Source organism: Amycolatopsis sp. NPDC059027 (assembly GCF_042739735.1).
In the GTDB taxonomy this organism is placed as follows: domain Bacteria; phylum Actinomycetota; class Actinomycetes; order Mycobacteriales; family Pseudonocardiaceae; genus Amycolatopsis.
In genome coordinates this window covers 1-41248 of record NZ_JBHYIK010000025.1, presented here as the reverse complement: position 1 = coordinate 41248, position 41248 = coordinate 1, and the positions used below count along the sequence as shown (strand labels likewise).

At 67.8% G+C, this 41248-nt stretch carries 26 protein-coding genes and 3 tRNA genes; 18 read left to right on the top strand and 11 right to left on the bottom strand.

Features of this window, described 5'->3' with window-relative positions; genetic code table 11:
* Window positions 1-132: 132 nt before the first annotated feature.
* From ACFWY9_RS18925 to ACFWY9_RS18895, 7 genes are all read left to right on the top strand, one after another.
* Window positions 133-205 (top strand) — tRNA-Glu (locus ACFWY9_RS18925).
* A 5-nt stretch (window positions 206-210) separates the two neighbouring features.
* Window positions 211-279, top strand: a tRNA-OTHER gene (locus ACFWY9_RS18920).
* Between the two features lie 2 nt (window positions 280-281).
* Window positions 282-359, top strand: a tRNA-His gene (locus ACFWY9_RS18915).
* A 625-nt stretch (window positions 360-984) separates the two neighbouring features.
* Entirely contained in the window at window positions 985-2160 is a 1176-nt protein-coding gene (locus ACFWY9_RS18910; RefSeq protein WP_378324049.1) for an alcohol dehydrogenase catalytic domain-containing protein, read from the top strand.
* Window positions 2123-2809: an O-methyltransferase gene (locus tag ACFWY9_RS18905; RefSeq protein ID WP_378324048.1), complete on the top strand. Its 687-nt coding sequence runs from the start codon at window positions 2123-2125 to the stop codon at window positions 2807-2809. The genes ACFWY9_RS18910 and ACFWY9_RS18905 overlap by 38 nt, the downstream gene beginning before the upstream one ends.
* Window positions 2806-3975, top strand: a complete 1170-nt coding sequence (locus ACFWY9_RS18900) for a 4-hydroxybenzoate 3-monooxygenase (protein ID WP_378339396.1) — start codon at window positions 2806-2808, stop codon at window positions 3973-3975. The genes ACFWY9_RS18905 and ACFWY9_RS18900 overlap by 4 nt, the downstream gene beginning before the upstream one ends.
* 470 nt (window positions 3976-4445) lie before the next feature.
* Entirely contained in the window at window positions 4446-4811 is a 366-nt protein-coding gene (locus ACFWY9_RS18895; RefSeq protein ID WP_378339395.1) for a hypothetical protein, read from the top strand.
* A 26-nt stretch (window positions 4812-4837) separates the two neighbouring features.
* Here the strand turns inward: ACFWY9_RS18895 and ACFWY9_RS18890 are convergent, their stop codons facing one another.
* From ACFWY9_RS18890 to ACFWY9_RS18860, 7 genes are all read right to left on the bottom strand, one after another.
* Window positions 4838-6148, bottom strand: a complete 1311-nt coding sequence (locus tag ACFWY9_RS18890; RefSeq protein WP_378339393.1) for an aminotransferase class V-fold PLP-dependent enzyme — start codon at window positions 6146-6148, stop codon at window positions 4838-4840.
* Window positions 6149-6453: 305 nt separating this feature from the next.
* The gene (locus ACFWY9_RS18885) at window positions 6454-7020 is read right to left on the bottom strand and encodes a hypothetical protein (RefSeq protein WP_378339392.1); all 567 of its coding nucleotides are present in this window, start codon (window positions 7018-7020) and stop codon (window positions 6454-6456) included.
* A gap of 1112 nt (window positions 7021-8132) precedes the next feature.
* On the bottom strand, window positions 8133-10478 hold the full coding sequence (locus ACFWY9_RS18880) for a hypothetical protein (protein ID WP_378339391.1): 2346 nt from the start codon (window positions 10476-10478) through the stop codon (window positions 8133-8135).
* A gap of 327 nt (window positions 10479-10805) precedes the next feature.
* Window positions 10806-12020, bottom strand: coding sequence for an acyl-CoA dehydrogenase family protein (locus ACFWY9_RS18875; protein WP_378324043.1), 1215 nt, complete (start codon window positions 12018-12020; stop codon window positions 10806-10808).
* A gap of 30 nt (window positions 12021-12050) precedes the next feature.
* Window positions 12051-12542, bottom strand: coding sequence for a flavin reductase family protein (locus tag ACFWY9_RS18870; protein WP_378339390.1), 492 nt, complete (start codon window positions 12540-12542; stop codon window positions 12051-12053).
* A 132-nt stretch (window positions 12543-12674) separates the two neighbouring features.
* A complete protein-coding gene (locus ACFWY9_RS18865; protein WP_378324041.1) occupies window positions 12675-13991 on the bottom strand; it encodes a PucR family transcriptional regulator in 1317 nt (438 codons plus the stop codon).
* Entirely contained in the window at window positions 13984-14676 is a 693-nt protein-coding gene (locus tag ACFWY9_RS18860) for a GntR family transcriptional regulator (RefSeq protein WP_378339388.1), read from the bottom strand. Before ACFWY9_RS18860 ends, ACFWY9_RS18865 begins: the two co-directional genes overlap by 8 nt.
* Before the next feature lie 105 nt (window positions 14677-14781).
* On the opposite strand from ACFWY9_RS18860, the gene ACFWY9_RS18855 reads away from it, so the two are divergent.
* From ACFWY9_RS18855 to ACFWY9_RS18830, 6 genes are all read left to right on the top strand, one after another.
* On the top strand, window positions 14782-16188 hold the full coding sequence (locus ACFWY9_RS18855; RefSeq protein WP_378339387.1) for an amidohydrolase family protein: 1407 nt from the start codon (window positions 14782-14784) through the stop codon (window positions 16186-16188).
* 31 nt (window positions 16189-16219) lie between these two features.
* Window positions 16220-17077, top strand: a complete 858-nt coding sequence (locus tag ACFWY9_RS18850; RefSeq protein ID WP_378324038.1) for a fumarylacetoacetate hydrolase family protein — start codon at window positions 16220-16222, stop codon at window positions 17075-17077.
* 1 nt (window position 17078) lies between these two features.
* Window positions 17079-18002 (top strand): VOC family protein, encoded by a 924-nt coding sequence (locus ACFWY9_RS18845; protein WP_378324037.1) that lies wholly within the window; start codon window positions 17079-17081, stop codon window positions 18000-18002.
* Between the two features lie 49 nt (window positions 18003-18051).
* The gene (locus ACFWY9_RS18840) at window positions 18052-18564 is read left to right on the top strand and encodes an SRPBCC family protein (RefSeq protein WP_378339386.1); all 513 of its coding nucleotides are present in this window, start codon (window positions 18052-18054) and stop codon (window positions 18562-18564) included.
* A gap of 70 nt (window positions 18565-18634) precedes the next feature.
* Window positions 18635-20023, top strand: coding sequence for an MFS transporter (locus ACFWY9_RS18835; RefSeq protein WP_378339385.1), 1389 nt, complete (start codon window positions 18635-18637; stop codon window positions 20021-20023).
* A gap of 26 nt (window positions 20024-20049) precedes the next feature.
* Window positions 20050-21396, top strand: a complete 1347-nt coding sequence (locus tag ACFWY9_RS18830; RefSeq protein WP_378339384.1) for a carotenoid oxygenase family protein — start codon at window positions 20050-20052, stop codon at window positions 21394-21396.
* Window positions 21397-21435: 39 nt separating this feature from the next.
* Here the strand turns inward: ACFWY9_RS18830 and ACFWY9_RS18825 are convergent, their stop codons facing one another.
* The gene (locus tag ACFWY9_RS18825) at window positions 21436-21960 is read right to left on the bottom strand and encodes a DUF6790 family protein (protein WP_378339383.1); all 525 of its coding nucleotides are present in this window, start codon (window positions 21958-21960) and stop codon (window positions 21436-21438) included.
* Between the two features lie 56 nt (window positions 21961-22016).
* Between ACFWY9_RS18825 and ACFWY9_RS18820 the strand changes: the two genes are divergently transcribed.
* On the top strand, window positions 22017-22436 hold the full coding sequence (locus tag ACFWY9_RS18820; RefSeq protein WP_378339382.1) for a MarR family winged helix-turn-helix transcriptional regulator: 420 nt from the start codon (window positions 22017-22019) through the stop codon (window positions 22434-22436).
* A 15-nt stretch (window positions 22437-22451) separates the two neighbouring features.
* Here ACFWY9_RS18820 and ACFWY9_RS18815 read toward each other — a convergent pair whose 3' ends face one another.
* Window positions 22452-23573: a cytochrome P450 gene (locus tag ACFWY9_RS18815; protein WP_378339381.1), complete on the bottom strand. Its 1122-nt coding sequence runs from the start codon at window positions 23571-23573 to the stop codon at window positions 22452-22454.
* Window positions 23574-23986: 413 nt separating this feature from the next.
* Here ACFWY9_RS18815 and ACFWY9_RS18810 point away from each other — a divergent pair, with 413 nt between their 5' ends.
* The 4 genes from ACFWY9_RS18810 (at window position 23987) to ACFWY9_RS18795 (ending at window position 31245) form a co-directional block, all read left to right on the top strand.
* Entirely contained in the window at window positions 23987-25045 is a 1059-nt protein-coding gene (locus ACFWY9_RS18810) for a LacI family DNA-binding transcriptional regulator (protein ID WP_378324030.1), read from the top strand.
* A 369-nt stretch (window positions 25046-25414) separates the two neighbouring features.
* Window positions 25415-27436, top strand: coding sequence for an ATP-binding protein (locus ACFWY9_RS18805; protein WP_378339380.1), 2022 nt, complete (start codon window positions 25415-25417; stop codon window positions 27434-27436).
* Window positions 27437-27713: 277 nt separating this feature from the next.
* The gene (locus ACFWY9_RS18800) at window positions 27714-29633 is read left to right on the top strand and encodes a hypothetical protein (RefSeq protein WP_378324028.1); all 1920 of its coding nucleotides are present in this window, start codon (window positions 27714-27716) and stop codon (window positions 29631-29633) included.
* A gap of 322 nt (window positions 29634-29955) precedes the next feature.
* Window positions 29956-31245 (top strand): YrhB domain-containing protein, encoded by a 1290-nt coding sequence (locus ACFWY9_RS18795; RefSeq protein ID WP_378324027.1) that lies wholly within the window; start codon window positions 29956-29958, stop codon window positions 31243-31245.
* Between the two features lie 46 nt (window positions 31246-31291).
* On the opposite strand, the gene ACFWY9_RS18790 is transcribed toward ACFWY9_RS18795, so the two are convergent.
* Together ACFWY9_RS18790 and ACFWY9_RS18785 are read right to left on the bottom strand one after the other, a co-directional pair.
* Window positions 31292-31885 carry a hypothetical protein gene (locus ACFWY9_RS18790; protein WP_378324025.1) on the bottom strand — a complete coding sequence of 198 codons (594 nt, stop codon included), beginning with the start codon at window positions 31883-31885 and terminating at the stop codon, window positions 31292-31294.
* 18 nt (window positions 31886-31903) lie between these two features.
* On the bottom strand, window positions 31904-40813 hold the full coding sequence (locus ACFWY9_RS18785) for a hypothetical protein (protein WP_378339379.1): 8910 nt from the start codon (window positions 40811-40813) through the stop codon (window positions 31904-31906).
* Window positions 40814-41248: the final 435 nt, after the last annotated feature.

The window sequence follows — 41248 nt, the reverse complement described above, 5'->3', positions numbered from 1 at the left end:
GGCCGGGCGCCCCCCCTCTTTTTGGGTGATCCCCCCCCCCGGTCTCCCCTGGCGCGCCCCCCGCCGCCCCCCCGGGGGCGCGCGCCCCCCCCCTCCCGGAGGACCAGCGCAGGGGTGTGCTGGTCCTCCGATGGCGCGCTGGTCCAGCCGGCACGGATACCCGGTTCTCAGCCGGGAGACGCGGGTTCGACTCCCGTGCGCGCCACGGAACGTCCTGCAGCTCGCCGGCAGAGCACCGCCTTCGGGCGGGTCGCGCGGGTTCGACTCCCGCCAGGACGGCTGTGACCGAAGCCGAAGGAGACGAGGCCCCGGATTGTGGCTCCGGGAATCAGCCGGTGCGAGTCCGGTCGGTCACCCCACCCCCCGTCGCGGACCTCCCCGCGACGCGGACGCGCGCGGCTCGGCAGCCAGCCGGGACTCATGATCCTGGCCGACGTGGCTCGACACCACGGCGCGCGACGCCACCCGCTGAATCCGGCCCGTGTCATGACGGTCGTGGGACGACCTGCAAAGTCGTCAGACCGGGTTCGACTCCCGGATGGGCCTCGGCGACGAAGTCGGCTCCGCTGTGGCGGTGTCGCGAATGGGACATGGGGGACGTTCAACGTCGTCAATGTCCCATCCGCGACACACCACCGCGAGCCTGCCCCCACCAGCCACCGACACCACCCGACCACCTCGAGCAAACACCCCAGCGAAGCCACACTCCCGCCCCTTACTGGGAAAACCTCAATGGACTCGGTTCACTGTCCAAAAGTACCTTTCAGTGGCAGCCGTTGTGCGTTTTACGGTAAAGAATGCTGTTCCACTTTCCGCAGATCCGCGGCAAGCATGCGCCGGAACTGTCCCTTGTAGACTGCGGCGCATTACCCTATGCTGATGTCGAATAGTTGACGCCCCACGTTCTGGGCATCGTGATTACGAAGTTTTCCGGCACGTCACTCTCAGGAAAGCGAGTGCGATACCCATGAAACTTGCGCGATAATGGCGGTGACAGCCGATCAGCCGCGGCACGTCGAGGGCAGCCGGATGCGCGCGCTGGTGCTGAGCGCTCCGGAAAGCGCTTCCCCGCTTGGCCGCCTGGACATCGTGAGCCTGCCGATCCCCGTCCCGGGTCCCACGGAAGTGCTGGTGCGCGTCGGGCTGTGCGGCATCTGCGGCACCGACTTCGACGCGTGCCGGTTCCATCCCGACAACACACCCACGTTCGGCGGGCCTCTCGAACTGCCGGTGATACTCGGCCACGAGGCGTCGGGCGAGGTCGTCGGCACCGGTGAACTGGTGACCCGGGTCCGGCCGCACGACCTCGTGGCGCTGGAGAGCGTCCTCGCCTGCGGTACCTGTGACACCTGCCTGGGCGGCCGTCGCAACCAATGCGAGAACGCGGTGCTGGCCGGTCTGACCGCGCCGGGCGCGCTCGCCGAGTACGTCGTCGTGCCACAGACGGCCTGCCATCGGCTGAATCCGCTGTGCGACAACGGCTGGAGCCAGGAGGACACGCTCCTCGCCGGTGCTCTCCTGGAACCCCTGGGATGTGTCTACAACGCGTTGTTCGTCGAAGGCGGCGGAATCCGTCCCGGGGAGCGGGTGACGGTTCACGGGCTCGGGCCGCTCGGCCTGTTCGCGGGCCTGCTGGCCGGTATCGCGGGCGCGAGCCGCGTCGTCGGCCTGGATCCCCAAGCGGATCGGCGTGATCTCGCCGCGCGCCTCGGCTTCACCGCGTGTCTCGATCCCGCCGAACATCGGCTGGACAACCTGGACGCCGAGGTACACGTGGAGGCCTCGGGCGACCCCGCGTCGACACTGCCGCTCATCGAAGACCACCTCCGGCCCGGCGGGCGCGTCGTGCTGGTTTCCCGGACCGATGTGCCCGCGCTGGTCGATACGAACCCGTGGGTTTCGAACGCGGCGCGGCTGGTGGGTTCGAGAGGCCATTGCGGCGCGCTCTTCCCGTATCTGCTGAACCTGTTCGCCGCCGGGCGGCTCGATCCTCGCGCGCTGGTCGGGCAGGTGCTCGCGCTGGAGGACGTCCCCGGTCAGTTGTCCCGCGGTCTCACTCCGGCCGCCGGAAAAACCATCGTTCACGTGGATCAGCTCTCCGGGCTGTGGGAGGAGAACCGTCTTGCCCGTCTCGCCCAAGGCGATAGCGTGCACGCCTGAGCTTCACCAGTATCTGGTTCACCACGGCCGAGCGACCGACCCGCTGCTGGAAGAGCTGGCACAGGTCACCCGGGAAGCCGTTCCGCGGATGGCGCACATGACGCTGCCGTTGGAGGAAGCGACGCTGCTGACCTTCCTGGTCAACCTCACCGGTGCGCGCACGGTCGTCGAAGTCGGCATGTTCACCGGTTCGTCGACGATCGCGCTCGCCAGGGGTCTTCCGGCTCATGGCCGAGTGCTCACGTGTGAGATCGACCCCGGCTTTCTCGTCCTCAGCACCCCCTATCTCGAGCGGGCCGGCGTCGCGGACCGGGTCGACGTGCGCATCGGTCCAGCCTTGGCCACCCTGCGCTCGTTACCCCGCACCCCGCATCTCGACCTGGTGTTCATCGACGCCGACAAGCCCGGCTACATCGGCTACTGGGAGGAGCTGGTACCGCGGGTGCGACCGGGCGGTCTGCTGATCGTGGACAACAGTCTCTTCTCCGGTGAGGTGGTGAGTCCCGAGCCGGGGACGAAAGCCGCGGCGGTGCACGCGTTCAACGAGCACGCACGCGCGGACGAACGGGTGGAACTGGTGATGCTGAACGTCGCGGACGGCATCACCCTGGCCCGGCGCCTCGACGAGCAGGGTGGTCAAGAAGCGTGAGCGCCTTGGTCGCCGTGGTGGGGGCCGGCCCGTCCGGGCTGGTGCTGGCCAACATCCTGCACGACGCCGGGGTGCCGACGGTGGTGTTCGAACGAGCGAGCCGGGCGCATGTGGAACACCGGGCCAGGGCCGGGCTGATCGAGTACCGGACCGTCCAGACCCTGCGTGCGCATGGGCTGGCCGACGGGCTGTTGCGGTCGGGCACGACCCACGACAGCTGCGAGTTCCGGTTCGCGGGCGAGCGTTTCACCCTGGATTACGGCCGATTCACCGGTGAACGTGTCCATTACGTCTACCCGCAACAGTTCCTCGTCCGCGACCTGATCGACCGGTTGCTCCGCAACGGCGGGAAAATTCTCTTCGATACCCCGGTCACCGCGATATCGGAGCTCGGTTCCGGCCAGCCAGTGGTCGGATTCACCGACGAGACAGGTACCGAACGCGCATTGCCGGCGACGTTCGTCGCGGGTTGTGACGGCAGCCTCGGCGTCTGCCGCCGGATGGCGCCCGGCGTGGAACAGCGCACCGTCACCCATGACTACCGGGCCGGTCTGCTCGCCGTCCTGTCCGCGACGCCGCCGATCACCACCGATATGGTCTACGCGCTGCACCGAGATGGCTGCGCGATTCACGCCCTGCGCACTCCCGAAACGAGCCGGTTCTATCTGCAAGCCGATCCGGGAGACGACCTCACCGCATGGGACGACGAGCGGATCTGGGCCGAATTGCGCCGCCGATTCGCCGTCGCCGAAGGCCCGTTACCCGGCCCGGGACGCATCATCGAGAAGAACTTGTTCACGATGCGGTCCGCGGTGACGGAAGAACTACGGTATGGCGGCATGTTCCTGGTCGGCGACGCGGCGCACACCATTACTCCTTTCGGCGGCAAGGGAATGAATCTCGCCATCGCCGATGCCGCCGATCTCGCGAGGGCCGTCCTGCTCGCCATGCGAACCGGTGACGATCGCGGTCTGGCCGGATACAGCGCGGAAGTGAATCGGCGGGTGTGGGCGACTCAGGAGTTTTCGCACTCCATGATCGATCTGCTGTGCGCGACGGCTGGCGGGGATCCGGAATTTCATTATCGGCTCCAAGTGGCGCGACTGAAGAAGTGGCATTCTTCCTCGGCGAACGCCGCCGGTTTCGCCAGCGAGTACGCCGGCTGACGACGCGTCCGTCCTCTTCGCGTGCGGGCCGGATCAGCAGGGTTAGGAGCGCGCCGGGCCCCAGCGGCTCGGGCTACCTGGGTTCGGCACCCCACCGAGCCGCGGTCGACGAACTCAGACAGCTCGGCGGGTTCGGAAACGGCATCTTCCACCCGGACGCCGCCGACCAGACCGCTCGGGACGGGCACCAAACGGCTTCGGCGTGATCGTGCAGGCCGGCCAGGTTGTTAACCGGACCGTGACAGAAGGAACGTCAGCCGTAAAACGCGGTGCGGACACTGGAACATGTGATTGCCGCCCCGTCTCCTGGAGCCCGCAGTCGCCTGTGCGAAGCTGCCCGGCAGTACGTCATGCAAGGTTGGCAGGTTGCTCCGGGGCCGGCGTGTGACGGGTTGTCGTACCTCTCCGCCGGACGTCGCGTCCTGGGGTCGCCGGCTCCGTTGCGGGGCCTGGTCCAGGACCCGGGGGAAGTGGCGGAGTGGTGGTCGTCGCCGCGGATGATCCTGACGGCGCCAGGCCGGGTTTTCGACGTGCTGTGCATGCCGGTATCGCTCGCCGCGGCCGCGGCAGCTCGGCTGGCGAAGGATCAGCTGTGTCCAGTGATGTTCACGCCCCAGGGCGCGCGGGTATTCGTCGAATGCGGTGCCCGGCTGCGACCGGAGCTGGCTTCCCGGGTGAGGCTGTTGAGCCAATCGGTGTGGCTGCCGTTACCGCCAAGCAGGCTCGTGCCGGGTTCAGCGGTCTGGTGGGTGTCCCCCGCGGACACGGCCTATCGGGTGGGAAACGCGGAGACGTTTCAGGAAGCGGTCCTGGCGGCGATCTCCACCCGTTGGTGACGTACCTCTAGTCTCTTCAGCCCGCGTCAGCAACTGGGCAGCGCCGTCACCCCGGGCAGCCGGGACTGTCCTCGTAGCGTGGCGACGGCGTGCTCGATTTCGTCGTGGTTGTTGATGATGCCGGCGCCCATGCGAATGGTCTCTTCCTCGTAGGGGGAGGTGGCGGCTTTGATGCCGTGCGTTGCCAGTGCGGCCACGACCGTGGCGGCGGTGCGGCCCGGGATCTGGAAGCAGACGAGGCCGCTGGCCATGGCTGGGTCCGTCGGGGTGAGCAGCCGGATGCCGGGGGTGCCGGCCAGTTCGTGCCGCAGTCGGGTGTTGAGTTCCCGGATGCGGGCGGCGATGGCGGATCGTCCGATCCGCTGGTGGAATCGGACTGTGTCCGTCAGCGCGAAGATGTTGGCGTAGTCGGTGAAGCCGCCGGGGGCCACGAAGGAAGCCCGGGTGGCGGGCAGGGGACGGTCGCCAAGCCAGCAGGTATGGAGAGTGGTGTCGATTTCGAAGGAGGGGATCGTGGGCGCGATCTGCCGCCATGCCTGTGCTCGTCCGTGCACGACGCCGGTGCCGGCCGGGCCGAGGAACCACTTGTGGGCACCGGCGATGAAGAAGTCACTGCCCAGCCGGGCGGTCTCGTGGTCTTCCGCGCCGAAGCCCTGGACGCCGTCGACGATGAGGAGGCAGCGGCTGGCTTCGTCGCGGTCGCGGTTGGCATCGGCGACGAGGGCGGCGATCTCCGGTAGCGGGAGTTTGACGCCGGTGCGGGAGCTGACCCAGGTGAGGCCGAGGCAGCGGGTGCGCGGCGTGAGCGCGGCGCGGACGCGATCGAGGATCTCTTCCCGGGTCGTGTGTGCGGGGTCGTGGTACAGGCTGCAGCGGCGTACGGCCGCCCTGTTCTTCTCCGCCGCGCGGTGCACCGCTTGATGAAGGGAATAGTGGGCGTCGGGGGTGATCACCATCTCGGCGTCGGCGGGGATGGACAGGCCGTTGTAGATCAGCGCCAGTCCGGTGGTGGTGCTGGGGACGAAGGCCACCTCCTCGGCAGGCGCGCCCAGGTAGCCGGCTATAGCGGTCTTCGCCTGGAAGTAGGGGCTGTCGGAGGCGATTCCGGAGCCCAGCTCGGCCAGATCGCCGAGCAGGAACGACTCCAGCAGGTGCGGATCGAAGTCCAGCAGGGCCCGCCAGTGGTCGGCCGCGGCACGGACGGATGTCGGCGGGGAGGCGAGGAAGAAGTTCGCCAGGTGTAGCCGGGACGGGTCGAGGCGGAACTCGCGGCGAAGTGCTCGCCATGTCGTTTCTTCCAGGCCTTCGGAGCGGTGGGCTTGTGCGACTGCGGACACGAGTGGTCACCCCAAGGATTACGATGGAATCCATGTGAATGGGCCAGCAAACCGGATCCACTGTGAAATCCGATGGAACCCCTGGATTCTACTTGACATCGACTACGATTTTTTTCTGGACACTTCGTGTCCGTCTGACGCAACGATCTCTCCGCTGCCGATGAGAACATGCGGAAGCGGTGAACTGCTCAACTGTTCAATACGCCGACGAAATGGGCAGGTATCGAATATTGGCGCGGTCGCCGACACGCCCTCACGTCCACGCCACAGACCCTGTCCGTTCTGACGATAACCCGTATCGCCCGCTAGGTCCCGGTACTTCCCGCCGAATACGTATTTCCGGCCGCGGAGCGGGTGAGCATGTCGTACTTGGGTGCGACATGCCGGGCTTCGAATCCGGCCTTCTCGACCAAGGCGAACGTCATCCACCCTTCACCTACCACGCTGTGCGCGTCCCGGACCGTGACGTCCCACCTGCTGCGCAGTCCCGCGGCCTCCGCGCAGCGGACGGTGGTCTCGATCTCGGCGCCGATGGCGATCGGGCCCCGATGGTTCAAGCGCTGTCCGCTACCCACCGAGCAGTACCCCCGCGGCATGGTTTCCAGCAGCACGGCCATGCAGTACTGCTCGCACAGTCTGATCAATACGTACGAGGCGACCACTGGAGGTTTGTCGGTCCATTCAGGACCGGGACCGCCCAGGCGCACACAATCGCCGGGCTGGGTAACGTAACGGACGCTGCGCGTTTCCCCGATCCGAACAGGGTCGCCAGAGCCGGACACACTCCGGCCATCGACGATCCTGGGCCGCGCGGCAGGCGCGCACCCGCCGACCGCCGACCGGCCAAGAGCCGCACCGTCGAACGAAGGCATCCCGAATCACCGGCCTTCCGCGGCGGCGGCCACGGGGCCGGCGGACAACGGGCCGGCACCCAGGAGTGTCCCCACCTCCGCCACATCCGACAGACAATCCCTGACAACATCTACTTCGACACCTGCTACGGCAGCGATTTCGTCAATGTCCGTACCGCGCGAAGAATCCAATAGTTCTCGCGCAACAGAAATAATATAGTCATGCATCAGCTAATTCTCCTCAGGCGCGACCGCTTCAGGCGGACATTTTCAGTGGCAGGAAACGAAAGCTTTCATGCCCACATCCGAGAATGTGTGATTGGAGTAGCGGATACAGACATCTCGCCACTGAGAATTCCGCGTCACCCCCACGAAGGAGCTTCCCGCCGACCAGCGCAACGGTACACACCCGAAGCTGACCACTTCAAGTGCCCAGTTGATCACCCTTTCACAGTTTCACACATGCCCTACGCCCGTTAACGCATGCGTCATGCGCGCGCCTTGTACCGACCCCGGATTATTGCCCAGAAACAGCAAGGAACAGGAAAACACTAATCGCGCTACAAATACGATAGGGCCACTAATTGTCAAAACAGCGGGGAAGATAGTTGACGATACGTGGACGATCGGGCAGATCGCCGGTTCTTCGGCCGGCCACCCGGTTCAAGGTGAGGGTGTCGAGCCGGCCGCACCCCGCTGGCTCTCCTGCCCACCGATCGCCTGGTGGTGTCCGGCTTCCACCGGTATGTGCGCGGGCCCGATGCATGTCGGGCTCCTGGCTGCGGTCATCGGCCAGGACCTGTTGTCCGGCAACCCCAAGTCAGCAGCTTGGTTCGGCTTGGCCTCGGTGGGCGTGAGACGAGTCAACGGGGCCCCTGCGGGAGCCGGTCGATCTTTCGCGTCGCGGTCGCAATCGCCCGGACACATACGGCGCGAGCGTGCCCTCGCCAGTGATCGTGCTGTCCACTGTGGTCATTCGTTCCCGCCTGGCGGCGCGGTTGTCGCCGGTGAGCGCGACGCTGCGACAAGCCAGCGGCCGGCACTCGATTCTCGCTTACGTGAGATCCATGGCCTGAACGCCGCACGCTGCTCGAAGCGGCGTGCGGCGTTCGTTCCCGATGTCGAAGCGGCGCTCAGCTCGCCGCCGGTTGGTTGTGCACGGTGATGTGCGCGAAGTTCCGGTCGAGCACCGCGTTCGCCGGGGCGGCGACCAAGACCCTGTAGGCCCTGTCCGCCGGGGGCGGGTTGGTCGTTCCGGCGGCCACCGGGACGACCACGGTGGCGCTGGTCCGCCCTGGCGGGATCTCCACGCGCCATGCCGCGGCGGCGATCTGCGCACCGGACTGTGTCTGCACGTTCGCTACCACCGGGACCCGGCTCGGCCGGGACAGCGTGAGCCGAACCGTGGCGGTCGTGGCGGTCGTGGCGGTCGTGCCGACGTCGACCGTCGTGTCCTCGATCGAGATCCGGGGCAGCGCACTCGGACCGCCCGCGCCCGCCGCCGCGGTCTGGAACGCCAGATCGGACAGGAACACCCCGCCGGACGGCGTCGCGGTCGACAGCACCACGCTCCGGAGATCGTGCACGTCGACCTGCGTCAGGTCCGATATCGGCCAGCGCACCGATTCCAGCCAGGTCTTGGGCAGGAAGGTGCCGGCACCGGGCAGCGGGGTCATCGCCCCGGACAGCGCGGACAGTGTCGTCGACTGCGACCGGCCGGCCCCGTCTGTCACGGTGAGCCTCAGATCGGCGGACGGGCTGATGTCATCGATCGCGGCCCGGATCGTCAGCGCCGCGTAACGCGAAACGTCGTGCTCCGCCACGGCGGCCGTCATCGCTCCCGCTCCGGTCCAGCTCAGGTGCAGCATCGGGGACGCCGTCACGTGGCTCGCGAAGCCGTCCGGCGCGAACGACGGGAACTTGTTGGTAAAGGTGGACTCCGTACACGAGGGCAGGCCACTCTGCGGTGATCGGCCGGCCATGCTCGCGCAGTACGCACCCGTCACCGAGCCGGTGAACCGCACGTCGCGTGCCTGCCCCTGCAGCGGTGCCACGTCGAGCCGATCGGAAGCGGGCGATTGGCTCTCCTGCAGGACCGTGGCGGCGCCGACGGTGACGGCGCTGCCGCTGTTTCCGGCGAACATCGGCAGGAACGCGTTTTCCCGGCCGAGCACCAGCCGGAAGAAGCCGGCGATGTAGGACGCGCCGACTTGGTGCTGCTGCGCGGCGGTGAGGCGGCTCGTGGTCGGTGCGTTGAGACCACACGTGGGGTCATTCTCGTCTTGCCAGTCGTCGCCCTCCGGTGCCGCCGCGTCCCCTGGTGTCCACTGGGTGTTGAAGAAGTTGTGATTCGCGCCCATCACCAATAGCGAGGCCCGCAGGACGTTGTCCGGGCCGGCGTAGCGGGTGTCCTCGTAGTAGTGCTGGCCCTCCTGGTCGGACACGTCACCGTCGCAATACGGCAGCACCACGGCCATCGGCACGTCCGGCAGCGTTTCCCGGTCGAAGTCGGTCGGTGCGAGCGGCAGCACGGCCCTGATGCCGTAGGGATGCGGCAGCGCTGCGTTCATCAGCGCCGCCTTCACCACACCCGCACCGCCACGCGAATGCCCCATCAGGCCGACGTTGTCCAGGTCAAGTTTGCCCCGCAGCGACGGGCTCAAGCCGGGTGCGCGGCCGCGGTTCGCCTTGGCCAGCAGGTCCAGGTGGTCGAGCACGAGCTGACCGCGGGCCGACGTGCCGAAGTCCTCGCCGTTCTGGTTGTCCTGCGCGTTGACGCCGTTGGCGCTGATCGACACCACGACATAGCCGTGGCTCGCCAGCACTTCGGCAGCTTGGTCGAAGCCGTGGTAACTGGGGATCGAGGCGAACCCGGTGGGGCACGGCCAGTCCACCTCGTCCATCTTGCCAGTGCTCGCGTCATAGCAGGGCACGTAGCGGCCGTGCAGGAAGATCGCGACGGGTCGCTTGCCGGGCGCGTCCGGCACCCACACGGCGGCCCGTTCCTCCACGGGCTTGCCGGGCAGCCCCGGCAACGTCAGGGCGGTGTCACCGAAGTCGTAGTCGGCGCGAGTGCTGTGGTACCGACCGGTGGTTGTCGGGTCGGGCGTCGGCTTGCCGGGTGCCGGCATCGTGCCGCGCCGCGTGGTTCGTGGTGCGCTGCCGCCGACAGCGCCGTTCCACGCCAGCTGCACAGTGCTCGGGTGGGCGGCAGCGGGGTCGGCGGTGACGACGGTCAGCGTCCTGCGGTCCGGCGACTCGTGTGCCACGCCGACCGATTTGCCGTTCACCGCGATCTCCGGTGCCGCGGCACGGGTATCGAGCTGCCGGGGAAGGTGCAGGGTGATCTGGTAGCCGGCACCTTCCCGTACCACCGACCACGAGGTGCCGTCCGGCTCGGACGGAGACGCGGCTGCCGGTGTCGTGCTCACCATCGTGACGGCTGCTGCCGCGGCGACGGCGGCCTGGAGTGATCTCACCCATCGGTGCATTCGTCCTCCATGTCGAGGTGTTCTCGTTCGGTGCGGAGAGGCCGGTGTGCACCAGGAAGTCACGCCGGACCGCGGCGAGTCCTTCACCTGATCATCTTGATATGGCCCCTCGGCACACCATGTCCGAGAGAACTGTCTGCCCGACGATCCCCTTTTCAGGCACGAAAGTACTTTCCCGGGGTGGTGCTGCGAGGTCGTGCGGGAGGCGGCCCTCGACCGGCCTGTGAAATGGGCTTTCTCCTGTGCCTGGTGCACCGCCGAGTTCGTCCGCGGCGGTGCACCAGGCGGATTCGCTCCGGGGTGTGGGAGCGGTGCTCAGACGAATTCGGTCACGGTGCCGCGGATGCCGAAGAGGGACTTGCCGTAGATGTCCGAGGCGACATCGGCGCGCAGCGCCGCGTGCCGGCTCCCGGTCTCGCTGTCGCGCCAGATCCGTTGCAGCGGGTTCGATTCGCCGAAGCTCGAGGCGCCCTGCGCGGAACACACCAGGCGGATCGCCTCCCGCGCGTGGTCCGCGGCGACCCCGGCGTCCATCCGGATCCGGGCCCGGACGTCGTAGTCCGGCTGGATCCCGTGGTGCGCGGCCTCGTCGATGTCCGCCGCCGCGCGGTAGGCGTGCAGCTGGGCGGAGTCGGCCAGGGACGCGGCCTGTGCGGCGGCCTGCTGGATGATCGGGGCTTCGGCCTGGATGGCGTAGAACGTCTGGGTCAGCGACCGCTGTGGCGCCTTCTCCCGCAGGATTTCGACGGCGGCCTCGGCAAGTCCCAGCTGGGGCCCCGCCAGCACGAGCGCGGCCGCCGGCACGAACGCCGACCGGTAGAGCGCTTCCTCGGTGTAGGGGGTGGCGTAGTGACCTTCGACCGCGTCCGGCGTGGAGTGGAAGCGGTGGGCGGGAACGAAGATGTCCTTGCCGGCCAGCGTGTTCGAGGCGGTCCCCCGCATCCCGCTGACAAACCAGGTGTCCTCGACGGTCAGCTCCGACATCGGCACGAGCACCAGCCCGGTGGCGTCGGTGGTGCCGTCCGCGTCCGGCCGCTTCACTCCGAGCATCGCCCAGTCCGCGTGGGCGCTGCCGGAAGCAGGCGCCCAGCGCCCGCTGACAAGGTATCCGCCGTCGGCTGCCTCCGCGGTCCCGGAGGGGGTGATGACGCCGGCGACGTGGGACTGCGGAGTGCCGGCCCAGACGTCGTCCTGTGCCTGGGCGGGAAAGAGCCCGACGAACCAGGAGTTGATGTTGAGCAGCGTGGTGACCCAGGAGGTCGAGCCGCAGGCCCTGCCGACCTCGCGGCTGACTTCCAGCAGCGTGCGGAAGTCGGTCTGCAGGCCACCGTAGCGAGCGGGCCGCAGCAGAGAGAGCAGGCCGCTCCCGGCCAGCGCGGCGACACTCTCCGTGGGCACGTTGCGCTCGCGGTCGGTCCGGTCGGCGTTCCCGGCGATCAGCGGCCGCAGTTTGGCGGCGCGCTCGACGAGGTCGGCGCGCAGCTCGCGGGCTTCGTCGGTGACGTGCGGCGCGTCCAGGGCGATGCTCATTGTCATCTCTCTTTCGGGCGGTGATACGGGTCAGCTGGCGAGGGCGTGGGCGGAATGCGTGCCGAAGACCCGGCGCGCGTAGATCAGGGGAGCGGTCGTGGTCGACTCGGCTTCTTCGACCCGCACGACGAGCAGGACGTGGTCGCCGCCGTCGACATGGCGCTCCACGTGACCGGCGGTCCAGCCCGCGGACTCGGGCAGGTACGGCAGCCCGCCGCGTGGCCGCCAGTCGACCCCGGCGAACTTCGCGCACGGCCCGCGGTTGCGGTGCGCGAAGGCGGACGCGATGTCCCGCTGGTCGGCGCCGAGGATGTTCGCCCCGACTCGCGCGCCGGGCCGCAGGTACTTCAGCAGCCCGGAGGTGCGGGCGAGGGCGAAGGTCATCAGCGGCGGGTCGTTCGACAGCGAGGTGAGGCTGGAAACGGTGCTGCCGTAAGGACCCTCGCCGGTCATCGTGGTCACCACGGTGACCGGCGAGCACAGTGCGCTCACCAGGTCGGTGAAGGTATCTCGGTCGATCATCGCCAGGCCTTCCGGTCGCAGGGCGCCGGAAGTGCTCCGGCATCACCCATGAGACCGTGGGGAAGGCGGGTGCCTCTTGGTCCGCGAGCGCAAGATCGCGCCGCGAGGTTGCGCTCGGCTGCCTTGCCGCGCTCAGCGCAGGACCGCGTCGCCCAGCTCGTCGGCAAGCTCCAAGGCGGTCCGCAATGCGAGCGGGCGTTCGTCCACCGCGCGTTCGAGTACTTCTTGTGCCCGCCGTACGCGATAGGTGACGGTGCCGCGCGCGATGTGCAGGCGCTGGGCCACGGTCACCAAGCTGCGCTCGGCGTCGAGGTAGTGCCGCAGGGTCGTGCGGAGGATCGCCATCGTCTCGGTGCGTTCGGCCAGCGCGCCGAGTTCGCGGCGCACGAGTTCGCCGGCGGCGGTCAGATCGGCGGTCAGCAGCGCCGCGACGGCGACGTCGGCGTATGCGGTCGACTCGCGTGGCCGTTGTCCGGCCTCGCGGCGCAGGTGTTCGAATCGTTCCGTCCGGCCGGCTTCGGCGTGCGAGCGGCGGAAACCGTCGACGCCGTTGGCGGGAAGGCCGATGCCCACGTGCAGTCCGTGCTGTGGCTGGAGGCCGGGCGCCAGCGCGCGGGCGTCCGCCGAACCGGCCATCGGCGCGCGTACGGCGCCCCACGCCCACACCTGGCCGGGCGCCATCGGCACCACCAGCGTCGCGGTCGCACCGTGTGAGCGCAGCATCTCGGTCGCGGCCGTCTGCAGCGCGGGGTTCGCGGTGGGCGAGTCCGACCACAGGACGACGGCCACGTGCGTACGGTCGAGGTCGTACCCGAGAGTGCGGGAAGCCTGCTCGGTGTCCGCGGGCGGACTGTCGGAAAGCAGTGCGCGCACGGCACCGGCGCGCGCGGCGGCCGTGCTGACGCTCCACGCGGCGTGTTCCGTGAGGTATTCCCGGATCATCGCGTCGGTGAGCTTGTCGATGCGGCCGAACAGTTCCTGCGTGACCGCCGTGAGTTCTTCGATCACCGCGGACGGATCGAGGAGTTCGGCACAGGCACGGTGGAACGCCTCGGTCGTCAGCGCGTGCGCGATGCGCAGCCCGCGCAACACCTGCTCGAGCGGGATGGCCCGGTGGACGTACTCACGCATCCCCTCCGCCGTGGGCTCGCTGATCGGCGGGCGCTCCCCGGACGGCCCGGCGAGCGCGGCCAGCACCTGCACGGCGGACGCCTCGGTGCCGCGGCGGAGCCGTTCGCGGGCCCCGGCGCCGCCACCGAGGGACGGCACCTCCTTGAGGATCCGCGCCGCGACCTCGCTGCCCAGCTCGACGGCCCAGCGCACCGGATCCTCCCCCACGAGTGCGATGGTCTCCTCGATGATCGGCCACGGGCACGCCGCCTGCGCGAAGTCGACCGCACCATGCGGGCTCAGCTTCTTGACCCAGGCCCTGGCTCCGGCTTCACTCACCCGATTGGTTGGGTTGATCGGGCGCACAGCTGATCAGCAGCTGGGCGGTGTGGGTGATGTGGTCACGCAGCAGGTTTTGCGCGTGGTCGGCGTCGCGCGCGAGAACGGCGTCGAGTAGTGCTCGATGCTCGGCGGCGACGTCGCGGCCGGGTTCGTTGCCGAGGGATACCGACCACTGCCGGTACAGTTCGGCCTCCTGCCGCAACGCACGGGCCGCGTCGAGCAGCCGCTGGTTGCGGCATCCGGCGAGCAGTGCGTGATGGAAGGCCGCGTGTGCCTGTGACCACTCGTCGGACAGGTGGTCCGGGTCGGCCGGGTCGCGGTACGGCGCGCGTTCCAGAAAGTGGTGCGCGGCAACGGCATCGGCCTCCCAGCGGGTGTCGCCTTCCCGCACCGACAGCCCCAGCACCAGGGATTCGATCTCCGCCCGCGCCTGTGTCAGCTCGGCAAGGTCCTGATGGGACAGCGGCCGGACCAGGTAGCCCTGACGCGGCCTTGCCACCACCAGCCCTTCGGCGACCAGTCTCGTCAGCGCCTCGCGGGTGGCGCCGACGCTCACTTGGTAGCGGTCGGCCAGGTCCGGGAACTTGAGCCGGTCGCCCGGCACCAGCCGACCGGCGAGGATGTCGGCGCGTAACGCCTGGTGGATGCCGTCGGTGCGGGTCGCTCCGCCGCTCTTGGTCATGCCTTCCATCCTAGCACTTTACGAATCCCGCTTGAACTTTCGAAAGTTTGGGTCTAGTTTCGAATTCAAGCCCCCTGGGACCCCGACCCGCACCAGGAGTCATCGATGCCCGCGAACACCCTTCGACGTCCGACCGTGCTCCGTGGCGGGACGGTCCTCACCATGGATTCCGGCCGCACCGTTCTCGAAGGCCACGACGTTCTCGTGGTCGACGGCCGGATCGCCGCCATCGGTGTCGATCTCGTCGTTCCCGACGGCGCCGAGGAGATCGACGCCCGCGGCGGGATCGTGATGCCGGGGATGGTCGACACCCACCGGCACATGTGGCAGACCACGACGCGCGGATACGGCGCCGACTGGACGCTCACGCAGTACTTCGTGTGGTACTACCTGAACTGGGGCAAGAAGTTCCGGCCGGAGGACATCCACGCCGGGAACCTCCTCGGCGCGCTGGAGGCGCTCGACGCCGGGGTCACCACCTGCGTGGACTGGTCCCACGGCCTGCAGACGATCGACCACGCCGACGCCGCGGTCGACGCGCTCGCCTCGGTGCCGGGCAGGTTCGTGCTGGCCTACGGCAACATCCAGGACGCGCCCGCGAACTGGACCGGCACACCGGAGTTCCGCAAGTTCTTCGACCGCCGGTCCGGCGATCTCGAAGGCTTCCAGATCGCCTTCGACGTCACCGGCGATCCGGGCTTTCCCGAACAGCCCGCGTTCGAGGTCGCCCGGGACCTCGACCTGGCGGTGACCACGCACGCCGGAATCCGGGGCGCGAGTGGCGACGACGCCCTGCGGCTGATCCACGAGCACGGCTACAGCGAGGCCAGGACGGTGTATGTGCACGCCTCGACGTTCTCCGCGGACTCCTACGCCCGCATCGCGGCGACCGGCGGATCGGTGTCGGTGGCCGCGGAAAGCGAGCAGAACGCCGGACAGGGCTATCCCGCGACGGCCGCCCTGCGCGCCCACGGCATCCCGGTGTCGCTGTCGCCGGACAGCTGCGTGCTCGGCAGCGGTGACCTGTTCTCCGCCATGCGCACGACGCTGGGTGCCGATCGCGCCTACGAGCACCTGCAGGCGCACGCTCGCGACGAGACCATCACCCATGTCTCCCTGCGCGCCGACCAGGTCGTCGAGTGGGCCACCCGCGGTGGAGCGCGAGCGCTCGGGCGGGACAGCGAGATCGGTAGCGTCGAGGTCGGCAAGAAGGCGGACCTCGTGCTCGTCCGCAACGACGACTCGCCGGCGATGACGCCGCTGCTGAACCCGCACGGGCACGTCGTCCTGCACGCTCAGCGCGCCGACGTCGACACGGTCCTGGTCGACGGCCGGATCGTGAAGCGCGATCACCGCCTGGTCGGTGTCGACCTGGCCGGCGCCCGCCGCGCGGTCGAGGCAACCGTCGACTATCTGCGCGCCGAACTCGGCGAGCAGGCCTGGCGCGAGGGCATGAACCCGGAGATCCCCAACACCAAGGTCCTCGACAACCCCTACACCTACACCTACTGATGGTCGGCCGAATCCCGGAAAGGCAAAAACAATGAAACTGGCCAATGTGGACGGACGCGCGGTCCTGCTGACCGCCGACGACACCGGAATCGACGTCGAAACGGCGTCGGGCGGCAAGTTCGGCCCCGGTCTCGCGTCCGTGTACGAGAACTGGGACGGGTTCCAGGCCTGGGCGCAGCAGCCGCCCGCCGAACCCGGCGTCGTCTTCACCCGCGCGCAGCTGGGCCCGCCCTCCCCTGCCCCGCGGCAGATCATCGCGATCGGCCTGAACTACGACGCCCACGCCGCCGAGTCCGGTTTCGAAGCACCGGACGGGCTTCCCCCGACGTTCACCAAGTTCGTTTCCGCGCTGACCGGTCCCGACGCGGAAGTCGTGCTGCCCACCGGCGGCGACGTGGACTGGGAGGTGGAACTCGTCGCCGTCATCGGCCGGACCGCCACCCGCGTCACGGAATCCGACGCATGGGACCACGTCGCCGGGGTGACGATCGGGCAGGATCTGTCCGAACGCATCTCGCAACTGGCCGGTCCGGCCCCGCAGTTCAGCCTGGGCAAGTCGTTCCCGAACTTCGCGCCGGTCGGGCCGTGGCTGGTCACACCGGACGAGCTGGCGAACCGGGACGACCTGGCGCTCGGCTGCGCGGTCGACGGCGAGACCGTGCAGAACGGCCACACTCGTGAGCTGATCTTCCCGGTCGCCAGGCTGATTTCCGCGCTGTCGCGCACTATCACCCTGTACCCAGGCGATCTCCTCTTCACCGGAACCCCGGCGGGCGTGGGCGTGGGCCGCACGCCGAAGCGGTTCCTGCGGCCCGGCGAGCAGCTCGTCAGCTGGATCGAAGGCATCGGGGAGATGCGCCAGACATTCGTGACCGCACAGGAGGACTGACATGGGCATGCACCGCCTCACCCGGGTCACGATGGGGGTCCCGAACGTCGCGGACACCATCGCCTACTACGCCGATTTCGGGCTCACCCACCTCGGCGACGGGGCCTTCACCACCCTCGAAGGCGGCGAGCAGCTACATGTCCGGCACGCCCCCACCCGCCGGTTGCTCGAACTCGGGGTGGGCGTCGACGACCTCGACGACCTCGCGCGGACCGCGTCACGGCTGAACCGCCTCGGCCTGGCGGGCGGCGCGGACGGCACCGCGGTCACCGCGATCGAGCCGGTTTCCGGCTTCACCGTCCGCGTCGAAATCGCGCCGCGGATCGTGCAGCAGCCCGTCCCGGCCACTCCGTACAACGGGCCCGGCCGCATCGAACGGTTCGGCCGCGCGCCCGGAGTGCTGCGCGAGGACCCGATCCGGCCCAAGAAGCTCGGCCACTGCGTGGTGGGCACGACCGATCTCGAAGCCACCATGCGGTTCTTCACCGACGGACTCGGCTTCAAGGTCAGCGACTACATCGGCGACAAAGGCGCCTTCATGCGCTGCTCGGTCGATCACCACAACGTGCTGGCACTCGCCGCACCGGTGAACTTCCTGCACCACACGTCCTGGCAGGTCGACGACATCGACGACGTCGGGCGAGGCGCGAAAGCGATGCTGGCAGGCAACCCCGACCGGCACGTCTGGGGCCTCGGGCGGCACCACGCGGGGTCCAACTTCTTCTGGTACCTCAAGGATCCCGCGGGAAACTTCAGCGAGTACTACGCCGACATGGACTGTATCCCCGAAGACGAGATCTGGACCCCGGAAGTCTTCGAAGGCGCGCAAGGCCTGTTCAGCTGGGGCCCGCCCCCGCCACCGTCGTTCCTGGAACCGGACGACCTCGCCGCGCTGATGACCGGGCAGCACGCCCCCTCCCAGTGACCGCGGCCGACCGCTTTTCCCAGTCCCACCATCGAAACAAGGAGAGATCATGACAACCGCCCTGTACGTGCCCCAGATCCCGGACAACCTGAACATCCGGTTCGTCGAAAACCGCATCGTCATCAACCGCCCCGCACAGGACGTGTACGACTGGGTGACCACCTGGTCGAACCTGCCGAAATGGCTGCCGATGGCCCTCGGCACCGAAGTACGACGCGGCAAAGAGAACGTCCCCGCCGAGATGGGCGACGAACTGCTCGAAACCATCCAGCCGGAACTGAACGAGAAGCCGAAGCTCTACACCGTGGTGGCGCGGGTCCCCGGCAAACTGTGGACGGTGGTCGGCCGGGACGTGTACGACGACGGCACCCTGGCCCCGATGCACGCGATCGCCACCTTCACCACCTTCGACCTCGGCGACGGAACAACCCTGTTCTGCCGCCTGTTCGAGCGGCTGATCCCGGACACCGAGCCGCCCGGCCCGCACCCGGTCGAAGACCCCGCCCTCATCCAGCCCGGCCTGGAACTGATCAAGGCACACGTCGAGGGCACGGCCGAATAGCTCATCGCGCGGCGCTCCAGGGCAGCCGACCGAGGTCCGGCCCGTGCGCGGGCCTTTTCAGGAGACGAAAGTGGCTGATCAATCACACACCACAGCCGGGTCGCTCACCTCGGATCACCGGCACGCGGGCCGCCAGGGGCTCGCGCTCGCCGCGCTGGCCGCGGCCCAGTTCATGGTCGTGCTGGATTCGTCGATCGTGAACGTCGCGCTGCCGTCCATCCGCGCCGGTCTCGGCCTCGGTCCGGCCGAGCTGTCCTGGGTGGTGGACGGCTACCTCGTCGCGTTCGGCGGTTTGCTGTTGCTGGGCGGCCGGCTCGCCGACGTGTTCCGTCGCCGCGGGGTGTTCGTCGCGGGTCTCGCCGTGTTCGTCGCGGCATCGGCCGCATGTGCGCTCGCTCCGACCGGGCCGGTCCTGATCGGCGCGCGGCTGGCGCAGGGAGCCGGCGGGGCGGTCATGGCACCGGCGGCGCTGTCCATCGTGATGGCCTTGTTTCCCGACGGCGCCGGGCGCGCCAGGGCGATGGGCATCTGGGGCGGAGTGTCCGGTGCGGGCGGCATCGCGGGCGTCCTCCTCGGCGGCGTGCTGAGCCAGACCCTGGGCTGGCCGTGGATCTTCCTGATCAACGCACCGATGGGACTGCTGGTCGCCGCGGTGGTGCTGTGGACGGTGCGCCCGTTCCCTGCCGCGGGCGGCACGTTCGACATCGGTGGCGCGGCCACCGTCACGCTCGCCATGGCGAGCATCGCCTACGGTCTGGTCAGCGGTGCACATGCCGGCTGGACGGCCGGCGTCACCCTCGGCGCGCTCGTCCTCGGCGTGATCGCGTTGGCCGCTTTCCTCTCCGTCGAGCGGCGCGTCGCCCGGCCGCTCGTGCCGCTGCGGGTGTTCACCCGCGCTCCGCTGGTCGCGGCCAACGCGATCATGACACTGCTCGGCGCCGTCAGCGTCGGCATGTTCTACTTCCTGCCCCAGTACCAGCAGATCGTGCTGGGCATGAGCCCGGTGGCGACCAGCGTCACCCAGGTACCGATCGCGGCGGCGATCACCGCCGGCGGGCTGCTCGCGCCCAGGATCGCCGCGGTCGTGGGCTCCCGCACCGCGCTCGCCGGCGGCCTCGTGTCCTTGACCGTCGGGCTCGCATGGCTGGCACTGGGGCCAGGCCCCGCCTATGCCGCGCTGGTGGGGCCGTTCCTGTTGATCGGCGCGGGAATCGGGGTCGGTCTCGTGTACGTCACCACCCTCGCCGTAGCCGATTCCGTTCCCGGCGAAGCCGGACTCGTCAGCGGCCTGGTCAACACCACGCGCCAGATGGGCGGTGCGCTCGGTCTGGCGACACTGGTCGCCGTCGCGACCGGCACCGGTCCCGTTCCGCACTTCGCCACCGCCTTCGCCACCGCGGCCGGACTCGCCGGCCTGGCGTTGCTGCTGTCGTGGGCACCGGCCCTTCGCAAGCACTGAAACCGTTGCAGGAAAAGGAAATCATCATGACGACCAAGCCCTACCTGACCGGGCACTACACCCCTGTCCCCGACGAGACCACCGCGGTGGATCTGCCGGTCACCGGCGCATTGCCGCCGGAACTGAACGGTGAATACGTCCGCAACGGCCACAACCCGAAGCCCGGCATCACCCCCAGCCACTGGTTCAAGGGTTCCGGCATGCTGCACGGCGTCCACCTGGCGAACGGGCGCGCCCAGTGGTATCGCAACCGCTGGGTCAGAACCCCGGCTCTCGACGGTGCACCGCTCGTGCGCGAAGACGGCAGCATCGATCTCACCGCCAGCGTCGCGGGCACCCACATCATCGAGCACGGCGGCCGGCTCCTCGCGCTCCAAGAAGCCAACCTGCCCTACGAGGTCACGCCCGAACTCGACACTGTCGGCCCGTTCGACTTCCACGGCAAGCTCACCTCGGCGATGACCGCGCACCCGAAGCAGGACCCGGCGACGGGCGAGTTGCACTTCTTCAGCTATTCGCCGTTCCCGCCGCACCTGACCTACTACGTCGCCTCGCCCGAGGGCCACATCACGCGCAGCCACGTGGTCGACGGCAGCGGCCCGAGCCTGATGCACGACTTCGCCATCACCGCGACCAAAGCCGTTTTCCTCGACCTGCCAGTCGTTTTCGACCCCGAGGAGACCTCGGGCATCCCCTACCGCTGGCATGACGACTACCCGGCCCGCATCGGTGTCCTCGACCGCGTCGGTGCCCCGCACGTGACCTGGATCCCGGTCAGCCAGCGCGCCCTGCTGCACGTCACCAACGCCTACGACACGCCGGACGGCAAGATCGTCCTCGAAGGACCCGCCTACGACCAGGCGTCCTGGGCGACCTCGTGGAAGTGGTGGATCGGCGCGCCCGGCTATCCGACCACCCCGGTCAGCGGGGCGATCGCGACCCGGTGGCTGCTGGACCCGGCGACCGGGACCGCGACCGAACAGGAACTCGACGACCTGGTGACGGACTTCCCCAGCATCAACGACGACCGCACCGGCCTGCCCTCCGCGATCAGCTACTCGGTCGCCTTCCCAGGAGCGGGGCTCGACGAATTCGCCATCGTCAAACTGAACACGACCACCGGCGAGCGGCACCTGCACCGGCCGGGGCCCGGCCGGCATGCCGGCGAAGCCGTCTTCGTCCCCGCCGCGGGCGCCACCGGCGAGGACGACGGCTACCTGCTGACGATCGTCAGCGACCTGCGCGCCAACGCATCCCAGCTGCTCGTCCTCGACGCACACGACCTGAGCACCACCGCCACGGTCGACCTGCCCCGGCGCGTGCCCAGCGGAATCCACGGCTCATGGATCCCGGACACGCACCTCACCTCGTGATCACCACACCGACGCACCCAGGACCGGCTCCCCCGGGTGTCAGGCGGCGATCTCGACGGTCGGCTGGGGCGTGGCCGCCAGTCGCCGGGACCGCACCGCCAGAATGATCATCACGGCCGGGATCAGGATGTCGGTGATCAGGACCCCGCCGGTGTTGCCGGGGGCGTGGTCACCGCCCGCGAACCACTGGTAGACATGACCGACCACGGCTCCCCACAGGAACATCCCGGCACCGAGCCCGATGGTGATCCGCTCACGCGCGGATGCCGAAGCGGCGCGGAATCCCAGGACGGCCAGCCCGAGGTTGGCGAAGGCGATCTCGAACAGGAACGGCGTCCGGGGGAAGCCGATCGCGGTGGCCATCACGTCCGGGACGGCGAGGAACGCGACCGTCATCCACAGACTGCCGATCCCCATCGCGCCGATGGCCCACCAGCGCTGCCAGATCTCCAGCCGTTCCCGGGCCGAGGCGGCGTGACGGGCCCGCACGGCGGCGCCGATGGCCGGGATCAGGATCCAGACCACGGGGAAGGCTGACTGGGCGAGGTAAGAGAAAGTGTCCATACCCTCAGTCTTACCTTGTTAACATTAACGTGTCAACACTCTGCTACGCTGACACCATGGACGACGGACTCGCAGACCTGCTGCACCGGGTCGTCATGCTGCTGGGCGAAGCGACCCGGCGACGCACCGACGACCGAGACGGCCTGACCTACAGCCAGATACGACTGCTGGGCACACTCGAAGACATCGAACCGGCGACACAACACCGCCTCGCACAGGCACTGTCGGTATCCGACCCCGCGATCAGCCGGGCACTACGACCACTCGAAGCAGACGGCCTCGTACACATCACCATCGACCCCGACCACGCACGACGACGACTGGTCCGCCTCACCAACACCGGCCGAAAAGCCTTCCACAGCGCCGGAAAACCGCTCCACGACGAATTCCGCACCGCACTCATCGCGGCCGGCTTCCCCTACGAACGCTACCTGCAAGACACCCTCCGGCTGGCCGAAATCCTCGAGCCCGACTGAGAACGCCTTCGACGGCTACCCGGCGGGCAGCACCTCGTCCCAGGCGACCGGCAGCGCGACCGGCCCGAGCACGACGGTGTCCTTTTTGAACTGGATCTCCTCGAACGGCACGGCCAGCCGCAGCGAGGGGATCCGGCGTGGCAGCGTAGCCAGCACGGTGGACAGCTCCAGCCGGGCGATGTGCTGTCCGGGACACTGGTGCGAACCGTGGCCGAAACCGAGATGCGCGGCACGCGTCCTCGTGACGTCCAGCCGCTCCGGCTCGGGGAACCGGTCCGGATCGTGATCGGCTGCCTGGATCGCGACGACGACGTAGTCGCCCGCCGCGATGCGGGTGCCCGCGAGTTCGGTGTCCACAGTGGCCACTCGCATCAGGCCATTGCCCGTGCTCAGCAAGCGAACGAGTTCCTCCGCGGCGTTCGGGGCGAGCGCCGGGTGGTCGCGGAGGATCGCGAGCTGGTCCGGGTCGCGCAGCAACGCCAGCATGCCGTAGGTGATCATGCCCGCCGTGGTGTCGTAACCGGCGGCCAGCAGGCTCGCCGCCACCTTCGTCAGTTCGAGCTGGGTGAGCGGCTGATCCGCCGCCCGTGCCCTGGCGGCCATCACGCTGATCACGTCCTCGCCGGGCTCCTGAACGCGGCGGGCCACCAGTTCGGCCAGGTAGGCGTACAGAGGGACATTCGCCGCCGCCAGCTCGTCGGCTTCGACGTGCCCGTCGAACAGCGCCCTGGCGGCGTTGCGGAACAACACCCTGTCCCCGGGCGGGACATCGAGTAACTCCGCGATCACCGACGAGGTGAGCGGTGTGGCGAACCTGGCGTGCAGGTCGACAGGGCCGGTCTCCCCCGCCAGCTCGTCCAGCAGGTCGTCGGTGATGCGCTGAACCAGCGGCCGGAACAGCTCGGTGCGTTTCACCGTGGTGATCGCGGGCGCGATCACCCGGCGGAAACGCAGGTGATCCGCGCTGTCCATCCGGTTGAAGTCGCCCTCCTCGACACCGGCGTCCGGGGGCTGGTTCAGCAGTACGTGACCGGCCTGGCCGGAGCGCGCGCTGAACCGCTCCTGGTCACCCAGCACCTCCCGGACATCGGCGTAACGGGTGACCAGCCAGGCTTCGATCCCGGTCGGGCACGCCACCTTCGTTACCGGTGCGTCGCGCCGAAGGCCGGAGATTTCGGGCGCGGGCCCGAAAGGACACTCCCGCTCTCGGGGCGACGGCAGCGGAATGACATCGATCGTGGAGGACAATGACCGCTCCTTACCGCGGCGGTAACCAACAAACGCGACCGTAGGCAGGCCCTATCACGGAATCGTCACGACGACGCACCCGTGCCCAAGCGGGCAGTAATCGTTGTCCGGCCGGATCCGCGCGGGCTTTCGGTTAGCCGACGGTTAACCGTATAACCTACCCTGAGGAGCGACCCGTCGACGCCGAGCGACGGCCGGGGGAGCTTCGATCGTCCACGACGCAGCATATCCGCAGCGACAAGGACGCGACGAAACGTAGCCGAAGTGGAAGTGGGAGGCCGTCCTTGGTAACCATGCGAGATGTGGCGGAAGCCGTCGGAGTCTCGCACGCGGCCGTCTCGTACGCCTACAACCGGCCTGACAAGCTTTCCCAGCAGCAACGGTCACGCATCCTCGCGGCAGCCGCGGAACTGGGATATCCGGGACCGAATCCCACCGGCCGGAGCCTGCGCACGGGCAAGGTCGGCGCGCTGGGGCTGATCCTGACCGATTCGCTGCCCTACGCGTTCGAAGACCCCGGGGTGGCGCTGCTGATGCGCGGCATCGCGGAAGTGGGTGAACTGGCCCAGATCGCCTTGACCCTGCTGCCCGCGCCTCTGGAGGCGATACCCGCCGCCGCGAGCCTCGACGCGTTGCTGCGTGGCGTGGTCGACGGCTTCATGGTGTACGCGATGCCGGATCGCCATCCCGTGCTCGACAGTGTCCTGCGCCGCCGGCTGCCGGTGGTGACCATCGACGGTCCCGCGCTCGAGGGACATTCCCGGGTCGGCATCGACGACCGTGGCGCGGCCCGCGAGGCGGCCCGGCATCTGCTGGCGCTCGGCCACCGCGACGTGGCCGTGCTGGTCAGCCGCCTGAGCCCGGACGGCCGTTCGGGGGCGGCGTCCCACTCGCGGATCGCCCATGCCCGTGACCGGGTCATGAAAGCGCGGGTCAAGGGCTACCGCGACGCCTTCGCCGAGGCCGGGGTCGGCGTGCTCCCGGTCGTCGAGGCCGGTGGGTTCAGCGCGGCACAGTCCCGCGCGGGCGCCGAAATGCTGCTCGACACCCGTTCGGTGACGGCGGTGCTGGCCGCGACCGACGTGCTGGCACTGGCCCTGCTCGACGCGGCGGCCGGCCGCGGCCTGCGCGTTCCCGAAGACCTGGCCGTGATCGGGTTCGACGATCTGCCCGCCGCGGCGGCCGCGGGGCTGACCACGGTCCGGCAGCCCATGACGCAGAAGGGACAGGAGGCGGCCCGCCTGCTGTTGAACAACATCAACGGGACGCCGGGAACACACCTCGTCACGCTGCCCACCGAACTGGTGGTGCGCGGCAGCACAGGCGAGCCGACGACCGGATCGACGGCTTCGCCGCGCTGAACCCCCGCGCACCGGCCACACCCAGGCGCCGGGCCTCCGGCGCGAACGAGCCAGATCTCACATCCCGGCCTCGCGTCCGAGCGGGTAAGCTCGACGCCATCATTCTAGTTACACGGTTAACCTGGTGACAGCGAGAACGTACCGATGACCACTATGACACCTTCTGCGCCACATCCCCGTCGCGCGGGACTTTCCGCGCGGAAAGAGTTTCGCCGAGCCTGACTCCGGACCATAGAACAGAAAAGTCTTCACATTATCCACTGTGGAATCACTGCTCAAACCGCCCGAGAACGAAGGGGCCGACGCGTGACCGAGGTACTTCCTCTCTCGACCGCCCGTCCGAGCCGGCGGCGTTCGATAGCTGATCGTGTGCGGCAGTTCTCTCGTGCGGGTTTCGTCGGACGGACCGAGTATCGGCGGGTTTTCGGCTCGGCGCTTGCCGGTGAGCCGGGTGCCCCGCAGGTGCTGTTCGTGCACGGTCCGGGAGGGATCGGGAAGTCGACGTTGTTACGGCGGCTGGCCGACGACGCCGAGGAGCGGGGGCATGCCGTGGTGTGGGTGAACGGGGAATACGTACTCACCTCCACCACCGCGCTGACCGAGGCCGTCGCGCCGGTGCACGCGAGTGCACGGCCGGTGCTCGTCGTCGACGGATTCGAGCACTGCCAGGCCCTGGAAACCTGGATCCGCGAGCAGCTGCTGCCCACCGTGCCCGAGGACACCGTCGTCGTCATCGCCGGGCGGCACCGCCCCGACCCGCACTGGACCCTCGACCCGGGGTGGCAGCACCTTGTGCGCACGATCGCCCTGACGACCCTGAACCCGGACGAGGCCGGTGATCTGCTCGCCCAGCGCGGTGTTCCCGGCGAACTGCACGCCACCGTGAACGGCTTCGCGGCCGGGCATCCGCTCACTCTCTGCCTGGCGGCGGAAGAAACCTCCGCCCCACCCACCACGACCCGCGACGCCGCGTGGAAACCCAGCCCGCAGATCATCGAAACCTTGCTGGCCCGCATGATCGACCGGGTGCCCTCGGCCGCGCACGAATACGGCCTACGCGTGGCCGGCCACGTACGCCATGTCACCGTCGGGCTGCTCCGCACCGGACTGAACGAACACGACGCACGCACCGTGTTCGACTGGCTGGCCGGATTACCGTACGTCGAAACAGGACGCCACGGACTGGTCTGCCACGAACTCGTCCGCGAGGTACTCGACTCCTCCTTCAAATGGCGCGACCCCGTCGCCTACGGCGAGTTGAACCTGCGCTTGTGGCGGCATTTGCTCGACAGCCGGCCAACCGTTTCGGACGCCGAGATCGATGTGGCGGCGAACGATCTGCTGTACCTCTGTCGCCACCTCAGCCCGGCGAACAAGGCGGTCCTCGCTTTTCGGGAACGCGAGGCGCTGTTCGAAAGTGCCTACCGGCCGGAAATGCGTGCGAATCTGCTGCGCCTGGCGCACGAGGACCGGGGCGAGGAGCACACGCGTCTGGTGGCCTACTGGCTCGACAGACAACCGGAAGGCTTCACCGTCCACCACCGCGCCGAGGACATGACGATAGTGTCCTTCAACGCCTGGCTACGCCTGCACCCGGGAACGGACGAGCTGAGTGGCGACCCCGCGCTCGCGCCGATACAGGAGTATCTCGATCAAACCGGCCAGGTGAAACCCGGAGAACATGTCGGGGTGGCTCGCTTCCACGTTCCGGCGTTGTCCGCCGAACACTACGTGACCGGGATGAACCTCCACACCGGGTATCAATCCACCAGGTCGCTGCATCGGCGAAACGGGCTCGTCGCGAGCTTCGTACTCGTGCCGAACGTCACGAACATGGCGCCCCACCTGGAAGCGTACGACTTTTGGCTGTACCGGGCGATCCCCGAGTTCGACGACAAGACCTGGGGGCTGTGCATGCACGATTGGCGCGAGGTTTCCCTAGGGCAGCTTCTCGAACGAACCGAGAAGACAATGCGGTGTGGCGTCATACCGGGCGACTCCGCTAGCGATGTCCGTGCCGCACCGGCGATGTCCCAAGAGGAGTTCTTCGCCGCGGTCAAGCAGGCCCTGCGCGACTGGCATGACGAAGAGGCGATCGCGGTGAACCAGCTCATCGGAGCCTACGGCGATGCCCGTACCTTGCGTACGACGGTCGTCACCACGGTCGACACCCTGCGCCAGGACCGGCGGCGCATCAAACATCAGCGCGCCGTCCACGCCACCTACCTCGACCGTGACACCAATCAGAAAGCCGCGGCCGCCCGGCTCGGCGTTCCGTTCAGCACCCACCGCAGGCACCTCCAGTCGGGCGTGCACGAAATCTGCGCCGCACTCTGGCAACACCATGAGGAAAACCGCGTCCAGGACAACCGGAACTCGTCAGCCGAATGAGGCGCCTCGGTGTAGTCACGGAGGACACCGCGGGTCAGCCGGGTGCTCGACGCCGGCGGCTGGTTGAGCAGCACGAGCGCGTGAGTTCGCCCGAGTTCGAAGGGACCGGCGCGTGAACGAGATAGTACCCTTCCCCACTGCCCGCCCGAGCGAGCGGCGTTCGTTGGCTGATCGTGTGCGGCAGTTCTCTCGTGCGGGTTTCATCGGCCGGGTCGAGTATCGGCGGGTTTTCGCTGCAGCCCTTCGCGGTGAACCAGGTGCTCCGCAGGTGCTGTTCGTGCATGGTCCGGGTGGGATCGGGAAGTCGGCGCTGCTGCGGCACCTGGCCGATGACGCCGCGGTGCGGGGCCACACGGTGGTGTGGGTGGACGGGGAATACGTGCTCACTTCCGCCACCGCGCTGGCGGAGGCCGCCGCGCCGGTGCACGCGGGTGATCGGCCGGTGCTCGTCATCGACGGGTTCGAGCACTGCCGGCCCCTGGAAACCTGGCTGCGTGGGCAACTCCTGGCCACGGTGCCTGAGGACACCGTCGTCGTCATCGCCGGGCGGCACCGCCCCGAACCACACTGGACCCTCGACCCCGGATGGCGGCACCTCGTCCACACCATCCCCCTGGCACCCTTGGATCCGGACGAGGCCGACGCCCTGCTCGCCGGCCGCGGTGTTCCCGATCACCTGCGCTCCCCGGTGAACGGCTTCGCCGCCGGGCATCCGCTCACCCTGTGCCTGGCCGCCGAAGAAACCTCCGCCAAACCCGGCCTGGCCGGCAACACCGCGTGGGAACCCAGCCCGCACGTCATCGAAACCCTGCTGGCCCACATGATCGACCGAGTCCCCTCGGCAGCGCACGAATACGGCCTACGCGTGAGCGGCCACGTACGCCACGTCACCCTCGGACTACTCCGCACCGGACTCGATGAACACGACGCACGCATCGTGTTCGACTGGCTCACCGAATTGCCGTACGTCGAAGCAGGACAGCACGGACTGGTCTGCCACGAACTCGTACGCGAAGTGCTCGACTCCTCCTTCAAATGGCGCGACCCAGTCGCCTACCACGACCTGCACATGCGTCTGTACCGCTACTTGCTCAGAGCTCCGTCGGCCGTCTCGGGAAACGCGGTCGAGGTGGCGGTCAGGGACGTTCTCTACCTCACCCGGTACCTCGACCAGGAATACGCCCAGATCATGGCCGACCAGGAGCGTGAATCGCTGTTCATCAGCGACTACACACCGGAAATGCGCGAGGACGTACTGCGCATCACACGCGAGAACGAAAACGACGAATGCGCGCGACTGGTGGCCTATTGGCTCGATCGGAAACCGGAGGCGTTCAAGATCAGCTGCCGTGCCGAAGATCTGACGCCGGTGTCGTTCTTCGCCTGGCTGCGGCTGTCCCCGGAAACCGACGACCTGACCGGCGATCCCGCGCTGGCCCCGATCCGGGAGTACCTCGATCGCGTCGACCGGCTAGGCCACGGAGAATATGTCGGGATGGCTCGCTTTCAGGTTCCGGTGGTCTCCGCCGAGCGCTGCATGTCCGAAACCGTCCTCAACGCCTCGTTCATGTCCACCCTCTCGATGCACCAACGGGACGGCCTCGTCGCGACCTTCATGCTGATACCGGAGATCGAAACCTTCGGTCCCGGGATCGAGCAGTACGACTTCCGTACCCTCCGTTCGATACCCGAACTGGGGGCGGGGGGCTGGGGTGTCGTCGTGCACGATTGGCGGGAGGTCCCCATGGAACCGCATTTCGAAAGAATCGAGAAAACGCTGAGTCAGCGCGGCGCCCCGGGTGACGTCGCGCGGGACGTCCCACCGGCACCGGCGTTTTCCCGGGAAGAGTTCTTCGCCGCTGTCAAGCAAGCCCTGCGCGATTGGCACGATGACGAAGCGGTCGCGGCGAACCCACTGGTGCGGATCCACGGGGGCACCGCAGCCCTGCGCACGGCGGTCACCTCCACCGTCGACGCCCTGCGCCAGGACCCACGGCGCATCAAACACCAGCGCGCGATCCAGGCCACCTACCTCGATCGTCAGACCAACCAAAAAGCCGCCGCGGCCCGGCTCGGCGTTCCGTTCAGCAGCTACCGCCGGCACCTTCAGGCAGGGGTGCACGAGATCTGTGCGGCGCTTTGGCATCGCCAAGAGGAAAACCGCTTCCAGGTGAGCCGGAACTCGTCAGCCGGATGAGGACGTTCGACGTCGTTCCACCGATCGGATAGGCGCGAGGAACCCATCTCATGCCCTGAAGGGGAGGATGGGGGCCCGCACCGGACAGCGCGGACCCCGCTCGCGGTTCACTCCGGACATCGGTTGAATACTTTCGGGCAGAGCTGCTCGTCCGTCCTCGACTTGGCCGAGGCATACCCTGTGCTATTGGTAGCGTCTCCGATGGATTCCGGGCAGGGCGAACCGGCGAAGCCCGATCCGGACACCGGCGTCACGTCCGGGAGACGCACAGGCGAAGCGACCTGAGATCGGGCTGTCCGGCAAGATGCGACCGAGGTGACTTATGAGCGACGATCCCACCAGCAGGGCGGCGGACTGGCTGGAACGTACCTACCGCGGTCTGGTCACCCTCGCCGACACCCAGCCCCTGCGCGAGGGCGACCAGACCTGGCTGTACGGCTGCGACTACACGAGTAGCTCGGCCGAGCCGATGCTGGCCGCCACGATCGCGGTACCCAAGGACGGCGGTCAGCCATTCCCGGTCTCCACCGCCGATCCGCTGAATGAGGAGTTCAACGCGTCGCCGGCGGCGGACCTGGATCCGCGGCCGTGGCGGTGGCGGGTCAACGCCCGCGGCTGTCTGGTCGCGACGGACGCCGCCGTGGACCGCCGCCCCACCTCGGCGCTGCCGTGGGTCCCGCTGGACGAGGCGCCCGGCTGGTGGGACCGGATGCTGAACACGCACTTCCCGGACTCCGAGGTGTTCACCAGTTCCACCTGGGCGGATGTGTCGTCGGCTTTGCAGGAGGGCGGCCCGGGTACCCGTACCGCGGTGTGGTTGCGACGGCAGCTCTCCGGTTCCGAGCTGACCGGCCATCTGCTCTACGGCTTCCACGACGAGCGCCAGGTGGTCTTCCTGGACGGACAGCGGGGTGCGCTGGCCCGGCTGGACGACGACGAGATCGGCCAGCTCGTGGTCGCGCGGTTCCACCGCCCGGTCGTCACCGAAACGACGTCCTTTTCGGTGCCGTGGGAGGCCCCGGCGCCGGACCTGCGGGCCGCATTGGACAAGGCGACCAGCTGGCTGGAGCACACCTATCCCGACCCGGTGGTCCTGGTCCGGCCCGATCAGGACGACGAGACCGAACGGGGCTGGCTGTTCGCGTGCACCACGCGGCGATTCCAGGAGACCGGCGAGTGGCGGGATCAGATGCTGGACGCCGCGCTGGTGGTACCCAAGGAAGCCGGCCGCAAGCCGTTCGGGCTGCCCAACAACGATCCGTGGTCCTATCTGTCCGATTGGGACGCCAGGAAGGACGGGCTGGGCAACCCGCCTGCCCCCGGCACCGCGGCTTGGTTCCAGCCGACCATGCGTGAGCTGGGCACCCCGGTGAGCTTTGCCGAGCACCGCAGCTGGGGCGAGGCACTCACCGAGTTGTCGGGCACCCCGCAGGATTCACGAGCAGTGGTATGGATCCGCCGGCAGGACGCACGGGGCCGGGAAACCGTGGGCAACCTGCTCATCGCGCTCAACGAGCCCGAGGGGGTACGGCTCATCGACTCGATGGCCGAGGACAATCTCCCGGTCTTCGAACAGGATCCGATGGCGGTGCACGTCATCCGCTACCGGTAGATCTTGAGCCGACTCCAGTTCGCGCGCACCGCGGGCCACCACCGGCTCATCGCAGCATCGTGACGAACGTGGGTTCCAGACTGGTAACGCGGAACAGTTCGGCCACTGCTTCGCGCGCGTTCTCCGAGCCACGCAGCAACACCGCGACGTCGTCACTGCCGTCCCACCAGGGCGCGACGAAAGCCAGTTCCGCTCCCGAAGCCAGGCGCAGAATCAAGACCTTACGCGGATCATCCTCCCCAAGGGACCAGAACACCGCACCCGCCTGCATCCCCACGTACGCGTAGGGCAGCCCGACACGCGCGACCGGGATGTCCGGAAAACTCCGCCACTGCGACGGGGGCACCCTGCGGACAGCCGGCGCGGGCCAAGGGCGCCGCGCCTCCATTTCGTTCAGAATCGCGGCCAGGAACGCACGCATGGCAGCCGCACCGTGCGGCGGCGGTGTCACCTCGGTCAGATCGGTACCCGGCCGGATCGCGGCTTCCAGGGCCGCGAACTCATCCTCGACTGTCAGATATCCCAACGGCTCGCGCACAAGCACGCGGGCGATCCGGGCCGCTGTCACACCGTCGAGCGATTCGCGCGGCAGGATACTTTCGCAGATGCCGTTCACCACGCCTCGCCACTTGTCCACCATACCCCACCTCGTACATGATCAAGATTTAAGTACCTGAATTCTTGCGTAGCGGAACTCCGCTCCTTGTCGAACCAGGTTATCCACAGTCTGCATGACATGTTTTTCCATAGGTCGATAATGTCCACTGCGACCGATAATATGCAGTAACCTACCCGTTTCGACCCGAATATACCCAGCTCCGGCGGTATCGCCCCCCGAAAGAAAGCTGGAATGCTGAAGCTCTCCGGCAGATTTTTTCGCTGAATAAAGGACCCCTTCCTCGTCCATCACGAAGATGAACTTATCACCACCCCCCGAACCTCGCCCAGTCGTATCAAAAACACGCCCGATACTATCGTAAAGAAGGCCATCCGGCCCTACCGTGATCAGATAGGCCTTTCGCTCCTCTTCCGTGAAGTACTTCACATGCGTGCCCAAGCTTGCGTATCGCCGATTTCCCGGCTTGTCTTCACCGTGGTATTTGGCTTGCATTTTCATCAGCTCGAAATTCGGCGGGAACTCCAGTAATCGCAATGCTACCTTTTGCAGTCTGGCGCTAAATTCCTCTTCGAGCCAGCGCAACTCGCTTGGGCCTACCGAAGAAACGACGAGTGCAAGTTCCAGGCGACGAACTCCACTGACCCACACTTCGCCGTTCCGGGTTTTCTCCTTCGCCCATTCCCATCTGCGCCGGACCGTCTCCCTCACTCTAGTGAGATAGCGTTGACTCGGAGCAAATTCTGCGGCGTCGCAAATACTTCCAACAATCTTTTCCGTCAATTCCGGAACAGTCTTCTCAGTGAGAGAATTCCAGAGGTAGTCGAAAGTGCGGACAGCCGTCTGCGACGCTCGGTCCGTGGCTTCGGCCTGTTTGGTGGCCCACCCCTCGTCCTTACCGTACGCATAAGCCAGTTCATCGGTGCTGTAGGGAAGTCCGGCAGCCTTCGCTGCAAGCAAGTCGGCGCGCGCGGCCGCGTCGACCTGAGCCAAGGCCCACTCCATGCTCTTGCCGTGGTTTCCGGCCAGCCGTTCGGCAAGGACCGGCAACCCGGCATCCACGTCGCTGAGGACTTCGGCGCGGGCACGACAGTCGGCCGGCTCATCGGCGAGCAGGTCCCCGTACCAGGCCGGACGCGCCAGCTGCCGCGCCACCCGCCGCGACTCCCACTCAGGCGGAGGAGACGAAGGCCGGTCGACCAGACGGTTCGTGCCGGAACGGGAATCCAGCCCGGCATGCGGTTCACTCTGGTATCTCGCGCCTCGCGCGGGTGACCGCCGATGACCACCGGCACGCGGGACCCGATAGTCCCCGCCCCGCTCCAGTTTCACGATCCGCACGTCCTCGTGCTCGATCGACAGGTCGGCCATCCCCGACTTACCGCCGAGCTTCTTCGACACCCGCTGCATGGCCACATAGTCGACGGAGCCGGACAGGCGCCGGTGGAAGTTGTAGATGTGCCGGTGCCCGCCCGGCGACCGGAAGGACACCAAACCCTGCTCACCAGGCTTGAACACGGCCCGGATGTGCTTGTCGGCCGCCGCGAAGTTCGGGAACGACGCGCCGAATTCCTTCCCGATCGCCTGCTCGATCTGCCATCCCGGCATCGGCGGGCTTCCCTCGGCCTCATACGACTGGTTGTGCTCAATGACTTTCGCCACCTGAACCGCCACCACCGGACAGTTCGTCAGCCTGGCCGCGAGGTCCCTCCTGGACTCGTCCGGCCACGGCTCGTTCACCTCCAACGCCGGCTCGTAGTGCGTCACGGCGTAGCGGTAGGCATCCCGGAGATCGGCGAAGGCATCCTCCGAAATCGGGTCACCCGGTCGGTATCCCTCGCGGAACGCCGGCCGCGCCAGCTCCTCCGGCCCGGCAAGCTTCAGGTCGTTCCTGCTCAGCCGCCTCTCCACCTCGAACATGGTCATGTCCGCCGGCACCATGAGCCGTTCCCGCTGCCCGGCCTCCCAGCGCGAGTATTCGGTGTGCAACGAGTCGAGCCACTCTCTCCCCCCTTGCGTCGATGGCCGCTCCCGACCGGCGGATGTAAGGAAGGTGGCGACCTCCCGCGGATCGCGCTTCAGCACCTCCGCGGCAGCGAGCAGGTCCTTTTCGTCCACCCCCAGGTCCGACAGATCGTCCGGAATGCGCTTGCCCGCCCTGCTGACGGCGAAGATGGCGGCCGCGTGCTCGCCGCCCACCTTCGCGACCAGCCGGGTGAAGTCACGAATGGTGAACCAGTTCCCCCGATTCAGGATCAGCATCTCAGGTGCGATCTTCTCGGCGTCCTCCGCCGGCACACCGAGTTCCCGCAGCCGCCACACCTGAGCGTCCCGCGCCCACTTCCCGTCGAACAGACCTTCGGACCAGCGTTCGTGCTGCTTCGCCAGCCTCCCGAGGGCCCGGTTCAGCTCCCCATGTGTAGCCTTGCCACTCGCCAGGAACCGCTTGAAAGCACGGGTGTCCCATCCCAGTCCCGCAACGAGCCCGGGGATCCCCTTGGTGACGAATCGGTTCGCCGCCTCCCCGAACACGGGTGAATCCATCGGGACGCCGTTCAGCTCGTCCAGCACCGCGCGGAACGGCGCCAGTTCCCGCAGGGCAAGACCCGTTTCCGCGCCGAATCGCAGCAGCACAGCTGCCGGAATCCCGGTTTCGGCGGAAACCCGCGCCAGCTGGTCCGGGAACGGGCCGAGCGTCCGGCACAGCTCACGCAGAGCCCGAAAGTGCTCCCAGGGATCGAGATCGGCTTCGACCAACAGACGGAGCGGACCTTCATAGTCATTCCGGCTAAACCAGGGTATCTCGCGAGAATCAGCGGCAACATCCTCGGCGCTCAACCCAAGTACACTCTCCACCGGCGTTGGCACTGGCGGCTTGATGACTTTTTTCGGGTCCGTCGTGATGATGTGAAACTCTTTGACATTCGTGGGGACTCGCCACATACTACGGTTGGTCCTATCGGGAATCTCCACCCTTCCGTCACGAGTACGCGCAATGAGCATCGCATGACGGGGCTCCGCCTGAATCAAGAGGGTCTGCAAAATACCCTTGGACAGCATTTTCCGAGCAGCGGCATTTACCTCTGCGAGACTCTTATACGGTCCCAGTAGCTGCCCCTTTGTTGCCTCGACAATCTCCTCCAGCGTGTTTCCGCCGCTGGGCTTGGCGCGGTACACGGTTCCCGGATGGTTGCGCGTGTTCAGCGCCGCGATCGTACACTCGACACAGTTGCTTCTTCGGCCGAGCGTCTCCAGTGCCGACTCGACCACACCATCCTCCGGTTCGTTCACCAGCAGCAAATCGCTGTAGTGCGCGTCGAAGTATCGCTTGGCATCGGCCGGAGAGGCGAAACTACCGGCGTGGATCAGATCGCCGTCACGGTAGTCGGCCGCGAACCGCCAGCCGCCCGGTTCGGCGGCGACCGGCACGTCAGCCCCGCCCGCCGAAGCAGAAGCGTGCGCCGGTCCGGCGGTGTGCTCGCCGCGGTAGACCTGGCCGGCAGGACCGCTCGCAGCATCCTGTATCCGCCACTGCTGCGCGTCACTCGCCCACTCCCGCAGACCGCTGGTCCAGGAGGCATCCCTCGCCAGCAGCCGGCGGAACGCCTCGTCCAGTCCGCGGTGCACGGCCCGGCCGCTCGCCAGGAACCGGTCGAATGTGTCCCGATTCCAGCGGAGACCCTGGATCAGTTCGGGCACAACGTGGTTCACGATCCATTCCGCCCGATGCGGAATCTCCGGGGAATTCATTTTCACATTGTTGAATCCGGCCAGCAGGGCGCGGAACGGCGCCAGCTGCACCGGGGCAAGCCCGGTCTTCGCACCTGCCCGGACCAGAACCTGCGGGTGCAATCCATTCGCCTGCGCGACGCCAGGCAATTCCTCTGGGAACCGGCCGAGCCGCCGGGTCACCGCACGCAGATCCTTGAAATACGCCTTCGGATCCAGGCCCAACTGATACAGCCACCTGAATGCATTGCCATAGCTGAACCAAGGTAGGTTACGACTGTCGTCGGCAACGTCGGCATCGGTCAGTCCGAGTCCGTCCACCACCCGGCGGTACGGCGCGGAATAAATTTTGCGACGCCGCAGCTGTACCACATGATATTCCACGTCATTATTTTGCGGCATATACATTTCCAACGCCTGCACATCAGAAAGGAGCGGTGTTCCCTGGTACATATTTCCCAGGACGGTGTGCGCACCGCCGGTTCGTGTGATCAGAACGGCCGCCTGGTCACCCCCCGCAGTCAATATCCGCACAGCTTGGTCAACACCGGCAAGATCCCGGAAGGGCCCTACTACCGGTTCGCGGACGGCCTGGACGAGTTCGGCCAGACTGGTGCCACCACTAGGCTTGGCACGACGGAAGTAGCTACCTGGATTATTACGAATATTGGCCGCCTCGACAGTGACGGGGCTGCAGTTGTATCGTCGGCCCAAGGTTTCCAACGCCGACTCGCGTACACCGGCTTCCGGCTGGTTCACCAACATCAAGTCGGCGTTGTGCTCGGCAAAGAAGCGCCTGCTGTCCGCTCGGCTGACAAAACTGCGGCCGGTGATCATGGTGCCGGGGTGGTAGTCATCCGCAAAGCGCCAGTCGCCGGAACGGCTCCTCGGCGAGGCCGCCCCTGGCGCCATGCCGACCAGCATGTCCGGGTCCAGCCGCGGACCTGCCATCGGCGTCGAACCCAGCTCGCGCAGCGGAACATATCCGCGTACCTCGGCGGGCTCGATCTTCGAAGCCGTGCCTCGATGCGGATCGGCCTGGGTGAGGTCACCGTTCGCCGACCGCCGGACCAGGACCATGTGCCCCACCGGAGCATTGCCCTCCCGAAGGACGACCCCGCCCCACACCGCACCTCGGTGCCCGGCGACCACGCCCCCGGAACCACTCAGATGCGCCACCACCTGGTCATGGGACGCCTCGACCATGTCCTCCGGCCGCACCCGCAGCTGCTCCGCCAGCCACGACAACGGCATCGGACCACCCGGCGCGGCGTGCACGGTACCGGTCACGGCGCCTGCGGACCGGTTGTTTTTCAACGTCTGGACCGCCGCGACGAACGACTGGCCACAATTCTTCGTATGCCCATCCACGTCGAACAGGTAGAGCTGCGAGTTCACCCCGGCAAGCTCAGGGAAACGCGCGCGGAACTCGATGTTCGCCGCAGAAAGAACAACATTCCCACCAGAGTCTGAAATCGAACTCGTATCGCTCTCGTCGTCAAAGATGACGTCCGGCAACGGGTCGGCAACATTTTTTCGCTCACCCTGCTGAGCGTCCTCGGCCTGATCGAGAAGATCGCAGAGTTCAGCATTGTCCAGCATGGGTTCGGCGTCTTGCGGGAATTCGTGAACCTCCGCCACGTAGCGCTCGGCGTCGGCCCGGCTGATGGCGAAGCGCGAAGCCAATGACTCCGGGGCGGAATGCCGCATGTCCCAGCCAGGGGAATCCACACTGCCGTACATCGCGCGCGCATGGTCACGAGCAGCGGTGGCGATCACCCGTTCGGCCGTGTCCACCTCGAACCGGTACCGCTCGGCAAGCGCTTCCGGCGAATAGGGTGACCCCAGCATCGCCGCCTGCTCCACATCCATCCGCGCGGCAGCACTGATCCCGTTCCGCGCGAACTCCAGGACCGACTCCCGATGCTCTTCGCTCTCCTGGTCCAGGTCCCACCGGAGCTGCCGGGCCAGGTCCTCGACCGAGAACGGCACACCTTCCCCTGCAGCCCACCGCGCATACGCTCTGATAGCGGTCGATGCTATCGAATCGGCCGTTTCCTGGTAATTGTGTAAATACCTGCGAGCTCGAATTATTCGCGGGTCACTGCCATACAGGACAGTCCGCTGGAATTCAGCACTGGCGACCGTGTCGAATTGACTGCCGTACCGCGCATCGCTGACCCGGAACTGGTCTCGCAGGAAACTCAGATGAGACCTTATGTCCACCCGCGGGTCGTCCGCCACCGGGTCCTGCAGCAAGGTCTGCGCCGCGTGATAGACAATCGCTTCGCGCAGCTGAGCATCGATCCGGTCCCGCGCCCACGCTTCGTCCTTGCCGTACCTGCGCGCCAAGTCCTTCTCGGTGACCGGTTTGCCCTCGGCGAGCCCGCGCCGGATATCGCTTCCGGCGGCATCGTCGATCGCTTTCTCGGCCCTCGTGAAACTGATTCCGTACTGTCCGGACAGGTCCTCCGCGGTAAGCGGATTCCCGGCCGCGGCCGCCTCCTTGGCCGCCTGTTTCGCGGCATTTCCGCCAACAGCCTCGACCACGGGCGCCTGAAGAATCCGGGCACGCGCCTGCTCGACGTCCAAGCCGAACTCGGCGGCAAGGCGTTCGGCGGAGTAAGGCCGCCGGGCACCCATCGCCTCGATCACCGCGATATGGGCCGCCGCATCGATCTGGAGCCTTCCCCATTCCCGGGACTTCCCGTATCGCCTGGCCAGCGCCTCGGCGTTCGGGACCTCACCACGGCCTACCGCCGCGCGCACCTCGGCCCGCGCCAGCTGTTCCAGCGCCCCCGCAGCCTGCGCCCGCAGCTCATTGGGCTGGACCTCTCCGTGGCCATCGAGCCGGCTCAGCCCGAATTCCGGGACCAGCTGCCGGTAAACCTCGGACTTCGACAGCTCTTCCCGCAGCGCTGCCTCGGTGAGGATCGGTTTACGCGCCCACTGCGGCGTCCTGCCGTAACGCCGAGCCAGCTCACCGGCGGAGTAAGGCCGGCCGCCCGATTCCACGGCCGCCCGCACATCCGCCAGTGCCGCAGCGAACACGACCTGGTCAACCCAGCTCTCCCCGCGGACCTTCACCGCGAGGTCCTGACCGTACTTGGCGGCCAGTTCCTCGTCGGAGTAAGGCCGGCCGTGGTCGGCTGCCTCGCGCAGATCCGCCACCGCGGCAGCCTGGATCAGCCGGTACGCGTCCTCGTCTCCGATGCCGTAGGCATCGAGCACCTTGGCTTGATCGGGCCAGTTCCCGCCGGTCTCCCGCAGTTTGTCCATCGCCGCGGCTTCGACCACGCGTTTCACGTGCCGCCTGCCGACACCGTGCTTGCCGGACAGGTAGCTGCGCAGCGCCCGTGTGACACCACCGTGCGCGGCAGCCTTGTGCACTTCCCGGGCAACGTCGCCCAGCACCAGGCCCAACGCGTGCTCCTCGCTCACGCCGGGGATGGTCAGCAGCTGATCCGCACGCAGCGGCTCGGTCCCGGCCGGTGCGCCGACCAGACGTTCCGTCGACAACTGCTTGCCCGCCAGCGGAGTCGTGCCGAGGTCGGACAGCGGCCGGAAGCCCCGCACGTTGTGCGGTCCCACGTCTGGGAGGACCCCTCGGTGCGGATCCAGGTACTGGACCGGCTTCGTTCCTTCGTGCCGCGGACCGGCAGCTGCCCGCTCCGCCAGCACGACGTGCACCATGCCGTCCCTGCCCTCGATGTACACCTGGGCCATGGCACCCGGGGTGTGGCCCGCCATGTGCGATTCGACCTGCTCGAAGGTCGCCTCCACCGCCTCCGTGCCGTGATGCTCGTTCGCCGCCCCGATCGTCATCGGCCTGCCACCGGGCGCCGGCACCGTAACGCCACCCACCCGATTGCCGGACAGGATGTTGCGTCGGGTCTGCACGGCGGCGATCACCGACTGCTGGCAGTTCTCCGTGTGCCCCTCGGCCCGCTGGGCGTACTTCTCGCCGTTGACCCCCCAGTATTCCGGGTAGCGCTGCTTGAACTCCTCCTGCTGGAGCGCCAGCTCGGAGGTCTCGCGCCCGGCAGGGGACTCGCGCTGAACCAGGCCCGACGACGGCGTGTCTTGGGAAAGGCGAAACGGAGACGACGGTTCGGATCCCGGGGTCCGCTTCAGGTGCGGGGGCCCTGAGGCCGGACGGCTCTCGGCATTGCCGGATGGCCGGGACACCGAGACCTCGGGAGTCTGCCCTGGCTCGCGATCCTGCCGAATCGGCACGGCCATGTCCTCGGCTCCCCCCGGATGACGCGCCCCGCCTCGGGCAGGCGCGGTCAGGTCGGTTGCCGGGTTTTCGTGAGGCTTGCCGGTATCGAGTGCCCTCGGGCCTTCGAACTCGGTCTGCGGCCGGACAGCCGGTACCCGGTGCCCGGAAGCGCCGACGCGAGCGACTTCGCCGCCGGGAGCTTTCTCCATGACCGGGGTGGTCGGGCTTACGGGAGGCCGCGATGTACTTCGGGGCCCCGCCGAAGGTGTGGTCGTGCTCGAGGTTCCCGATGAACGAACGGTGGCCGGCCCCACCAACCGGTCCGGCTGCCCGAGCGTCTTCGGGTCCTGCCCGTGGTTCTGGCCGTGGTTCTGGCCGAGGTGGCCGTTCGCGGGATGCCCGCCTTCCGCGCCTGCCGTGTTCTGCCCGGCGGGCACGTGCCGTTCGATGGTTGTGCCGGTGCCGGGGAACTCCACCGACCTCGACGGAAAGGACGACGATTCGACGGAGGTCTTCGGGGCGTACGAGGACTGCTGGAGGTCCCGCTGACCACCGCTCAGCGGCGGCTTGGTGTTCAGCGGTGTGTTCTCGGACGACGGGGACCGGGTCGGGTCGGATCCCGGCGCTTCCTTGGCTGGGCCGGAGGTGTGTGGTGTGGTGGTATCGGGTTTCGGGGTCTGCGTCGGTGTGCTGCCCGGCGGCTGGCTTGGCTGGCCGGTGGCCGTGGTGGTGGTTCCGGGTTGCTGGGTGCTGCCGTTCTCGTTCGGCTGTTGGTCGTTGGTGTGCCGTGTCGGGTCGATCGAAGACGGCGACGGCGACGGCGAGGAAGTCTGCGGCGTGTTTCCCGTTTCCGGGTGGTGCGTACCGATGCCGGAGCCTGTGGTGGCGGTGGCCGGACCAGCGTTCTGGGTATGTGGTGCGGGGTTGCTCGCGGCGGGATTGTGACCCGCCGATGACAGCGACTCACCCGGCCGGACGTCCGGCGTGCCCTGGTGAGCCACCGGCGACTCCACCACCCGCGGCTGCCCACCAGGCGACTCCACCGACGGCTGCCCACCGGACTGCTGCGCGGTCGGTGTCTGCTCACGGGGAGATTCCGTTGCTGCGGGTCGGGGCGTGGGGGCAGGCGATGTCGCGGTGGTTGGTGAGGTCGCGGGCGTGCCTGATGGCTGACTGGCCGCCGGTGGTGTGGGCTCGGGGCGGTAGGCCGGAGGAGGCGTATACGGGGCGTTGTAGGGCGGAGGCGCCGGATATTCCGGCGGCTGTTCTCCTTCCCGCACCTCCTTACCCGACTTACCACCATCAGCCGAGGGCTTCCCATCCTGGTCCAGGTGTTCCAGCTTCACCTCCGGAGACGACGTCAACTCCGGCGACGACGCATCCACCACACCAGGACCACCCCCATGCGGCCCCCCATGACCACCCCCATGCGACCA

Bases quoted from the DNA above. Each gene is read 5' to 3' on its own strand.
- ACFWY9_RS18840 (WP_378339386.1), top strand. From the start codon at position 18,052: ATGACAACCGCCCTGTACGTGCCCCAGATCCCGGACAACCTGAACATC.
- ACFWY9_RS18825 (WP_378339383.1), bottom strand. From the start codon at position 21,960: ATGGACACTTTCTCTTACCTCGCCCAGTCAGCCTTCCCCGTGGTCTGG.
- ACFWY9_RS18850 (WP_378324038.1), top strand. From the start codon at position 16,220: ATGAAACTGGCCAATGTGGACGGACGCGCGGTCCTGCTGACCGCCGAC.
- ACFWY9_RS18845 (WP_378324037.1), top strand. From the start codon at position 17,079: ATGGGCATGCACCGCCTCACCCGGGTCACGATGGGGGTCCCGAACGTC.
- ACFWY9_RS18855 (WP_378339387.1), top strand. From the start codon at position 14,782: ATGCCCGCGAACACCCTTCGACGTCCGACCGTGCTCCGTGGCGGGACG.
- ACFWY9_RS18830 (WP_378339384.1), top strand. From the start codon at position 20,050: ATGACGACCAAGCCCTACCTGACCGGGCACTACACCCCTGTCCCCGAC.
- ACFWY9_RS18910 (WP_378324049.1), top strand. From the start codon at position 985: ATGGCGGTGACAGCCGATCAGCCGCGGCACGTCGAGGGCAGCCGGATG.
- ACFWY9_RS18795 (WP_378324027.1), top strand. From the start codon at position 29,956: ATGAGCGACGATCCCACCAGCAGGGCGGCGGACTGGCTGGAACGTACC.
- ACFWY9_RS18870 (WP_378339390.1), bottom strand. From the start codon at position 12,542: ATGATCGACCGAGATACCTTCACCGACCTGGTGAGCGCACTGTGCTCG.
- ACFWY9_RS18875 (WP_378324043.1), bottom strand. From the start codon at position 12,020: ATGAGCATCGCCCTGGACGCGCCGCACGTCACCGACGAAGCCCGCGAG.
- ACFWY9_RS18885 (WP_378339392.1), bottom strand. From the start codon at position 7,020: ATGCCTTCGTTCGACGGTGCGGCTCTTGGCCGGTCGGCGGTCGGCGGG.
- ACFWY9_RS18790 (WP_378324025.1), bottom strand. From the start codon at position 31,885: ATGGTGGACAAGTGGCGAGGCGTGGTGAACGGCATCTGCGAAAGTATC.
- ACFWY9_RS18860 (WP_378339388.1), bottom strand. From the start codon at position 14,676: ATGACCAAGAGCGGCGGAGCGACCCGCACCGACGGCATCCACCAGGCG.
- ACFWY9_RS18820 (WP_378339382.1), top strand. From the start codon at position 22,017: ATGGACGACGGACTCGCAGACCTGCTGCACCGGGTCGTCATGCTGCTG.